Origin of the sequence: Corallococcus sp. AB032C, assembly GCF_003668935.1 — a bacterium.
Lineage (GTDB): Bacteria > Myxococcota > Myxococcia > Myxococcales > Myxococcaceae > Corallococcus > Corallococcus exiguus.
Window position 1 is genome coordinate 1 of sequence record NZ_RAWP01000025.1, and the last position, 57,671, is coordinate 57,671.

46 protein-coding genes and 1 pseudogene (1 of these 47 running past the window's edge) are annotated in these 57,671 nt (G+C 68.9%); 29 read left to right on the forward strand and 18 right to left on the reverse strand.

Annotated elements, in window-relative coordinates; translation table 11 throughout:
• The first annotated feature begins 273 nt into the window (after positions 1-273).
• Complete coding sequence (locus D7X99_RS13630; RefSeq protein WP_121778182.1) at positions 274-666, forward strand: cupin domain-containing protein; 393 nt, start codon at positions 274-276, stop codon at positions 664-666.
• Here the strand turns inward: D7X99_RS13630 and D7X99_RS13635 are convergent, their stop codons facing one another.
• Positions 667-2,454, reverse strand: a complete 1,788-nt coding sequence (locus tag D7X99_RS13635; protein ID WP_121778183.1) for an FAD-dependent oxidoreductase — start codon at positions 2,452-2,454, stop codon at positions 667-669.
• A 450-nt stretch (positions 2,455-2,904) separates the two neighbouring features.
• Between D7X99_RS13635 and D7X99_RS13640 the strand changes: the two genes are divergently transcribed.
• From D7X99_RS13640 to D7X99_RS13705, 14 genes are all read left to right on the forward strand, one after another.
• Complete coding sequence (locus tag D7X99_RS13640) at positions 2,905-4,623, forward strand: chemotaxis protein CheA (protein ID WP_121778184.1); 1,719 nt, start codon at positions 2,905-2,907, stop codon at positions 4,621-4,623.
• 27 nt (positions 4,624-4,650) lie between these two features.
• Positions 4,651-6,342, forward strand: coding sequence for a methyl-accepting chemotaxis protein (locus tag D7X99_RS13645; RefSeq protein WP_121778185.1), 1,692 nt, complete (start codon positions 4,651-4,653; stop codon positions 6,340-6,342).
• A 15-nt stretch (positions 6,343-6,357) separates the two neighbouring features.
• Positions 6,358-6,918 (forward strand): chemotaxis protein CheW, encoded by a 561-nt coding sequence (locus D7X99_RS13650; RefSeq protein ID WP_121778186.1) that lies wholly within the window; start codon positions 6,358-6,360, stop codon positions 6,916-6,918.
• Positions 6,919-6,922: 4 nt separating this feature from the next.
• Complete coding sequence (locus D7X99_RS13655) at positions 6,923-7,816, forward strand: protein-glutamate O-methyltransferase CheR (RefSeq protein ID WP_121778187.1); 894 nt, start codon at positions 6,923-6,925, stop codon at positions 7,814-7,816.
• A gap of 86 nt (positions 7,817-7,902) precedes the next feature.
• Positions 7,903-8,691, forward strand: a complete 789-nt coding sequence (locus tag D7X99_RS13660; RefSeq protein WP_121778224.1) for an SDR family oxidoreductase — start codon at positions 7,903-7,905, stop codon at positions 8,689-8,691.
• Between the two features lie 15 nt (positions 8,692-8,706).
• The gene (locus tag D7X99_RS13665) at positions 8,707-9,648 is read left to right on the forward strand and encodes a LysR family transcriptional regulator (RefSeq protein WP_121778188.1); all 942 of its coding nucleotides are present in this window, start codon (positions 8,707-8,709) and stop codon (positions 9,646-9,648) included.
• 48 nt (positions 9,649-9,696) lie between these two features.
• On the forward strand, positions 9,697-10,620 hold the full coding sequence (locus tag D7X99_RS13670; RefSeq protein ID WP_121778189.1) for a DUF6310 domain-containing protein: 924 nt from the start codon (positions 9,697-9,699) through the stop codon (positions 10,618-10,620).
• The gene (locus D7X99_RS13675; protein WP_121778225.1) at positions 10,617-11,372 is read left to right on the forward strand and encodes a DUF5953 family protein; all 756 of its coding nucleotides are present in this window, start codon (positions 10,617-10,619) and stop codon (positions 11,370-11,372) included. Before D7X99_RS13670 ends, D7X99_RS13675 begins: the two co-directional genes overlap by 4 nt.
• Positions 11,373-11,581: 209 nt before the next feature.
• Positions 11,582-12,505, forward strand: coding sequence for a DUF6310 domain-containing protein (locus D7X99_RS13680; protein WP_121778190.1), 924 nt, complete (start codon positions 11,582-11,584; stop codon positions 12,503-12,505).
• Entirely contained in the window at positions 12,502-13,257 is a 756-nt protein-coding gene (locus D7X99_RS13685) for a DUF5953 family protein (protein WP_121778191.1), read from the forward strand. The genes D7X99_RS13680 and D7X99_RS13685 overlap by 4 nt, the downstream gene beginning before the upstream one ends.
• A gap of 101 nt (positions 13,258-13,358) precedes the next feature.
• Complete coding sequence (locus tag D7X99_RS13690; RefSeq protein WP_121778192.1) at positions 13,359-14,228, forward strand: DUF2381 family protein; 870 nt, start codon at positions 13,359-13,361, stop codon at positions 14,226-14,228.
• Positions 14,225-16,024, forward strand: a complete 1,800-nt coding sequence (locus D7X99_RS13695) for a serine/threonine-protein kinase (RefSeq protein ID WP_121778193.1) — start codon at positions 14,225-14,227, stop codon at positions 16,022-16,024. Before D7X99_RS13690 ends, D7X99_RS13695 begins: the two co-directional genes overlap by 4 nt.
• 160 nt (positions 16,025-16,184) lie before the next feature.
• Complete coding sequence (locus tag D7X99_RS13700) at positions 16,185-17,339, forward strand: protein kinase (protein WP_121778194.1); 1,155 nt, start codon at positions 16,185-16,187, stop codon at positions 17,337-17,339.
• 33 nt (positions 17,340-17,372) lie between these two features.
• A complete protein-coding gene (locus D7X99_RS13705; protein ID WP_121778195.1) occupies positions 17,373-17,606 on the forward strand; it encodes a hypothetical protein in 234 nt (77 codons plus the stop codon).
• Here the strand turns inward: D7X99_RS13705 and D7X99_RS13710 are convergent.
• Complete coding sequence (locus D7X99_RS13710; protein WP_121778196.1) at positions 17,590-18,483, reverse strand: CPBP family intramembrane glutamic endopeptidase; 894 nt, start codon at positions 18,481-18,483, stop codon at positions 17,590-17,592. The two genes, D7X99_RS13705 and D7X99_RS13710, sit on opposite strands and share 17 nt — an antisense overlap.
• A gap of 101 nt (positions 18,484-18,584) precedes the next feature.
• Here D7X99_RS13710 and D7X99_RS13715 point away from each other — a divergent pair, with 101 nt between their 5' ends.
• From D7X99_RS13715 to D7X99_RS13730, 4 genes are read left to right on the forward strand one after another with little or no spacing between them, the layout of a single operon-like run.
• A complete protein-coding gene (locus D7X99_RS13715; protein ID WP_121778197.1) occupies positions 18,585-18,965 on the forward strand; it encodes a type II toxin-antitoxin system PemK/MazF family toxin in 381 nt (126 codons plus the stop codon).
• Between the two features lie 32 nt (positions 18,966-18,997).
• Positions 18,998-19,576, forward strand: coding sequence for a TetR/AcrR family transcriptional regulator (locus tag D7X99_RS13720; RefSeq protein ID WP_121778198.1), 579 nt, complete (start codon positions 18,998-19,000; stop codon positions 19,574-19,576).
• Between the two features lie 2 nt (positions 19,577-19,578).
• Positions 19,579-20,433 carry an N-acyl homoserine lactonase family protein gene (locus tag D7X99_RS13725; protein ID WP_121778199.1) on the forward strand — a complete coding sequence of 285 codons (855 nt, stop codon included), beginning with the start codon at positions 19,579-19,581 and terminating at the stop codon, positions 20,431-20,433.
• A gap of 2 nt (positions 20,434-20,435) precedes the next feature.
• Positions 20,436-21,248 (forward strand): HEAT repeat domain-containing protein, encoded by an 813-nt coding sequence (locus D7X99_RS13730; RefSeq protein ID WP_121778200.1) that lies wholly within the window; start codon positions 20,436-20,438, stop codon positions 21,246-21,248.
• A 24-nt stretch (positions 21,249-21,272) separates the two neighbouring features.
• On the opposite strand, the gene D7X99_RS13735 is transcribed toward D7X99_RS13730, so the two are convergent.
• Both D7X99_RS13735 and D7X99_RS13740 read right to left on the reverse strand, forming a co-directional pair.
• Positions 21,273-22,229: a hypothetical protein gene (locus D7X99_RS13735; RefSeq protein WP_121778201.1), complete on the reverse strand. Its 957-nt coding sequence runs from the start codon at positions 22,227-22,229 to the stop codon at positions 21,273-21,275.
• 238 nt (positions 22,230-22,467) lie between these two features.
• Positions 22,468-23,343 (reverse strand): aldo/keto reductase family oxidoreductase, encoded by an 876-nt coding sequence (locus D7X99_RS13740; RefSeq protein WP_121778202.1) that lies wholly within the window; start codon positions 23,341-23,343, stop codon positions 22,468-22,470.
• A gap of 95 nt (positions 23,344-23,438) precedes the next feature.
• On the opposite strand from D7X99_RS13740, the gene D7X99_RS13745 reads away from it, so the two are divergent.
• Positions 23,439-24,347 (forward strand): LysR family transcriptional regulator, encoded by a 909-nt coding sequence (locus D7X99_RS13745; protein WP_121778203.1) that lies wholly within the window; start codon positions 23,439-23,441, stop codon positions 24,345-24,347.
• Between the two features lie 12 nt (positions 24,348-24,359).
• Here D7X99_RS13745 and D7X99_RS13750 read toward each other — a convergent pair whose 3' ends face one another.
• Positions 24,360-24,971: a hypothetical protein gene (locus D7X99_RS13750; protein ID WP_121778204.1), complete on the reverse strand. Its 612-nt coding sequence runs from the start codon at positions 24,969-24,971 to the stop codon at positions 24,360-24,362.
• 285 nt (positions 24,972-25,256) lie between these two features.
• On the opposite strand from D7X99_RS13750, the gene D7X99_RS44470 reads away from it, so the two are divergent.
• Both D7X99_RS44470 and D7X99_RS13760 read left to right on the forward strand, forming a co-directional pair.
• The gene (locus D7X99_RS44470) at positions 25,257-27,611 is read left to right on the forward strand and encodes a M4 family metallopeptidase (protein WP_304997463.1); all 2,355 of its coding nucleotides are present in this window, start codon (positions 25,257-25,259) and stop codon (positions 27,609-27,611) included.
• A 164-nt stretch (positions 27,612-27,775) separates the two neighbouring features.
• Positions 27,776-28,165, forward strand: a pseudogene (locus D7X99_RS13760) (transposase); the annotation flags it as partial.
• 108 nt (positions 28,166-28,273) lie between these two features.
• Here D7X99_RS13760 and D7X99_RS13765 read toward each other — a convergent pair.
• From D7X99_RS13765 to D7X99_RS13775, 3 genes are read right to left on the reverse strand one after another with little or no spacing between them, the layout of a single operon-like run.
• Positions 28,274-29,941 carry a GMC oxidoreductase gene (locus D7X99_RS13765; protein ID WP_233613363.1) on the reverse strand — a complete coding sequence of 556 codons (1,668 nt, stop codon included), beginning with the start codon at positions 29,939-29,941 and terminating at the stop codon, positions 28,274-28,276.
• Positions 29,826-30,737: a VOC family protein gene (locus D7X99_RS13770; RefSeq protein WP_233613362.1), complete on the reverse strand. Its 912-nt coding sequence runs from the start codon at positions 30,735-30,737 to the stop codon at positions 29,826-29,828. The genes D7X99_RS13765 and D7X99_RS13770 overlap by 116 nt, the downstream gene beginning before the upstream one ends.
• A complete protein-coding gene (locus D7X99_RS13775) occupies positions 30,727-31,200 on the reverse strand; it encodes a MarR family winged helix-turn-helix transcriptional regulator (protein WP_121778206.1) in 474 nt (157 codons plus the stop codon). The genes D7X99_RS13770 and D7X99_RS13775 overlap by 11 nt, the downstream gene beginning before the upstream one ends.
• A gap of 87 nt (positions 31,201-31,287) precedes the next feature.
• Between D7X99_RS13775 and D7X99_RS13780 the strand changes: the two genes are divergently transcribed.
• Entirely contained in the window at positions 31,288-33,075 is a 1,788-nt protein-coding gene (locus D7X99_RS13780; RefSeq protein ID WP_121778207.1) for a DUF885 domain-containing protein, read from the forward strand.
• Between the two features lie 52 nt (positions 33,076-33,127).
• Here the strand turns inward: D7X99_RS13780 and D7X99_RS13785 are convergent, their stop codons facing one another.
• From D7X99_RS13785 to D7X99_RS13825, 9 genes are all read right to left on the reverse strand, one after another.
• Positions 33,128-33,490: a DUF3060 domain-containing protein gene (locus D7X99_RS13785; protein ID WP_121778208.1), complete on the reverse strand. Its 363-nt coding sequence runs from the start codon at positions 33,488-33,490 to the stop codon at positions 33,128-33,130.
• Between the two features lie 102 nt (positions 33,491-33,592).
• Positions 33,593-34,789 carry a C39 family peptidase gene (locus tag D7X99_RS13790; protein WP_121778209.1) on the reverse strand — a complete coding sequence of 399 codons (1,197 nt, stop codon included), beginning with the start codon at positions 34,787-34,789 and terminating at the stop codon, positions 33,593-33,595.
• Positions 34,790-34,903: 114 nt separating this feature from the next.
• On the reverse strand, positions 34,904-35,539 hold the full coding sequence (locus D7X99_RS13795; protein WP_120594764.1) for a hypothetical protein: 636 nt from the start codon (positions 35,537-35,539) through the stop codon (positions 34,904-34,906).
• The gene (locus D7X99_RS13800; protein WP_120576658.1) at positions 35,536-36,414 is read right to left on the reverse strand and encodes a ribonuclease HII; all 879 of its coding nucleotides are present in this window, start codon (positions 36,412-36,414) and stop codon (positions 35,536-35,538) included. The genes D7X99_RS13795 and D7X99_RS13800 overlap by 4 nt, the downstream gene beginning before the upstream one ends.
• 279 nt (positions 36,415-36,693) lie before the next feature.
• Positions 36,694-37,083 (reverse strand): carboxypeptidase-like regulatory domain-containing protein, encoded by a 390-nt coding sequence (locus D7X99_RS13805; protein ID WP_211483918.1) that lies wholly within the window; start codon positions 37,081-37,083, stop codon positions 36,694-36,696.
• Positions 37,084-37,150: 67 nt separating this feature from the next.
• The gene (locus tag D7X99_RS42810; protein ID WP_158627003.1) at positions 37,151-38,575 is read right to left on the reverse strand and encodes a tetratricopeptide repeat protein; all 1,425 of its coding nucleotides are present in this window, start codon (positions 38,573-38,575) and stop codon (positions 37,151-37,153) included.
• A 13-nt stretch (positions 38,576-38,588) separates the two neighbouring features.
• Positions 38,589-40,361 carry a M61 family metallopeptidase gene (locus D7X99_RS13815; protein WP_121778212.1) on the reverse strand — a complete coding sequence of 591 codons (1,773 nt, stop codon included), beginning with the start codon at positions 40,359-40,361 and terminating at the stop codon, positions 38,589-38,591.
• 35 nt (positions 40,362-40,396) lie between these two features.
• Positions 40,397-41,887: an RsmB/NOP family class I SAM-dependent RNA methyltransferase gene (locus tag D7X99_RS13820; RefSeq protein ID WP_121778213.1), complete on the reverse strand. Its 1,491-nt coding sequence runs from the start codon at positions 41,885-41,887 to the stop codon at positions 40,397-40,399.
• Between the two features lie 209 nt (positions 41,888-42,096).
• Positions 42,097-43,761, reverse strand: a complete 1,665-nt coding sequence (locus D7X99_RS13825) for a metallophosphoesterase (protein ID WP_121778214.1) — start codon at positions 43,759-43,761, stop codon at positions 42,097-42,099.
• Between the two features lie 206 nt (positions 43,762-43,967).
• Between D7X99_RS13825 and D7X99_RS13830 the strand changes: the two genes are divergently transcribed.
• From D7X99_RS13830 to D7X99_RS42310, 4 genes are all read left to right on the forward strand, one after another.
• Positions 43,968-44,165, forward strand: coding sequence for a hypothetical protein (locus D7X99_RS13830; RefSeq protein ID WP_121778215.1), 198 nt, complete (start codon positions 43,968-43,970; stop codon positions 44,163-44,165).
• A gap of 180 nt (positions 44,166-44,345) precedes the next feature.
• Positions 44,346-44,969, forward strand: a complete 624-nt coding sequence (locus D7X99_RS13835) for a hypothetical protein (RefSeq protein ID WP_121778216.1) — start codon at positions 44,346-44,348, stop codon at positions 44,967-44,969.
• Between the two features lie 90 nt (positions 44,970-45,059).
• A complete protein-coding gene (locus D7X99_RS13840; RefSeq protein ID WP_147476148.1) occupies positions 45,060-45,584 on the forward strand; it encodes a hypothetical protein in 525 nt (174 codons plus the stop codon).
• 122 nt (positions 45,585-45,706) lie between these two features.
• Positions 45,707-46,123, forward strand: a complete 417-nt coding sequence (locus D7X99_RS42310) for a hypothetical protein (RefSeq protein ID WP_147476149.1) — start codon at positions 45,707-45,709, stop codon at positions 46,121-46,123.
• Between the two features lie 471 nt (positions 46,124-46,594).
• Here the strand turns inward: D7X99_RS42310 and D7X99_RS13845 are convergent, their stop codons facing one another.
• Positions 46,595-47,548, reverse strand: a complete 954-nt coding sequence (locus D7X99_RS13845; protein ID WP_158627004.1) for a peptidylprolyl isomerase — start codon at positions 47,546-47,548, stop codon at positions 46,595-46,597.
• 259 nt (positions 47,549-47,807) lie between these two features.
• On the opposite strand from D7X99_RS13845, the gene D7X99_RS13850 reads away from it, so the two are divergent.
• A complete protein-coding gene (locus D7X99_RS13850; RefSeq protein ID WP_158627005.1) occupies positions 47,808-48,641 on the forward strand; it encodes a peptidyl-prolyl cis-trans isomerase in 834 nt (277 codons plus the stop codon).
• A 95-nt stretch (positions 48,642-48,736) separates the two neighbouring features.
• Positions 48,737-57,671, forward strand: the 5' end (the start) of a protein-coding gene (locus tag D7X99_RS13855) for an Ig-like domain-containing protein (RefSeq protein WP_121778220.1). 24,578 nt of this gene lie beyond the right edge of the window; only the first 8,935 of its 33,513 coding nucleotides appear in the window; its start codon is at positions 48,737-48,739; its stop codon lies beyond the right edge, outside the window.

Here is a 57,671-nt window from a genome sequence, read left to right on the forward strand (position 1 = left end):
GTGTATAAGAGACAGGGGGAGGCGCGGGAGGCGGCTCGTGATGCGAGCGGCATCCCTGCGCGATGACCAGACATGCCCACAGGGCAAGGCGCGACGTTGGGCGCATGGCTTGATTCCCTCGGGACCGGATTGCGGCACGAAGGTACGGAGGTGGGGACGGGCGCTACACCCCGTGCCCCGGTCCACCGCCCGCGTCCGCGCCCGAACCCTTTCCTCCGGCGCGCGGAGCCCCCAGCTTTCCCTTGGGACCCATTCACCGCGAGGGATTGCACCATGGCACGCGCCATCATCAAGAAGGCCAACGAGGCGGACGAGCGCCGGCCCTTCGTGTCGCACGGAGAGGCCATCGTCTTGAACATGGGAGCGCTCAGCATTGGCCGTGGCTACTTCGAACCCGGCTGGCGCTGGTCGGAGCACGTGAAACCCATCGCGGGCACGGAGTCCTGCGACGTCGTCCACACCCTCAGCGTCCTGTCCGGGCGGATGCACGTCCAGATGAATGACGGTCAGGAGCTGGACCTGGCGCCGGGCGACGTCGCCTTCATCCCGTCAGGCCACGACGCCTGGGTCGTGGGCGATGAGCCCTGCCGGGTCGTCGACTTCACCGGCGCGGAGGACTACGCCAAGGCCAGCAAGGAGGAACAGGAGCAGCCCTCGCTCCAGTAGTCAGTCGATGCCCAGCCGCTCCAGCAGCGCGTCCACCACGCTGGAGACGCGGAACTGGTCCAACCAGTCATCCACGTCTGTAAGGCCCGTGAGCGCCGCGAACCGGCGCAGCACGTCCGAGGCCTGGACCGCGGTGCGCAGGCCCAGCAGCTCGAACAGGTGCGGGCGTCCGCGTTGATACAGCGCCGCGTCCAGGCGCTTCCACGGCTCCACCCACGCCGGCTCCTCCAGGGGCCAGATGAGCGCGCGGCTGGACTGGGACTGCGTCCGGTCGAGGATGGCATTGACCGCGCGGCGGCCCGCCTCGCATGCCCCTTCCATGGAGGCCAGGTCCGTGTGCGTGCGGACGTAGTCCCCCGCGAGACAGAGATTGGGAATGACGCTCGCGGCCTCCGGACGCACGTTCCAGGAGCCGGGCGGATGGACCAGCAGGCCGGACGCGTTGCGCGGCGGCAGCCCGCCGCCGTAGTCCAGGTCCGCGTCCAGGTGGAAGGAGTGCAGGAGCTCGTCGGTCAGCACCTGCTCGTCCGGGTCCAGCCCGTTGAGCGCCGCCTTGAGCTGTCCCCAGACCTCCGTTTTTATCTCCTCCGGCGTGCAGTCCTTCGCGCGCTTCGGAACGAACGTGCCGGGCGTATTCCAATCCGAGACATCAATGGACAGCAGCCCGCCCACCTGCCCATCTCCGAACACGCGCCGGAACAGCCCCAGCTCGCGCCAGAACTGCGGCTGCGAGATGGACGTCAGCGCCCACGGGGAGTCCGGATAGAAGGTGTGGCCGCGGACCAGCGGCACGTCCTCGTAGAGGAAGAACTGGATGCCCACCATCCAGGACACCAGCTGCTCCACGTCCGCCGCGCGCAGCCGCGCCAGCGCCGGGTCCAACGCGGCCAGCTCCGGAGTCATCAGCGCATGCGCCGCCTCCAGCGGCACCGCGAGCACGTAGTGGTCGGCCGTGCGGGACTCGTTGTTGGCGAAGCGGACCCCGGCGATGCGCCCGCCCGCGACGTCGAGCCCGGTACAGGGGACGCCCGCGTGGAATTGCACGCCCAGTCCGCGCAGGTGGGCAATCCAGGGCTCGAGCCACAGCTGGCTCGTGGGGCCGCCCATCGTCCGGTCGTTGTTCACCCCGCTCTGGGCGAAGTCGAGGATGAGCTGCATGGAGATGGCGCCAATCGTCCGCGCGGACCCGCGCTGGGGATCCATGGCCACCATCGTGCGCGGCACCGCCCGCAGCTGCCGCTGGAACTTCGGCGAGTACAGGTCCCCCTGCGCGAAGTCCCACCAGGACATCCGCTCGTACTGGCCGAACCGGCGGGCCTCGCTGGATGAGAGGAATTGGAGGATCTTGAGGCTGTAGAGGCTGCTGTCGGCCTTGTCGAAGTCCAGTTTCTGGAAGAACAGCTCCAGCGCCTCCAGGACGTCATAGGGCTTGTCCAGCTTGCGGCGGGAGAAGCGGTACCACGTGTCCTCGTCGATGAGCGCGATGGCGCTCTCCGTGGTGGCCTTGAGGTGCTGCTCCACGGTGGGCGTGGCCGCGCCGGGGACGGCGGGCGTGCGCTGCATCATGTCGATGACGTGGCGGTAGAAGCGTGGGTAGAAGCGGAAGCCGTGCTCGCCCGGCAGGTCGCGCCGCCCGTTCGTCCCCGTGCCCGCCACCGGCTGCGAGCGGGCCTTGCCGCCCCAGGTCGTCCGCGTGTCGAAGACATGGACCTCGAAGCCGCGCTCCACCAGCTCGTGCGCGACCGTCAGTCCCGCGACGCCCCCTCCCACCACGATGACGCTGGGCATGTGGCTCCTTTGCCTGGGCTTCGTGTGCTTGAGGGAGCGTCGCGCAGGCCCCAGGGAGTCCGCATCACCCCGGAGTGTGAGTGAGATGTCTTGGACGAACGTACGAGACGCAGCGTGTTGGGCGTGGATGGGATTGAAACATGTAACTCAAGACAGGTGCGGCGCGGCCTGGGGGAGACGTGGCCGACACACGACCTGGGAAGTCTTGTCCCTCGGGCGGGCCTCGCTTTCCCGCCGATACAAACCCCGAGTGAAATCACCGCCGAGGTTGTTCAATTTTTATTGATTTGCTACTGTTGACTTCTTGAAACATTCCTCGTCGTGGAGGTCGGCCCACCTTCATGGCAATGCCTTGCATGTCGAGGAAGGGGGGCGCCAGTCCGTGTTCTTGAGAATCCCTCCACCCATCCCACTACGTGTGCCGGTCTCCCTTCGCCCCTGGGGCGCGAGGTGACGACAGGCCCGGGGGACATACCGTCGGAGACCGCCGCGGAGTGGCAGAAGGTGCTGGCCGTCTTCGCGGATGAAGCGGAGGGGTTGGTCTCCTCCATGGAAGAGAACCTCATCGCGCTGGAGGTCTCTCCGGCGGATGGGCTGCTCCCGGGCATCCTGCGGGGTGCCCACACGCTCAAGGGCGCGGCGGCGTCGCTCGGCTTCCAGGCCGTCACGGACTACACGCACGGCGTCGAGGACCTCCTCCAGGCCCTGCTCGACGGGCGCCTCACGCTGGATGAGACGCGGGTGTCGTTGCTGCTCGGCGCGGTGGATCACCTCCGCGAGCTGTGCCAGGCGTCGCTCGCGGGCGTGGACTCGCTGGGCGCGGTGCACCAGGCCCACCTCTCCCTGCTGCGCGAGGGCATCGTCGCGGGGGCGCCCACGGAGGCGCTGCCAGTTCCCGCCGCGCTGCCGCGCCTGCCGGAGGCGCGGGGCACGACGCGGACCCGCGTGCGCATGGACATGGAGCGCCTGGACCGCATCGTCACGCTCACCGCGGAGCTGTCCGTGGCGCGCGGGCGGATGGCGCAGTTCCTGTCGCGCGCGGAGGAGTCCGGGGCCAGCTGGGAGGACGCGCTCAACCAGCAGCGGGAGATGGACCCGCTCTTCGAGGCGCTCCAGGAAGAGGTGATGAAGGTGCGGATGGTCCCGGTGGGGCCGCTGTTCCGTCAGCACCTGCGCACCGTGCGCGACCTGGCCCGCTCCCAGCAGAAGCTGGCCCAGCTGGAGCTGGAGGGCGAGGACGCCACGCTGGACACCGCGGTGCTGGACGCGCTGCGCGACCCGCTGCTCCACCTGCTGCGCAACGCGCTGGACCACGGCATCGAGACGCCGGACGAGCGGCGCGTCGCGGGCAAGGACCCCCGGGGCCGCCTGCGGCTCAAGGCCTACCATGACGCCGGCAGCGTCGTGGTGGAGCTGGCCGACGACGGCCGGGGCATCCAGCGCGAACGGGTGCGCGAGCGCGCCCGGCAGAAGGGGCTGGTGGCGGCGCCCGAGCGGTTGCGCGACGACGAGCTGTTGCGCCTCATCTTCGAGCCCGGCTTCTCCACGGCCACCGAGGTGACGGAGCTGTCCGGCCGCGGCGTGGGCATGGACGTGGTGCGCCGGGACATCGAGGCCCTGCGCGGCTCCGTGTCCATCCAGAGCCAGGAGGGGCAGGGCACCACGTTGACGCTGCGGCTGCCGCTCACGCTCGCCGTCATCCAGGGCTTCGCCATGGGCGTGGGAGACCAGGTGTACGTGGTCCCCATCGAGGGCGTGCAGGAGTGCATGGAGGTCCCCGCCCACGAGCGCACCTTGGATGCGTCCGGTGTGCTGTCCCTGCGAGGCCAGCCGCTGCCGTTCCTGCGGCTGCGCCAGGTGTTCTCCCTGGGCGGGAGCACGCCGGCCCGGGAGAACGTGGTCGTCCTGAAGCACCCGGACGGCGTCATCGGCCTGGCGGTGGATGAGCTCCAGGGCGAGGGTCAGCGGGTCATCCGGCCCCTGGGGCGCCTCTTCCAGGGCATCCCCGGCATCTCCGGCTCCACCATCCTGGGCGACGGCCGGGTGGGGCTGCTGCTGGACACGCCCGCGCTGGTGCGCAGGGCCATCCTCCACGCCTCCGAGGCCGCGCTCAGTCCTCCCTCCCCCCTGGCAACCCCTTCTCCCGCGAACGCCACTCGGGCGCCGTAGCGGTCAGTCTCTGTTTCCGGAGTCATCATGTTCAACAACCTGAGCATCACGGCGAAGCTGACGCTCGCCTTCAGCGCGATGGTCGCCATCATCATCGCGCTGGTCGTGGTGGTGTACACGACCATCCTCAAGGTCTCCGTCACCGCCGAGGGCGATACGGAGAGCCACAAGGTGCTGATCGCCGTGCGCACCCTGGAGGGTGACATGGCCGACCTGGAGACGGGGCAGCGCGGCTTCCTCATCACCGGCGACGACAAGTTCCTGGAGCCCTACAACCTGGCCCGGTTGGGCGTGTCGCAGAGCCTGGACAACATCCGCCAGCTCACCCAGAGCGACCACCGCCAGCAGGAGCGCCAGCAGGAGATCCGCGACCTGTTGCAGCAGTGGATTTCCCAGCACCTGGAGCCCCTCATCGCCCAGCGCCGCGAGATCAACGCGGGCCGCGGGGAGCTGGCCCAGCTGGTCGCGGTGGAGCAGTCCGCGCGCGGCAAGCAGACCGTGGACCGCATCCGCATGCTGCTCAGCAAGCTGGGGGACGACGAGACGGCCCTGCTCCAGGAGCGCACCACCCGCACCGCGGGCATGGTGGTGGACCTGTACAACATGATCATCATGGGGGGCGTCCTGGGCGTGGTGCTCGCGGCCCTGCTGTCCTACTTCCTCACCCGCAGCATCGTGCAGCCGCTGACGGAGGCCGTGCAGGTGACGTCGCAGGTGACGGCGGGCGACCTCACCGCGAACATCGTCGCCCGGGGCACGGATGAGACGGGCCGGATGATGGGCAGCATGCGGGAGATGATCCAACGGCTGTCGGGCGTCATCAGCGAGGTGCGCGGCGCCGCGGGCTCGCTGTCGTCCGCGTCCCTCCAGGTGGCGTCCGCCGCGCAGGGGCTGTCGCAGGGCACCAGCTCCCAGGCGGCCTCCGTGGAGGAGACCACCGCCAGCCTGGAGCAGCTCAACGTCAGCATCCGCCAGAACTCGGAGAACAGCCGGGAGATGGAGCAGACGGCCCTCAAGGGCGCCCGCGACGCGGAGGAGAGCGGCCGCGCGGTGAAGGAGACCGTGGAGGCGATGAACGCCATCGCGGAGCGCATCGACATCGTGGAGGAGATTGCGTACCAGACGAACCTGCTCGCGCTGAACGCCGCAGTGGAGGCCGCGCGCGCCGGGGAGCACGGCCGGGGCTTCTCCGTCGTCGCCACGGAGGTGCGCAAGCTGGCGGAGCGCAGCCAGAAGGCCGCGAAGGAGATTGGCAGCCTGGCCACCTCCAGCGTGAAGGTCGCCGAGCGCAGCGGCCAGCTGCTGTCGGAGCTGGTGCCCGCCATCCGCCGCACGTCGGAGCTGGTGCAGCAGGTGGCCAACGCCTCGCGCGAGCAGTCCATTGGCGTGTCGCAGATGAACCGCGCCATGACGCAGGTGGATCAAGTCACGCAGCGCAACGCGTCCGCCGCGGAGGAGCTGTCCTCCACCGCGGAGGAGATGGCCACCCAGGCGGAGTCGCTGCTGCAGATGATGAACTTCTTCCGGCTGGTGGAGGGCATGAACTTCAACGCCTCCTCCACGCAGCATCGCCCCATGGCGACCCGGTTGCCGGCCTCGCCCGTCCGGGGCCTCCAGGCGGCGGCGCAGGGGCCGCTGGCCACGTCCACGAACGGGGCCCTGTCCCGGCTCCAGAACGGCGCGGAAGCGCCGGCCCCCCATGACTTCCAGCGGTTCTAGGAAGGGGCGCGCACCATGAGCCAGTCCACCGAACCGGGCAGCGGCAGGTCCAGCTACCTGAGCTTCATGCTCGCGGGCGACGAGTACGCCGTGGGCCTCCTGCGGGTGCGGGAGATCATCGAACACCGCCCCGTCACGCGCGTGCCGGGGATGCCCGCGGCCGTGCAGGGAGTCATCAACCTGCGTGGCAGCGTGGTGCCGGTCGTGGACCTGGCGGTGAAGTTCGGGCTGCCGCCCCGGCCCATCACGCGCTGGTCCTGCTTCGTCATCGTGGAGGTGGTGCTCGACGGCCAGCCGACGGTGTTGGGGCTGCTCACGGACACGGTGCGCGAGGTGCTGGAGCTGGGCCCCTCGGACATCGAACCGCCCCCCGCCTTCGGCACGCGCGTGCGGCTGGAGTTCCTCCGGGGCATGGGCCGCCACAACGACACGTTCATCCTGCTGCTGGACCTGGACCGGGTCCTGTCGCTGGAGGAGCTGCTCCGGCTGACGGCCGCCACCGACGAGGCCGCGGCCCCGGCGGCACTGGCCCCGGCGGCTCCGGCCCCTGCTCCGGAAGCATCGGGCAACGGGTGAGGGGATGAGCGAGGACGCGCTCTGGCCGTCCGCGCTGCCTCCGGCGCTGTCGCGCACGGAGCTGGCGCTGTTCCAGCATCTGGTGGAGACGGAGGCGGGCATCCACCTGTCCGCGGCCAAGAACGCGCTGGTGGCGAACCGGCTGTCGCGGCGGCTGCGGGAGCTGGGGCTGCCGTCCTTCGCCGCCTACCACGCGTACGTCACCGCGCGGGGGAACGAGGCGGAGAAGGTGCGGATGCTGGACAGCCTCTGCACCCACGAGACGTCCTTCTTCCGCGAGCCCCGGCACTTCGACCTGCTGCGTGAGCACGTCTTCCCGGAGTGGGCGGCCCAGGCGGCGCAGGGCCGGCGGCCCCGGAGCATCCGCGTCTGGAGCGCCGGGTGCTCCACGGGCGAGGAGCCGTACTCGCTGGCGATGGAGCTGCTGGAGGCGTTCCCCAAGGGCTCCGGGTGGAGCCTGGAGATCGTCGCCACGGACCTGTCCACCTGGGCGGTGAAGCGCGCGGAGGAGGGCCTCTGGAGCATGGAGCGGGCCCGGACCATCCCGCAGGTGCTGCTGCGCAAGTACATGCTGAAGGGCGTGCGCACCCAGGAGGGCCTCATGACGGCGGGCCCGGAGCTGCGCCACTTCATGCGCTTCGCCCGCGCGAACCTGCACGCGCCCGCCACCTGGCCGGTGGGGCCGTTCGACATCATCTTCTGCCGCAACGTGCTCATCTACTTCGGCACGGAGGCCCGGACGCGCGTCATCCAGGGGCTGCTGTCGCGGCTGCCGGAGACGGGCTACTTCTTCCTGGGGCACGCGGAGAGCCTGATTGGCATCACCGCGGCGGCGCGCTCCGTGAGCGCCAACGTGTACACGCCGCGCCCGGGACCGCCGTTTCCGTCGCGCGAGTAGCGCAAACGCGCCGCTTTCCATTTCTGGAAAGCAGGTGCCCGCCGCTGCCCGTTGTTGCTGGGGTGGCCGGCGCGCATCCTTGTCCCATGAAACGATTTGATTTCGCGGGCAAGACGGTGCTGGTGACCGGTGCGTCCATGGGCATTGGCGCGGAGTTCGCGCGGCGCTTGTCACGGCGGGGGGCCACGGTGGTGCTGGTGGCCCGGAGCGAGGCGAAGCTGGCGGCGCTCGCGGCGGCGCTGGGCAACGCGCATGTCCTCCCCGTGGACCTGACGGCTCCGGGCGCGCCCCAGCGGCTCTTCGAAGCGGTGCGCGCGAAGGGGCTGGAGGTGGACGTCCTGGTGAGCAACGCGGGGTTCGGGCTCCACGGCGGCTTCGACGTGCTGCCCTTGAAGGACCAGCTGGAGCAGATTGCTCTCAACGTCCATGCGCTGGTGGAGTTGACGCACGTCTTCCTGCCCATGCTGGAGCGGCGCCAGGGAGGCGTCATCCACGTGGCCTCGATGGCGGCGTACCAGCCGACGCCGTACATGGCTGTCTATGGAGCGACGAAGGCCTTCGTCCTGTCCTTCAGCGAGGCGCTCTGGGCGGAGTACCGCGAGCGCGGCGTGCGCGTCCTCGCCCTGTCGCCTGGGGCCACGGACACGCCGTTCTTCGAGCGTTCGGGGGAGGGTGCTTCGCCCGGGAGGAAGGCGCGCCCGGAGGACGTGGTGGAGGTCGGCCTCGATGCGTTCATCGCCGGGCGCTCGTCGGTGGTGCATGGTTTGGGCAACAGGCTCGCGGCCTTCGCCAACCGGTTCTTCTCTCGGGAGCTCAGCGCGAAGGTCATCGCGCGGATGACCCGGCCGAAGACGCCCGCGCTCCCGGCGACCTAGAGTGCTTTTCTGCTCATGGAAAACAAACTGCCTGCCTGGGATGACCTCCGCGTCCTGCTCGAAGTGCATCGCGGCGGCAGCTTCCTCGCGGCGGGGCTCAAGCTGGGTCTGTCGACGTCCACGGTGGCGCGCCGCATCGGGGCGCTGGAGAAGGACCTGGGGCGCGCGCTGGTCCACCGCACCTCGCAGGGCGCGTGGCTGGAGAAGGAGGCGCTGGAGCTCATCGCGCTGGCGGACCACTTCGAGCAGTCCCTGCGCGCGCACCGGCGCGATGGCGGCGGAGGCTCACCCTATGCGGGCAGGATTCGCATCTCCCTCCCGGACGGCTTCCTGACGGGAGCGGCGGAGGCGGCGACTCGCTTCCGGCGGCTGCATCCGGAGACGCTGATTGAAGTGATTTCGGAGCTGCGGTTCGTGGACCTGTCCTCGCGCGAGGCTGACATTGGCGTACGGGGTGGACGGTCCTCCTCTCCGGTGCTCGTCGACAAGCCGTTGGGTGAAGTCATGAGCGGCCTCTACGCGAGCGAGGAATACCTCTCGCGCTCCCTCCCCAAGCGCTTCCTGGGCGCTGACGACTACCGCGGGCAGGACTTCGTCGTGGAGGATGAGACGCCTCGCGGGCAGGGCCCCTCGCAGTGGTTGAGCCAGCGGGGCGCTTCCCGTTTCCCCTTCCGCTCCAATTCGATGGAGGCGCGGCTGCACGCGGCGAAGGGCGGCATGGGGCTGGTCATGCTTGGGATTGGCGCGGAGAAGCAGCACCCGGAGTTGAAGCGGGTTCGGCTGGAGACGCCGCTGCCGTCACTGCGCTTCTACCTCACGATGCACAAGGACCTGCGCAAGGTCCCCCGCATCCGTGAGTTCGCGAAGACCCTTGAGTCCGTGTTCGCGGAGTACCTGGTTGCGCAGGCCGAAGCGGAAGCCTCGCGCCCGAAGCGCTTGCGTCCCCGGACGCGCTAGCAGGCCGTTGGAAAAGGCAGCTGAAACCCTCCATTCTTCTGCGAGGATATGGCCATGCGTTTCCGCGCCAGCATCGCACTCCTCCTCTTCCTTTCGGCGTGCGCCACGTCGACACCGACTCCCGGCACGCGCGGAACGCGGAGCCAGAGACTCACCAACCTTGAGCGGGCGGCGAAGCTGCCCTGGGCTGACGATGGGCGGTGCGTGGTTCGCGAAGCGTCACAGCCTTGGCCCGTCCTGGTGGAGAGGTGCTATCAGGCCCTCGACCATGACCGGATCGAGTTCCACGACACCACGGGAAGCTGCGCGGTCGCCTCCGCTGGCGCTGGTGCCATGGGAGTCGGGCTCTGCGTTCTGGTGGCTCCTGAGATTGTTGTGGGAGCCGTGATCGTCCTGGGTGTGGTGGTGGTCGGCGTCGCCATCAAGGAGGCGCTGGACGCGTATGAGCTGCGGCACGCCTACCCCGAGGAAGCAGGGACCTCACGAGGAACGAAGGTGGCATCCCGGGAAGCTGAAGCGCAACGCAAGCCCAAGCTGAAGCCCGAGCCCGCGGGGCAGGACCAGCAGCCTCCAGTGCCGCCTGTGCCCGTGGACCGGACAGGACGCGCCAGTTGCGAGCCTGTTCCAGTACCCCACGCGGGCGAGGACGACCCGCATAATGAATGTGCCGACAAGTTCCCACCCAATCGTTATCCTGGAATGGACGTGCTCGTTGGCGGCGTGCGCTTCGATGCGTTGCAAGTCGGCGTGCGCGTGCTGTGGGAGATCAAAACCCATCAATTCGACTCATATAATAAATTCATCCGGAGGCGAGAGATCGAGAAGGAGCTGGCGCAGATCGAAAAGGAGCAAGACGCGGCTGCGGCATGCGGATATGGCTACGTGGTTGGGGTGAGTACCCAAGCGCACAAAGACGCGTTGCTCGAAGCGACTCCCCTACTGGATGTCGTCGTCACAGGGTGCAAGCGATGACCCAGTCTGATTCCCTCACCGTTATCGTCTACGCGCCCGCACTCGTGGGCAAAGATGGCCGCACGCTTGATGTCATCCATGGGATGGAAAAGGCACTTCCCGGTTTGCGCCTGGCGTGGCGAATCCCCGAAAGCGGGCCCCCCATTGCATTGGCGCATCGTGACGCATGGCTCGCGGAAATGACACAGGAAGGGAAATTCCCCCTCTTGTGCAACGGAGATGAGAGTTACCCCGTGATGATTTCGGGGAGGGGCAGCTCGGGGCGCCTCAGTCCGGGCGGACAAGCCCGACTTGACGTGCATGCTGAGATACCAATGGACGCACCCGCGATCGCGGCAGCGGCGGCTGTGCTTGAGGCTGTGGCGGAGGGCTCTCGCGCGCACTGGGGACATGCGTCGCCTTACGGATACGGATCGGAAATCGCGCAGCAGTTTCGCCGCTCGCCGCATGGACCGGAGCGTTCACCCCGCGGGCTTCCCATGCTCAACCTTCCAGAGAAGCTCCCCACGCCTGCGATTCCCTGGTTCCTTGGGTGGCTGAACTATTGGTCTGCCGCCGCAGCGCAGGCCATCGGGTTCCCGGATCCTGCTCGCGACACCGAGTTGCTCACGCAGGCGCGGCGTACGGCGTCAGGTGGGTGGATTGTGCAGCTCACGGACGTGCCGCTCGCCTACGACGACCCCGCCCACCTGGAGACGCTCAAGCGGACCTACGAACGCTTTCCGCAGATAGGCGGACGCGCAGCGCCTTGAACTCCCTCAAGGGGCCTGGGACGTGGCTCCGGTTGTAGGAAAGAGCCCCGCTGTGCGGGCGTCCGCGATGACAGCCTTCCCATCTGGGAGGTGCGGTAGCGATGGCTCGTCCTGCGCGTTCTATTGGCACACGCCAGGCATACCGTGGCAGCACGCGCTGATAGACTCCAGGCTCGTTGGGCAGAAACCCTCCATTCTTCTGCGAGGATATGGCCATGCGTTTCCGCGCCAGCATCGCACTCCTCCTCTTCCTTTCGGCGTGCGCCACGTCGACACCGACTCCCGGCACACGCGGAACGCGGAGCCAGAGACTCACCAACCTTGAGCGGGCGGCGAAGCTGCCCTGGGCTGACGATGGGCGGTGCGTGGTTCGCGAAGCGTCACAGCCTTGGCCCGTCCTGGTGGAGAGGTGCTATCAGGCCCTCGACCATGACCGGATCGAGTTCCACGACACCACGGGAAGCTGCGCGGTCGCCTCCGCTGGCGCTGGTGCCATGGGAGTCGGGCTCTGCGTTCTGGTGGCTCCTGAGATTGTTGTGGGAGCCGTGATCGTCCTGGGTGTGGTGGTGGTCGGCGTCGCCATCAAGGAGGCGCTGGATGCGTATGAGCTGCGGCACGCCTACCCCGAGGAAGCAGGGACCTCACGAGGAACGAAGGTGGCATCCCGGGAAGCTGAAGCGCAACGCAAGCCCAAGCTGAAGCCCGAGCCCGCGGGGCAGGACCAGCAGCCTCCAGTGCCGCCTGTGCCCGTGGACCGGACAGGACGCGCCAGTTGTGAGCCTGTTCCAGTACCCCACGCGGGCGAGGACGACCCGCATAATGAATGTGCCGACAAGTTCCCACCCAACCGTTATCCCGGGATGGACGTGCTCGTTGGCGGCGTGCGCTTCGATGCGTTGCAAGTCGGCGTGCGCAAGCTGTGGGAGATCAAGACCCATCGATTCGATTTGTACAATGACTTCGTCCGGGATCGGGAGATCAAGAAAGAAGTCGAGCAGCTGCGTAAGGAGAGAGAAGCTGCGATGGCATGCGGATATGAATTCATCATCGGCGTGAGCACCGAGGCGCACAGAGATGCGCTGTTGCAAGAAAATCAGTTCCTGAAAGTCGTTGTCACGGGGTGCGAGCGATGATTACACGAAAACGTCTCGCCTTCATCGTCTACGCGCCTGCGCTTACGGGAAAAGACCGCCGCGTCATCAATAGTGTTCATGGGATGGAGAGGGCGCTTCCCGGTTTGCGGCTGGAATGGCGGCTTTCCAAGAGCGGCCGCCCCATTGCATTGCCGCAGCGTGATGCGTGGCTCATGGAAAAGATTGAGGACGGTGGCTTCCCATTGGTGTGTAACGGGGACGAGAGTTACCCCGTAACGGTTTGGGGAACGGAGAGTTCTGGTTCCTTCTGTCCAGGCGGTCAGGCCCAGTTTGAGGTGCACGCGAAACTGCCTCTGGACGAGCCTGTGATCGCGTCGGCGGCGGCTGTTCTTGAAGGCGTGTCGGAAGGAGCACGGGCGCTATGGGGACGAGCGACACCGTACGAGGCTGCGGTGGACATCGCGTATCAGACCGCCCCCACGTTGGAAGGGCCTCCATCCCCACGCCGGGGGTTGCCCGCCCTGAAGCTTCGCGAGCACATCCGCGCGCCAGAGATTCCCTATTACCTTGGGTGGCTGAACTACTGGTCGGCTGCTGCCGCGGAGGCCATCGGGTTCCCGGACCCGACCCGTGACGCCGAACTGCTCACACGGGCGCGGCGTGCGGCGTCTGGTGGGTGGATCGTACAGCTCACGGATACGCCGCTCGACCTGGACAACCCTGTCCACCTGGACGCGCTCAAGCGCGCCTACGAACGCTTTCCGGGGATCGGCGGACGCGCAGCGCCTTGACCTCGCTCAAGGGGCCTGGGACGTGGCTCCGGTTGTAGGAAAGAGACCCGCTGTGCGGGCGTCCGCGATGGTAGCCTTCCCATCTGGGAGGTCATGCACCATTGCTCCAACCGTTCAGATTGGCCCTGGCGCTCGCGCTTGTCACGGGAGCTGTTGCGTGGGCTGAGCAGGCACCGGGTGCGCGCGTCAGGCGGGAACGACCCGTCACCGTCGCCAGCACGCCCACCGGACCGCTGCCCGTCGTCCACGTCGCAGGGGACACGCCGACCGTGTTCCTGTTCTCCTCACCGATCCAGCGCAAGACCCTGACCTTCGATGAGTCCCGGATCCGCGTCCTGGATGCGGGCGAGCGGTCGATCATCGTTCAGCCCGTGGCCAATCTCGGCGACGGTGAGCGACAGGAACTCGGAGTCTTCTTCGCGGACGGCCATCCGCCGACGCGAGCCGCCTTCGTGCTCGTGACGGATCCGACCGAAGTGGACTCACGGATCGACGTGCAACGCCCGGAGCCGCCGAACACGGCCTGCCAGCCCATGGCCCAAGCCCCGGCACCGAAGCCGGAAGACTTCGTGCTACTCGGCTACGTGGACGCGAAGGGCGTCACGACGTCCAGCCGCAAAGGCAAGTTCGATGGTGCGCAGGGGCTTAACTGGGACTTGATCGTAGCCTTTCGAGGAACGGGTTGGATTCTGGCGGACGTGAGGATCACGAACAACCCCAACCGCCCCGCCTGGACGCCCCGAGAGGCGACATTCGTGGGGCGAGTCGGCATGCCCCTGCGGGCGCGGCTCGTAACCGAGACGCCAGGGGCAATCCTTCCGGGCAATGAAAGGCGGGTGCTTGCGGTCGTGGAAGTGCCAGAGACGGAAGCAGACCTCGTCTTCGCCCTGGAGATGCGCGGGGATGGGGAGCGTCATCTCACGATTCCAGGCGTGCGCTTCCCGAAGCCCGCCGCGGAGGACGCCCAATGAGCGCGACACTGCTCCATGTTTCACCTGGGTCTCTCATTGACGGCTGGCAGGTGGCCAGGCCACTTGGCGACGGAGGCTTCGCGTTCGTCTTCCTCGGCGAGAAGAACGGCAGGCACCGTGCCATCAAGATGGCACAGCACCGGGAGTCCAGCGGCGACCTCAAGCAGACCCATGCCCGGACGCTGCGGGAGTTGACGGCGCTGCTCATGCTGGACCATCCGAACATCGTCCGGCCGCAAGGACATGGCCTCGCTGAGAGCGGGAACCTCTACCTCGCGCTCGACTACGTGGACGGCTGGACGCTCGCGGAGTGGGCGGAGCGCAAGCACCCGACCGTTCGTGAAATCCTCGGAGTCTTCGAGAAGCTTTCTGGTGCGTTGTCATACATGCATGGCCGGGGCATCCTGCATCGGGACCTGAAGCTGTCCAACGTGCTCATCCGCAAGAGCGACGGCGAGCCCGTCATCATCGACTTCAGTTGCGCGACCTACACCCTCGCCGAAGACCTGACGGACGGGGGCTTGCCCCCGGGCACGGACCGCTATCGCGCCCCCGAGCAGTTCAAGTTCCTGCGCGAGCACAAGGACGAGCACCGGGCCCGCTACGCCTTCCAGGTCGCCGATGAGATCTTCGCGGTCGGTGTCATGCTCCATGAGCTGCTGACGGACCCGCGACCGACGGAGTTTCGTCCGCGCTTCGACTTGAACAGTCTTGCCCTCCCACCGCCGCCACCCCGCTTGGTGAATGCGCGGGTTCCAGCGGAGTTGAGCGATCTCGTGGAGAGCATCCTGGCCCGAGACCCCAGGAAGCGTCCGGTCGACACCGAGGCGCTGCGCCGCGAGTTGGCGGATCTCCGCGACGCGCGCTCCGCTGAGTATGACGTGCCGGCCCATCCGCCCGCTGAACAGCGTCACGGAGGACCGACACCCGCGGCATTGGGGATGCCCTCCACGCCGCAATCCCTCAAACGGCATGTGGCCATGGTGGAGCGACCGCGCCGAACGAGAAGGTGGCTCGCAGGCGTCGTTTGTATCGTCGTGCTCGTCATGGCCTCGGTCCTTTGGCGCTCGTCAAGGAGCGTCCCTGCCGGGTCGCGCGACGCCGCAGCCCCAAGCCCTCCTCCCGCCACCACCCATTCCGCGCCGCCCACGACAACACCTCCTGCTATGACACCTGTTGGCCCTTCGTCCGCGACAGCCCCGGGGCCCGCGGTCGCCGCTGCCCCGAAGGAAGGATCCGCCTTGAAGACCCCAGCACCCGAAACCTCGTCCCCAGGACGTGCGCCCCGCATGCCGAAGAAGCCTGTTGCCGTCGTGGAGTGCGCGTCGTTGTCGCTCGTCGCGGCGCTGGCGGCGGGTTGTCCGGGAGCCCAGATCCGGCCCGAGGCGTTCACCTGTCCGGCTGGGGCGTATCAAACCATGCGGGAGCAGCTTCACTGGAAGGGCGCGGACGTGTTCAGCCTTCAACTCGATGAGCGCCAGGCAGCGTTTGGACTCGTGTGGTTCACCGCTGGCGCGGAGGTGGTGGGGGTTGTCCCGAAAGGCATCTCCAGCCCCCGGCAGCTTTCAGTCGCCCCTGTGGGGACACGCTTCTACGGCAAGGCGTACTACCTCTCTGACAAGATGGGGCGTGCGGATGGAGAGACACTCGTCATCCGGTATGACCGGGTGAAGCTGCCGGGGCAGGAGGAGTACCCCATCTGCTTCGTGGTTGAGACCACGGCCGAAGAGTTCAAGGGCGGCAGGGTGCAGGCGTCGAATCGGGGTGCCGGGCTCGTTGTGGACCGCTGGCCCTGAGGGAGTTCGGGACGACGTAGTGGGTAGGTGCTTGATTTCGCGCCCCTCCTCCTCGAACCCGACATGCACGCCCAGGGTCGTTCCGTTCCTTCCCAGCCCACGGGTACCGTCGCCCGCGACGCGCGGGGCAGGAATGCCTGCGTGAAGAGGAGGAAGACACATGTCGGAAAGGGAGTTCAGGCTTCCACGCGGGGCGATTCTCTTCACGAGGGACGGCGTCCAGTATGAGTTCCGCGAAGACCTGGGAGTGGTCCACCACGAGTTGAGTCTCCTGCTGGCCCGGCGCCGCACGCTGGAGGGCAACATCCGGGGCAAGGTGCTGCTCAAGGCGGTGGGTGTTCCGAAGTTGATGGAACTGCCTCGCATCAAGCGGGCGCGGGCGAAGCTGGAAGAGCAGGTGCGTCTCGCGACGTACCTCGACCATCCGGGCATCCTCCGTGTCCAAGGGCTGCACAAGGCGGAGGGGTGCTGGTACGTCATCACCGAGCATCCGTCGGGACACACCATCAACACCCTGTTGACGCTCTCCGGGGAGTGCGGTCGCCGGTTCTCTCCGCTCTTCACCCTCCATGTCGGGGCGCGCGTCGCCGAGGCCCTGGAGCATGCCCACGAGGCGAAGGACGCGCAGGGGCGCTCCCTCCACATCGTCCACCGGGCGCTCGACGTTGAGCACATCTTCGTCGACTGGAACGGCGACGTGCAGGTCTCCGACTTCGGACTCGCCCGTTCGGACCTGCCCGGCCGCGTTTCGTCCACGGTGCGCCAGCCTCAGGGGGATGCGTTCTACTCCTCCCCGGAGATGCTCCTGACCGGGCGTGTGGATGCGCGTTCGGACCTCTTCGCGCTCGGCAATGTCCTGCTCGAATTGGCGACAGGGAAGAACATCCTCGATGCCCCGGACGTCTTGACCGAAGAGGTGAAGGACTCGCTTTCGGTCAGGCAGCGCATGCGGGCCCGCCGTGCCGTCAGGAGGGCTCGGCTCGCTGGGAGCCCTGCCGGTGTGGAGGATGTAATCTGGCGCGCGGCGACCTACACGCAAGCGGACCTGGAGGCGTTGACGGAGCCGCTTCCGCAGGGGCTGGGCCTGGCACTGCGCAAGCTCCTCCAGCCACGCCCGGACGCCCGCTACCAGACCGCGCGAGAACTGGCGGTGGACCTGCGCCGGTGGCTCGGAGAGGGAGATGCCTACGGCCGGAAGGAAGCGGTGGCTGAGCTGCACGAGATGGCCAGGCAATCCCACGAGGCGATGGTCGAACTGGGCATGCGGCGCCCCCGTGGCCCCCAGGCTTCCCAGAACGAAATCAGCACGAACTAGCCGCTGTCCCTGAGGTTGGCTGACACTCCGCGGATGGACGAGACATCGGTGTACAAGCAGGCGCGTGCCATCGCGGATGAAGTGCTGCACGACCTCCCGCACGTGGGCGTCGATGTGGACACGCGCATGTGTCCATCGACCTCGTCAACCCAGACACGGCGGAAACATGGCTTCGCGCCCGAATGGAATGGCAGTGAGACGACCCGCATCACGCTCCTCGTCACGGGGGAGCGTGACTTCGAGGAGACCGTCAGCGTGGGGGCGTGAGCGCCGACGCCTCGCCGGGGTGGGGCAGTGCCTCCTGCTCCGGCGCGGCGGAACCCTTCCAGCGTGTCAGGGCAATGATTGCCACGCTCAGGACGGTGACGCAGAAGATGGACGCCTCCAGGCCGTAGGCGCCGCCCGTGAGCCACTCCGGACGGCCATCGAAGACGGGCGTCCACCAACCGCGGGCTTCCTTGCCGCTCACGCCGAAGCCCATCGTGCCCAGGAACCAGTTCCAGCCCATGTGCACGCCCACCGGCAACGCCAGGTGCCGCGTGCGCAGGTAACACAGGCCCAGCATCCAGCCCGCGAGGAAGGTGGTGATCATCGCCACGACGCGCGTGGGGACCTCCATGTCCGTGCTGAAGGGGTGGGCCAGGCAGAAGAGGAGGGAGATGACCACCTGCGCCCAGCGCGTGCCCAGGCCCCGGATGGCGCGCTGGAAGAGGTAGCCGTGGAACAGCGCCTCCTCGAAGAGGCCCACGCCCAGCATCAACAAGGCCATCCTCACGATCGCTGTCACCTGGGTATTCGCGGCGCGCTCCAGGTGGTAGCCACCGGCCACCCAGCCGCAAAGGGCCACAAGTCCCACCAGCACCACGCCGGCCAGGGCCCCCGCGCCGAACTCACGGCCCGCGCGCCGGTCCAGCGACATGCCGAGCGACGCCAGCGGCTGACGTTCGAGACGCAGGGCGCCAAGCGTCCCGAGCAGCACCCCCAGGAACGCGAGGAAGGAGTGGGGCACGAACGGCTTCACGGATGCGGGCAGCAGCGTCCAGAGCCACAGCAGGAGGCCCACCAGCGCGACGGTTGGCAGAAGGAAGGCCAGCCCCTTCCAGCCGTTGCGCAAGTGCCCTTCACCATCCCGGAACACCTTCATGCGGATCGACCTCGCAGCGTGGTTGCGTGCCCTGCCTACAACCAACGCGCGGCCCTGGGAAGGATTGCCCTGGTTCGACACGGCGTGGCACAACCCGGCGCATGAGCACGGGCCCGAAGACGATCCGCCGGGGAGACCTGTACTGGTGCGAGCCGGATGAGGCACGGGGCTCCGTGCCGCCCATCGCCCACCCGTACCTCGTCATCCAGGACGACGTCTTCAACCGCACCCGCATCCACACCGTCATCGTCTGCGCGCTCACCTCCAACCTGAAGAAGGCGAGCGAGCCCGGCAACGTGCTGCTCGAAGCGGGGGAGGGCCACCTGGCGAAGCAGAGCGTCGTGGTCGTGTCGCAGGTGTCCTCGGTGGAGAAGTCGCGGCTCGGCGAGCGCATTGGAGCGCTCTCCGACACACGGGTCGAACAGGTCCTCGCGGGCCTGCGCTTCCAGCAGGCGTCCTTCTTCCGCGACCCTGGTATTTGACCTGTAGGTACAAAACGCCATAGAAGGCCGCCATGGCACGTCCCCGGAAGTTCCAGCCGGAAGCCGTCGTGGAGAAGGCGATGGAGGTCTTCTGGGAGAAGGGCTACGCGGCGGCGACGCCGCAGGAGCTGGGCGAGCGGATGGGGTTGGGGCGGGGCAGCCTCTACAACACGTTCGAGAGCAAGCACGGCCTCTTCGAGCACGCGCTGCGCCACTACCTGGACCATGAGGCGGTGAAGCTGCTCGCGCTCCTCCAGCGGCCCGGGCCGGTGAAGCAGCGGCTGCGGGCGTTGATGCTCGCCATCATCGAGATGGACCTGGCGGACCCGGAGCGCCGGGGCTGCATGGCCATCAACACCGCCATCGAGCTGGCCGGTCGGGATGCATCCGCGACGAAGCTGGCGGCGCGCATGTTCGACCAGACGGAGGCCGCGTTCCTGGCCGTCCTCCAGGAAGGGCAGCGCACGGGAGAGCTGGCTGCCCACCAGGATGCGGAAGCGCTGGCGGCCCTCCTGCTCAACACGCTCACCGGCTTGAGGGTCCTCGGAAAGACGGCCGAGGACGCCACGCGGTTGGAGCGGATTGTCGACACCGTCCTGAAGGCCTTGTGAACATGCCGCGAAATCCTTCCACTCCACTCGCCGTGCTCCTGTTGGGGCTGCTCACGGGCGCGTGCGTGCGTTCGACGGCGCCAGACGCGTCTCCGGTTCCCGCGCTCCGTCTCTACGCGTTGGACTGCGGTCACATCGACGTGAAGGACATGGGGTTCTTCGCGGATGGAAGCCCGCCGGGAGGCAAGCCCGGTGAGCTGATCGTCCCGTGCTTCGTCATCCAGCATCCGCGGGGCACGCTCGTCTGGGACACGGGATTGAGCGATGGGCTTCCGGTTGGAGCGGAAGACCCGGTGGGCAATCGCTTGCGGCTGGAGACCACCCTGGCCGCGCAGCTCCAGAAGCTGGGGCTCGCGCCCGTGGACGTGAGCTACGTGGGGTTCTCCCACCTGCATGCGGACCATGCGGGCAATGCCAATGTCTTCCCCTCGTCGACGTGGCTCCTCCAACGGCGCGAGCTGGAGTGGGCGACCCGGACGCCGGCCCCTCCGGGCGTGGACCCCAGCCGCTTCTCCGCCTGGCGCGAGGCCCGGGTCCAGCTGCTGGACGGCGAGCTGGATGTGTTTGGCGACGGAACCGTGAGAATCATCCCCACCCCGGGCCATACGCCCGGCCACCAGTCGCTGGTGCTGCGGTTGCGGCAGGCGGGGACGTATGTGTTGTCTGGAGACCTCTGTCACACGCGGGAGAACTGGGAGCACCACGGGGTGCCGGCCTTCAATGACAGCCGCGAGGACACCCTGGCGTCCATCTCCCGGGTCGAGGCCCTGGTGAAGGACTCGCACGGAGCCTTCGTCGTGGAGCACGCCCCCGAGGACTTCAAAGCCCTGCCCGCGTTCCCGGCTGCCCTGGAGTGAGCGTGACACACGAACCAGACCCGGATGTCCGGACGGTGGAGACGCTGGTGGCCACGGCGCTGCGGGGCGTGCCGGAGAGCTCCGAGGCCTGGGAGGCCATCTACGCCCTGCACCGCAGGGGAGGGAACGCCGTCTTTGACGCCGCCAGCGCGCTGCTGCGCTCGCGCCTCCCCCAGGAGCGCGCCCGGGGCGCCGACATCCTGGCGCAGCTTGAGCGGCCTTCCGACGTGCGGTCGAGCGCCGCGGACCGGATGCTGCCGCTGCTCCTCGAGGAACAGGACGCGCAGATCCTGCCATCGCTCATCGCGGGCCTGGGACACCTGGGCGACGCGCGGGTGCCGCCAGCGATTGCCCCCTTCCGGGATCATCCCTCCGCCCAGGTCCGGGGCGCGGTGATGCTGAGCCTCCTGAAGTCGTCCGGTGAGGAGCCGCTGTCCGTGCTCCTGCCGTTCCTGGATGATCCGGACGAGGGCGTCCGGGGGCTGGCGATGGCCCACCTCCGGACCTTGCCCCCGGAGGTCGATACGCCAGTGCTCCGGGATGCGCTCGTGCGCCGCATGGACGACGGGAGTCCGGCCCTCCGGGCCGACGCCGTGCTCCTGCTCGCGCAGCGCAAGGATCCGCGAACGCTGGAGTCGCTGCGCAAGGCCCTCCGCCGCTCGCGTGTCCGACAGGAGTTCGTGGAAGCCGCCGGAGCGTTGGGAGACCCGGCGTTGCTCCCAGCGCTGCGCGCGTTGGAGGGACAGCGCCAGGACGACAGGCCGTTCAAGCGGGCCCTGGCGCAGGCCATCAAGTTGCTGGAGGCGGTAGGTTGAGGCTCCTCACCGCCCTGTCCGAGGTCAGGGAGGGTTGTCGCAGCCGATCCAGGAGCAGCTGCTCCTGAACGCATACGAGAAGTGATACCCGTCGCCCGCCGCGTCCAGGACATCCCACCGATGCGTGCGGAGGTAGTATTCCTGCGTGCCGCAGGCCTGCCAGACAGGACAAGGATAGTAGGTGCCGCTCAATTGCCGGAACGACCACTCTTCTCCGGCGAACGTGGCCCAGGCCCCCTTCACGGCATTGTCATAGGAGACCTGCATCCTCATGCTTCCCCTGTAGGGGGCGAGCCGGGTGAAGGACGATTTGGAATTGGCGGATGCCCAGGTGTCGCCTGTGATGTTGGGCAGGCAGTTGAAGAAGTCCCCGGCCTTGAAGCAGTACTGGTCCCTGAAGACGACGCCGTCGCCGCTCCCCAGGGATTGGGTGACGGACGCGAGGCCGTCCCCCCGCTGCGCACCGCGATCCAAGGCGAAGGCCCCTGAGGACTTCAGGTTGGGATCCGCCTCGTCCCTCGCGAGAACGTGGGCGTCATCAGGAGGCGTCACGATGCGCTCGGCCTTGACCAGGGCTTCTGGCGGCGTGGCGCCGCCCGTCAACTGCCGATAGAGTTCGACGGCTGAGTGATCGGCAATCCCTGATTCACTCAGGATGCGTCCATCTCCCGCGGGTCCGCGCTCCGCGAGGAGGATGCCGCCGGGCTGCAAATCATAGAACTCAACGTAATGGTTCGGTGACGTCTCGACCCGCGTAATCAAGTGATTGAGCTCGTCGAGCTTCGGACGCAGTCGCTGCGCGGCGTCCAGGGCAGCCGCGGGATCCGACTCATAGAGTTGATCGATCTGCTGGAGGGACCGTTGCGCTTCGGTGAGTGATGAGGGGTTGAACTCGACTGGCGCTGCATCTTCATTGCATCCGGGGAATGCCATGGCTGCTATCAGCAGAACACTCAACCGAAGTGGGCGCTTGCTCTTCATGATGTGTCCTCCAAGACGCTGACTGAGATGCGCAATCACAGTCGTTCAGTCTGAAGGATTTCGTCAATTGCGGCTGGCGCCTGGAAGTCTGGTTTCGGGGCGACTGTTCGGTGGTGGACGTTTCGGTTGCCATCACCGTCAAACCTTTACAGTGGGGCGCTGTTGAGCCGAGCTCCAGGACTGGGGTTGCCCCAGGCCGCGGCGGAGATGCGCCACGGCCGGGAGGCGCCACGGGAGGTCAGGCGTTCGCGCTCGCCACGGACTCCAACTCCTTGAGCGCATCCTCCGGCAGCGTGAGCTCGGCCGCGGCCAGGTTCTCCTTCAGGTGCGCGACGGACGACGTGCCAGGGATGAGGAGGATGTTGGGCGAGCGGCGCAGCAGCCACGCCAGCGCGGTCTGCATGGGCGTCGCGTTCAGGCGGGCCGCCACGGCGGACAGCGTGGAGGACTGCAGCGGGCTGAAGCCTCCCAGCGGGAAGAACGGCACGTAGGCGATCTTGTCCTTCGCGAGCGAGTCGATGAGCGCGTCGTCGTGCCGGTGCGCCAGGTTGTAGTGGTTCTGCACGCAGACGATGTCCGCGATGCGCCGTCCGTCGGCGACCTGTTTGGCGGTGACGTTGCTCAGCCCGATGTGGCGCACCAGGCCCTTGCGCTGGAGGTCGGCGAGGACGGTGAGGGCCTCTTCGATGGGGCCCTCGGCGGGCCCGTGCGTGTCGAACATGAAGCGCAGGTTGACCACGTCCAGCACGTCCCGCCCCAGGTTGCGCAGGTTGTCGTGCACGGCCTGCGTCAGCTCTTTCTTCGAGAAGGCCGGGAGCCAGGAACCGTCATTGCCGCGCCGGGCGCCAATCTTGGTGACGATGACGAGGCCGTCAGGGTAGGGCGTGAGCGCCTCGCGGATGAGCTGGTTGGTGACGTGCGGGCCGTAGTAGTCGCTGGTGTCGATGTGGTTCACCCCGCGGGCCACGGCCTCGCGCAACACGGCACGGGCCGCGTCCGGGTCCTTCGGCGGGCCGAAGACGCCGGGTCCCGCGAGCTGCATGGCTCCATAGCCGAGGCGCTTCACGGGGTGGCCCCCGAGGGGGAAGGTGCTGGATGCGTCGATACCGGGCATGCTCCATCTCCTTTTTGAGATGCAGCATGCATAGCCACCGTGGACTTTCTGCATAACGGGGCACGACCCGTACAGGTTGTGCGGAGTGGCGAACAGTGAAGGTCGACCTGGGTGATTTGAACGCCTTCGTGGTGGTGGCGCGGGCCCGCAGCTTCCGCGAGGGTGCCCGCCTGAGCGGGAGCAGCGCGTCCTCGCTGAGCGACGCGGTCCGCCGGCTGGAGGAACGCCTGGGCGTCCGCCTGCTCAACCGCACGACGCGCAGTGTCGTCCCCACCGAAGCCGGAGAGGGCCTGCTGGAGCGCCTGGCGCCCGTGCTGACGGAGATGGAGGCCGCGCTCGACGTGGTGAACGGCTTTCGCAACCGGCCCGCGGGCGTGTTGCGCCTCAACGTGCCCATCAGCGCGTCACGGCTGGTGTTGCCGCGCATCGTCCCGCCGTTCCTCGCCGCGTACCCCGACATCCAGCTGGAGGTCATCACCGAGGACAGCTTCGTGGACGTCATCGCGGCCGGCTGTGACGCGGGCATCCGCTACGACGAGCGGCTGGAGCAGGACATGATCGCGGTGCCCATCGGGCCTCGCGTCCAGCGCCACGCCACGGCCGCGGCCCCGGCGTACCTGGAGCGGCATGGACGGCCGGAACATCCCCAGGACCTGCTGCGGCATGCCTGCCTGCGCGGCCGTTTCGCGAGCGGCGCGATGACGCTCTGGGAGTTCGAACGCGACGGCGAGGTGGTGACGGTCGAGCCCTCGGGGCCGCTCATCGTGCGAGCGGGTGGGGCGACGGACCTCGCCGTCGACGCCGCCATCGCGGGCACCGGCATCGTGCATCTCTTCGAGGACTGGCTGCGCCCGTACCTGGACAGCGGCGCGCTGGTGCCCGTGCTCGAACCCTGGTGGCAGCCCTTCCCGGGGCCCTTCCTCTACTACCCGGGGCGGCGCTTCGTGCCCGCGCCGCTCCGGGCGTTCATCGACTTCATCAAGGCGCCAGAGACCCGGCCTTGATGCCAGGGGGCGTCAGGGCTCGGAAACGCTCACGGTGAAGCCCTTGGGGACACTGGATTCATCCAGCACGTGCATGAAGGCCTGGGCCGTCCACTCCACATCGACCGTGCCGGGGTCCGCGACCGTGCCGGAGTCCGCGTCGGATTGGACGTCGATGCCAAAGACGGCTTGCAGGGTCCACTCGCAGCCTTGATCGTCCGAGCATTTTTCGCTGAGGAACTCCATGCTCTCCACCGCCACGGCGACGTCGGGCTCCAGGACGCTTCTGCGGTCTTCATAGAGGGTCTCTCCGTGAAGGTGGCTGATGACCAGCGACGGCTTCGTCGTCTGGGCGGGGTCAGCCGGCGTCCACTTCGCCTTGGCCTTGATGTGCACCTCGCCTTCGACCGGATCCGACAACTTCTTCGTCGCGGAGGCCCGGACGACGACCGTGCGCGTGACCCTGCCAGTCTCCGTCGTCAGTTGGAAGGGCGTGCCGGTGTGGACCGGGGACGCCACATCTTCAGACTGGTTTCGCGACGTGGCCACCACGCTGGCGCAGGCCAGCAAGAGCACCAGGCGTGATGCCCAGGTACGGGCCGCGGTGGGGATTCGCTCGAAGACGGAGGGACTGGCTCGACGCATGGCTTCCTCGGGCAGGCGTGAAGGTTCCGGGCGTACGGGAACGCCGGGTGGCGCGACGCAGAGCAATCGCAATGCCACGCACTCCCAGAGGGACGCAGGGCCTGAGCGCCATGCTCCAGCGTCACAATCATGACATGTGTGTCATATGACAGCCGGGGCCGTACTTGGAGTGAGGGAGGGATGTTGACGTCGGGTATTGCTGTTTTTTAGGCTTGTTCATGGAGAGCGGTTATTGCGCGCTGCATCTCGCGGCGGTCGCGACCCCGAGCTCCAGGAGTGTCAGACGTGAAATCCCTTCTCCAGAACCCAGCCCTTGCCGCGGCCCTGACGTCGATGCTGGCCGCTGGCTCCGCCTCCGCGGCGAGCCGTGTCGACCTGCAACAGGAGGAGTTGGGGGCGATCCGCCAGCGGCACGCGGCCACCTTCCTCATGGGTGGCGCCGAGCGTGAGCCTGCCCGCCACGCGCAGGCGCTGGGCCTCGACGCGAACTCGGGACTGACCCTGCTCGACAGCGTCAGCGACCACGGTGTCCGCAACCACCGCTACCAGCAGACCTTCCGGGGCCTGCCCATCTTCGGCGAGCACGTCATCGTCAACGAGGACGCCAACGGGGAGCTGCGCGCATTGTTCGGGCGCAAGGTCACCGGTCTGGAGCGCGACATCGCGGAAGGGGCGCCCCGGCTGTCCGCCGCGGAGGCGCTGGACATCGCCAAGGGGGCCAGCCTGGGCAACCGCGTGCGCGCCATGCTCGTCGAGAACGAGCGCTCCGAGCTGATGATCTACGTCGACGACGACGGCCGCGCCCACAAGGCCTACGTCGTCAGCTACTTCGCGGACCTCGTCGGTGGAGGGGCGCCCACTCGGCCCCTGGTCATCGTCGACGCGGAGGGGGGCCGGGTGCTCAAGCAGTGGGAGAACCTCCAGCACGTGCTCATCGGCACGGGCCCTGGCGGCAACGCCAAGACGGGCCAGTACGAGTACGGCACGAACTACGGCTACATGGACGTGGCTCAGTCCGGCACCACGTGCACGATGACCAACGCCAACGTCCAGACCGTGAACCTCAATGGAGGCACGAGCGGCTCCACCCCGTTCTCCTATACGTGTCCCCGCAACACGGTGAAGACCATCAACGGGGCGTATTCGCCGCTCAATGACGCGCACTACTTCGGCAGCGTCATTTTCAACATGTATCAGGCCTACGTGGGCAAGGCCCCGCTGACCTTCCAGCTCACGATGCGGGTACACTACGGCAGCAACTACGAGAACGCGTTCTGGAACGGCTCGGCGATGACGTTCGGCGACGGGTTCTCGACGTTCTACCCGCTGGTCAGCCTGGACGTCGGCGCGCACGAGGTGTCCCACGGCTTCACCGAGCAGAACTCGGGGCTCATCTACTCCGGCCAGTCCGGCGGCATCAACGAGGCCTACTCGGACATCGCGGGCGAGGCCGCCGAGTATTACATGCGCGGCACCAATGACTTCCTCGTTGGCGCGGAGATCTTCAAGAGCAGCGGGGCGCTGCGCTACATGGCCAACCCGCCGCAGGATGGCCAGTCCATCGGCCACGCCTCCAACTATTACAATGGCCTGGACGTGCACTACTCGTCCGGCGTCTACAACAAGGCCTTCTACCTGCTGGCCACCACGCCGGGCTGGGGCACGGTGAAGGCGTTCCAGGTCTTCGCCCGCGCCAATGATTTGTACTGGGGCCCGAGCACGGACTTCAACCAGGGCGCGTGCGGTGTGCAGACCGCGGCTCAGGACTACGGCTTCAATGTCTCCCACGTCGCGTCTGCCTTCGCCGCGGTGGGCGTGAGCTGCGGCGGCGCGGTCGAGCTGTTCCGGCAGACGGACACCAGCGGCAAGCTCACCATCGCGGTCTTCGAGCGCTATGCGACGACGAGCGCGGGGACGACCACCAACTTCACGGTGACCGTCCCCAGCGACTTCGTGGTGATTGGCGGTGGCGGCGAGGGCAAGGAGGGCCCGTCGGGCAACCTGCTGACCGCGTCGTACCCCGACACGGGGCTGACCTCGTGGCTGGTGTCGGCCAAGGATCACCTCATCGCGGACCCCGCGCAGGTGCGCGCGTGGGCCATTGGCCTGAAGGTCGCGGGGCTGACCCCGGCGCAGCTGCGCACCTACCTGGCCGTCAGCACGGCGACGAGCGGCACGGTCGCGCACCCGGACGTCACCGCGTCCCTGCCGGCGGGCTACGTGCTGGCGGGCGGCGGCATCCGCGTGAACTGGAGCGGCTCGGGCAACATGGCCACCGCCTCGGCGCCCTCGACCACCACGTCCTGGCGCGTGCGCTCGAAGGACCACACCAACTCGTCGCCCGCGACGGCGACGGCGTATGCCATTGGCATCAACGGCACCATCCCGGGCGTGGGGACCATCAGCAATGTCATCAACAGTGGCACGTCGTCGGTGGTCTCGCACCCCAACTACACCGTGGGCCTGAGCAGTGGTTATGCGCTCAGCGGCTGCGGTGCGTTCGTCAACTGGAGCGGCGCGGGCAACATGCTCTGGCGCATCAAGCCGGTGAGCTCGGGCTGCGCGGCCGCGTCCAAGGACCACGAGAGCGCCTCCCCGGCGTCCATCTCCACCTACGCGCTCGGTCTGCGCGCGAACTGATTCGACTTTCGCCATGGGGGCCCGTCGCTCAAGCCGCTTGTGGGAGCGGCGGGCCCGAAGGGTGAGCTTGAAGCGCCACCAGTGCGAAGTCAGAGCCGGGCTGGTACCAGCTCTGGATCTCCGCGAAGTGCGTCTGGCCCGACTGCAGCACGTTCGGGGGCAGGGCGCGAAGCCGTGGCGGCAAGGTGGCCCGCGCCCTGCTGGGGGAGGACTTCCTGGGCATCCTCACCACGGACAGGTGGAGCGGGTACGACTGGTATGACAAGGGCCTGCGCCAACTCTGCTGGAGCCATCTGACGCGCGACATCCAAGGCTTCATCGACCGAGGAGGCGAGGGGGGCCGTCTGGGCACGCAGTCGATGCGAGAGCGCAACCGCTTCTTCAAGTAGTGGCACCGGGTGCGCGACGGGACTCTGGCTCAAGAGGTGTTTGAGCAACGGATGAAGAAGGTGCGGTGCGCGGTGGGCCGTCTGCTGCGTCAGGCCGAGGTGCAAGCGGAGAAGAAGACGGCTCGCGGAGGCCCCTCAGCTCGCGCACGCAGCATGATCCGGTGAACGGTTACCGCAGGTCCACCGCTTCAGCGATTGGCAGTCGCTGCTCGAAGCTCCCCGGGGAAAGCCGACCGCGTTGCCTTCGGAGGGCTGTTCCCGCTGAAGACCGACTCAGCCGCGCAGCCGGTCCGCCAGGTCCTGCGCCAGGCCGCACATGGTCAGCGTGGGGTTCCACGAGCCCGAAGTGGGGAAGAGCGCGCCGCCCGTCACGTAGACGTTGTGGACGCCGTGCGGCCGGTAGTCCAGACCGACCACCGACGTCGCCGGGTCCCTGCCCATCCACAGCGGCGAGGCCTCGTGCACGATGATGTTCAGGCGGATCTTCTTCCGGTCCGGCCGCTCCGACTGCCAACGGCCGCCGTTGCCGCTCGCGTCGTCGACCCAGTACTCGACCTCCGGGTCCGAGCACCCGGCGCGCCCGGCCATGACGTCGATGGACTGGTAGGTCGCCTCGTCGAGCACGTCCCACAGGTGGTGGTCCTGAACGCCGGGCTGGAGCTGGAGGGTGATGTTGGTGGCGGGGTCGGTGCCGCCATTCATCCGGATCCAGTTGTCGGGGTTCTGCTCGCTCACCTCGCCCAGGGTCGCGCAGACGAACACGACGTAATCCTCGGAGCCCTTCAGCTGCGCCATCGACGCGACGGCCGCCGCGTCAGGAGCCTCGTGGGCGATGGTGCTCTCGTCGGCCTCCGGGTTCGCGGAGGCGAAGGCGCTGGTCTGCACGTGGTACTGCAAGCCATTGGGCGCCTTGCCGTCCAGGTAGGTGGCGCCAATCTCCAGCGCGGCCAGGTCCTTGAACGCCGAGCGCTTCACTCGCGCCGTGATGTGAGACATGAAGTGGCCGGTGTAACGCTTGCCGATGTTCGGCAGGGACTCCTTGAAGGAGTTCATCAGGAGCGTCGCGGGCGGGATGGTCCCCATCGCCAGCACGACCTTCGCCGAGCTCACCGCCAGCGGGCCGCGGGTGGTCTCCAGCGCGGTCACCGTTCCATGGCCGTCATGCACCAGGCGGCCCACGACGCAGTGGTCGACGATGGTCAGGGGCTGTCCCTTGCCCTGGGCGGCCAGCGCCTTCTGGGATTGCTGCAGGTCCAGCAGCGTGCCCACGGTGGAGTACTTGTAGAACTTCACGCCCTTCCAGGGCGTATGGCCGACGGCGATGGGGGCCGGGAACGCGCTCTCCGCCGAGGGCACGTAGCGCTTGAAGTTCTCCCGGAGGTTCACATCGATTTGATGCTGGAGGCTGCCGTAGACGCCGTCGTGGACCTTGTCCATCGTGGTGACGTGCAGGAACGCGCGGGCGCGGTCCCAGAAGCCCGGCTGGAGCGTGACGTCGATCAGCTCCTGCGGCCAGTCGCGCATCAGGTCGGGAGTCGGGGCGGGGCACCAGGCGCTCCAGTAGGTGGAGCGGCCGCCCAGCACGGGGATGTAGCCGGCCTGGAAGAACTCCAACTCCGTGGTCGCCATCCGCGTCGTGCGCGTCCACGGGTACGTGGTGGGCGGCGAGCCGGTCGCGGCCTGGAAGGCGAGCGGGAGCATCTGGTAGTGCGTGGGCAACCAGAAGCCGCCCCGCTCCAGCACCAGGATGCGCGCGTTCGGGTTGTGCTTCAGCGTCTGCTCGATGAAGGCCACCCCGGTGGGCCCGGTGCCAATCACGATGAAGTCATAGGCCGAGGCCTGGATGTCGCTCCAGTCGTTCGGCGTGGCGAAGAACGCCTGTCCGGCGATTTGATCCGCGCTGGCCTCCTGCGGACCGGGGACGGGATAGCCGAGGGAGATGCCCTTCGGAATGTTTCGGGAGCCAGCGAAGAACTTCTTGTAATTGGCGGCCATGGGACCTCGGCAAGCGATGGGGCTGGAGGTGCTTGCCTTTGGATTTGCAGGTGCCATGCCGCGACAGCCCGGGGGCGGGGACGCCCGCGCGAGCAGGGAAATGCGTCGCTTCAGGAAGCGCTGGCGTCTTTCTGGGACGCAGGGGGGCGGGCACTTCCCCCAGGGTCACGGCCAGCTCCACGCGGTCCGCGAGCGCCTGCTCCCGTTCCTTCTCCGTCCCCGCGTCCGGCTTCTTCAGCGCGGCATCCAGGACCTTCGCGGCGGCGGCGTCATCGCCCTTGAAGTCGCGCAGCCGCCGGGCCGTCTTGAGGGCCTTGCCGAGGATGGAGGTGGGTGTGTTCCCGTCATCGCCATAGCCGTCGGGTTCATCCCGGCGGATGAACATGAGCGAATTGCCGGAGGGGTCAGTGAGGGTGAATCGCGACTGTCCCTTCCGCATGCGAGTCATGCGCGGGAGCCCCCGGACGGGCGTCCGGCCATAGGCCTTCCGCAGCGCGTCGAGGAAGCGCGCGTGCAGCTCTTCGACCTCGTCCACGATGACCAGACAGCTGCTGAAGGCCTTCAGCGGATCCAATCCCTTCAGGCCGAAGAAGTGGAGCTGCGCACCTCCCCGCTGTGTCGCCGCGTAGGGATTGGGTGCCCGTTGTTGGTACGTCACCTCGAACCCAAGCAGCGCGTAGAACTCGAGCGTCGACGCGAGCTCCACGCACGGGAGCAGGGGGATGCTGGAATCACTTTTCATGGGAGCGCTCCGCTTCGGTCAGGTCCTTTTCGAGCCGCAGGCGCGCTTCGCGGACGCCCTCGACCGCCGCGGCGAGGAGCGCGGGAGGCAGGCTCGCGCCCAGCCGGTCCGCCCACGTGGCATGCGCCTGCTCCACCTTGCGCAAGGCGCGGCGACCGGCGGCCGTGAGGGCCACGCACTTCGCGCGCTGGTGATGCGGGTTGTCGACGAACTCCACGAACCCGTCGCTCGCGAGCGCGTCCGCCGTCTGCTGCACGCTCTGCCGCGCGAGGCCCATCGTGCGCGCCACGGCCGCGACCGTGGCGGGGCCATGGTCGATGACGCCCAGCACCTGCCAGCGGGCGCTCGTCAGTCCCGCCGGAGCGCTCAGCCGATCTCCGGCCTGGAGCAGCAACCCGTTCAACTGGAACACCTCCAGGACCAGGGCACTGAAGGTCTCTGCTTTTGGAGTCAACGCTGGCATTGGCAGTAACCTGTCAATGCTCTGAGTCGCTTGTCGGGTGAGGGGCCTTGGGAGACGCTGCCCGCGTCTCCTTTCCCCAGAGGCTCCATGAAGGCACTGCGAACCCCGAGCGTCCTCGCCGCGTTGCTGCTGCTGTCCCCTGGATGCACCACGTCCCGTCCCGCGGCCCGGGACGACGTGCAGGCCGCCGCGCCCTCGGAGTCATCCGCGCAGGTGGCGCTGCGCGGCTTCGTGGACGCGTACTTCGAGGAGCACTTCCGCCGCTCGCCCATGTCCGCCACGTCCGCGGGCGTGCACACGTATGACGGCGAGCTGCGTGGCTTCCGGCCCGAGGATCGCGCGTCGCACCTGGCGTTCCTCAAGGACCGGCTGGCGGCGCTGCCCCAGGCGGTGGACCGCGCCGCGCTGCCGCCCGGAGACCGGGCCGATTACGACATCCTGGAGAACCACCTCCGCGCGCGCATCCTGGACCTGGAGACGGTGCGCTCGTGGGAGCGCAACCCGAACGCCTACCTGGGCTTCGCGTCCAACGCCGTGTACCAGCTCATCAACCGCGACTTCGCACCGCTGGAGGAGCGGATGCGCTCGGCGGTGAAGCGCATGGTGGTGGTGCCGGAGGTCTTCGCGGCGGCCCCGGCGAACTTGAAGAACCCGCCGAAGCTGTGGACGGAAATCGCCCTGGAGCAGGCGAAGGGCACGCGCTCGCTCTACGCGCAGACGCTGCCGCAGGCCTTCGCGCCGGTGCAGGACGCCGCGCTCCAGGCGGACTTCAAGCAGGCTCAGGCGAAGTGCCTGGAGGCCATTGATGGCTACATCCGCTTCCTGAAGGACGACCTGCTGGCCCGCTCGAACGGGGACTTCGCCATTGGTGAGGCGACGTATCGCCAGAAGCTCCAGTACGAGGAGGGCGTCACGGACAGCATCGACTCGTTGCTGGGCTGGGGGCGCGCGGAGATGAAGCGCACGCAGGAGCAGTTCAGTGCGGTGGCCGCGCGGATTGCCCCGGGCAAGGCGCCCATGGACGTGTACCGCGAGCTGGGCAAGGAGCACCCGGCGGGCGCGGAGCTGGTGTCCACCACCACGGCGACGCTGGAGGACATCCGCCAGTTCCTCATCGACCACCGCATCATCACCGTGCCCAGTGAGGTGCGCGCGAAGGTGGCGGAGACGCCGGTGTTCAGCCGCGCGCTGTCCTTCGCGAGCATGAGCACGCCCGGACCGTTCGAGATGAAGGCGACGGAGGCGTACTACTACGTGACGCCGCCGGACCCGGCCTGGAGCGCGGAGCAGGCCGAGCAGCACATGAGCTTCTACAACCGCTACGCGCTGCCGCTGGTCTCCATCCACGAGGCGTACCCGGGGCACTACGTGCAGTTCCTGTGGACCAATCGCATCCAGTCCAAGGTGCGCCGGCTGCTGGGCTCAGGTTCCTTCAGCGAAGGCTGGGGCCTGTACACGGAGCAGATGATGCTGGACGAGGGCTACGGCGGCACGGGCCCGCAGGCGGATCGGCTGCGGCTGAACCAACTGGCGCTCTATCTCCAGCGGCTGGCGCGCTACGTGGCGGGCCTGTCCCTGCACACGCGTGGGATGACGTACGACCAGGCCGTGAGCCTCTTCGAGAAGGAGGCGTACATGACGCGCATCAACGCGGAGCGCGAGGCTCGCCGTGGCACGTCCGACCCGACGTACCTGGTGTACGCGCTGGGCAAGAAGATGCTGATGGAGCTGCGCGAGGACGCGAAGGTGAAGTGGGGCAGGGACTTCACCCTCCAGCGCTTCCATGACGCCGTGGTCTCCCACGGCTACCCGCCAGTGCCCATCGTGCGGCAGCTGTTGCTTGGCGAGGACGCGGCGCCTTCCGCGTCCCCCTGAGCGCTGCCCCACGCGCCCGCTTCAATGACGAAGCGGGCGCGGGGACCGACGACTACTTCTCCTGGGCGATCTTGTTGTCCACGCCCGTGCGGCTGATCTTCGGCTTCGACTTGCCGTGACCGCGCTTCCAGGTGACGGAGTTGGAGGTCCCCGTCACGGAGATGGCACCGGTGGCCTCCACCTTCACCTTGTTGTCGGTGCCGTTCACCTCGACGCTCTTGCAGTCACCGGTCAGCGTCACGGTGTTGGAGTTGCCGGTGATTTCCACCGTGCTGCCTGGCGTACATGCGTGGGTCGCAGTCTCGTCATTGCCGGTGATGTCGATATTGCCCGAGCCCTCCTGCGCGATGGCCGTCATCGGGCCGAAGGCACATGCCACCATCATGAACACCGCCGCGCCGAGCTTCCTGTTCATCCGTTTGTCCCCCGAGGAGAGGTGCGGGCCTGATGCCGCACGCCTCCCATCTACGTGACGGTCGACGGAAGATTCAATCCGGAGATGGACGGGTGGGCGCCCCTACGCCCCTGAACGGGGGCCGGGTGTCGGATCGTAGATGCCGATGGCGCCCGCGTTGCCGCGCATGAAGGCGTCCAGCTCCTCGGGCGTGACCTCGATGGGCGTGCGGACGTCGACCGCGGGGTCGCACACGATGAAGTTGCCCTCCGGCGTCACGCCCACCACGGCGACCAGGTGCTCCTGGGCACCGCCGCCTTGAGCCCAGGTGCCGCTCTTGAGCACCGGGTCGGCGTTCTCGGAGCCCTCTGGGGCCTGCGCGGGCGTCTCGACGAAGTTCCCGGAGATGACCACCGACATTCCGGAGTCGATGGCCTCCTTGATGCTCTCCGAGTTCGCGCCCACCTTCGCCCAGCTTCCGCGCGCGGCCGTCACCGCGTTCTTCACGTCCTGGAAGCCGGTGTATTGGGAGTTCTCCGTCGTCAGCGAGTACGCCGTCTCCCCCGCGGCGTTGGTCGTCACGCCGTCGCTGCCTTTATCGCTCGCGGTATTGCCCCAGTAGCGCACCGCCTGCACGTCCGCGCCGGCCGTGCCGTTGTGCGTGATGCCGGGGATGGAGGGGATGACGAGCCCCTCGTTGAGAAACGCCATGAGCGTGGCGGTGGGGCCGCAGTTGGCGTTCCTGCCATCGCCTCCCACCTGCGTCTCGGCGTCGAACTGGTTGACGTAGATGTCCTGATACGTGTCCGCGGCGTCCGACTGGTGGCGAGCGGCCCGATACTTCGCGACCTCGTCCGTGCTCATCTCGCTGGTTTTCGCCGCGCGGACCCACCCCTGTCGTCCGCGGGCATCCTGCACGTAGACGAACTCCCCCTGGACCGCGGCGCTGTTGTCCGGCGGCGCGATGACCTTCAGCTTCGCTCCCGTCCCGAAGAGAACGCTCTGCCCGGACTCCGCGCTCGGCCCCGGACGCAGGTAGACGCCGTCAGACGATGAGACGTTCAGCCAATCCCCCTCACCCAGTTTTCCGTCTCCCTGCGCGTTCGGCGGCGTCAGGTCGACCGGCGGCCGTTGCACGACGACAGGCGGCGGATTCAGCACGACCCTCGGCGAGGTTCCGCGCTCGAACGAGGACACGGCGAAGTTCGCGACGGCCTTGGCGGCGGGCTGGAGCGGCGGGGCGACCGCCTTCTCCACGGCGGTGTTCGCGACGGTGCGCAGCACAGGCCCCAGGGCACGGCGGATTCCATCAGAAAACATGTGTCACTTCCCCCTCTACACGGCGAGACAGCACCGTGCGGATGGGGTGATGAAAGCGCTTGGGGCACCGGCCGGCGAGTTAAATGGGATTAAACCGGGGTGCCCCTGGCCGCTTCACCGCGCGCGCTGCAGATGGATCATCGCCTCATCCAGCAGCGCGGCCACGCCCCGGCGCACCACGTGCACCACCTTGCGGTGATGCGAGGACGCCAGGTGCGTGTAGTGGGTGGACACCTTGTGGTGCAGCTCCGTGGCGCCCCACACCAGCACCAGGTCCGCCCACTCCAGGTCGCTCTTCGCGCGGTCCGCCGTGCGGCGCTCCGTGCCGTCCACCATGCGCAGGGAGATGGGGCCGCTCAGCTTCGCCTCCAACTCCTCACGCACCGCCGGGGAGCCGCCCACCACCACCACGCGCTGCACGCCGCGCTGATGGCACATCTCCAGGAACGCCACCTCCGCGCGCCGGTTGGCGGAACCACCGCACCGCGCGCAGTGGCTCCGGGGCTCCACCCGCAGGGGCTCCCGGCCGCTCGCCGAGGCCACCTGGATGCAGCCGGGATCCGCGCACACCTGGAAGAAGCGCTCGGACAGCACCTCGGCCGCTCGCAGGAGCTTGGGCTCGCTCATCCGCGCCTTGCCCGGCCGCGTGAGTCCTGCCTCCTCCAACACGCCCCTCGCCCGCGCACGCGCGTCCATCAGCGTGACGCCCCGCTCCGCCAACCACCCGTCGATGTCCTTGTCCGCGCTCATCGCTTCGCCATCGGAGCAGGAGTAGCGGCGAACAGCTCGGATTGCATCGGGACGGGCCCGGAGGGCTGCGCCAGTCCGAGCGCCTCGCGCACCGGACCGAAGCTCCGGCGGTGGATGGGCAGCACGCCCAGGGCCTGGATGGCCTGCACATGCTGCGCGGTGGGGTAGCCCTTGTGCGCCGCCAGGCCGTAGCCGGGATATTGCGCGTCCAACTGAGCCATCAGCCGGTCGCGCGTCGTCTTCGCCAGCACGGACGCCGCCGCGATGCTCAACGACAGCGAGTCGCCCTTGATGATGCCGCGCTGCGGAGCCGGGCACTGGGGAATCGTGCGCGCGTCCACCAGCACGTAGTCGGGCGTCAGCCCCAACCCCTCCACCGCGCGCCGCATGGCCAGCAGACCCGCGTGGTAGATGTTGAGTTGATCAATCTCCTCCACCTCCGCCCGGCCCACCGCCCACGCCACCACGTCGCGCTTGAGGGCTTCCGCCAAGGCCTCGCGCTTGTCCGGATCCAGGATCTTCTTCGAGTCGTCCAGCCCCTTGAGCTTGTAACCCCGGGGCAGGATGGCCGCCGCCGCGACGACGGGGCCCGCGAGTGGCGCCATGCCCGCCTCGTCCACGCCCGCGACCTTCAACAGGCCCTGCTCCCACAGCTCCGTCTCGAACTTCAGCAGGTGCCGCAGCCGCTGACCCTCCGCCCGGTTCTTCTCCTGACGCGAGCGCAGCTTGCGCGCGAGCGTCTGAGCTCCCTGCCGGGGGTCTGCTTCCAGCGCCTCCAGCAGTCCCTGGGGGACGGGCTGCGCCTGGGTGACGAACCGCCCGGTCAGCTCGGTGACCGAGCATTCGAGCAGCGCCTGCACACTCTCTGCGGACATGGGGGACCTTCGGGATTGCCTACCCGGCGGGTAGCGCGGTTGCACGGCTTACTGGAGTGGGGGGACACCAGTGCCGCGACAACACGCCTGCTCGCACGCCGTCAGGCCAGACGGGCGTGCGGCGAGGCTGGAGGAGAGCCGGACCGACGCATTCGCGCGCATGCGGGTTTGACGCATGGCGTAAGTGGTACCGCGCACAGGTGGGTGTGCACAACCACCCCACGGCCCGAGGCGGCGGATTTTCCGCGCCCGCCGGCCCTCACTGGCGGGTCTTCCGGCTCAATCCTGGAGCTCGAGCGTCACCGTGTCGGGAACAGGCGTGCAGTGGCATTCGTCACAGGTCCACTCCACGCGCTCCGCGTGCGTCACGTGCGAGCCCGCCGTGGCCACCACTCGGATGGGGCTGGGCGCGAGCGTTTCGTTGATGGCCGTGGTGACGCCCCGGTCATCTGTCACGCCGGTGATGCTGATGTTGCTCTGCAGGTTGGTGGCCGTCACGGACGCGCCCTGGATGTACGCGCCGTCCGACGACATCACCTCCACGCGCAGCGACCGCGGCTCCGCGCAGGTGTCCTCGTGCCGGTTCGCGCTGGGGGCATCATCACAGCCCGTCATCAGCACGCCCACGAGGAGCCCCAACCCGCCATACGTCTTCAAACGCTTTTCCATCCCCACGCCCCCAACCCGTCCCATGCATGGAATCTGGTACCGGGGGACGGGTGCTGCAATGCGTATGTCAGGCGGCGGGCGGCAGCCGCGCATGGGAAAAACGTGCGGCCTCCGTGTCCGGATAACGATGCACGATGTAGCGGTAGATCTCCTCCGCGCGAACCGTGTTTCCCAACTTCTCCCCCTGCACGCGCGCCAACAGCACCAGCGCGCGGGGCGCGGCGGGTTCATCCGGCGCCGTGTCCGCCGCGGCTTCCAACGCTTTGACCGACAGTGGGAAATCTCCTTCCACTGCCGCGGCCTGTCCGATGAACAGATGGTGTGACGGCAAAAGCTTCAGGCGGGGCAGAACGTGGAGCGCGCCGTACAGCGCCAGCGCCTTCGCCACGTCGCGCGCCTCCACCGCCGCGCCCAGTTCTGCCACCTTCGCTTCGACTCCAGCGTCGGCGGGGCCAGGGGCTTCGAGCACCGGGGACTCGAGCAGGGACACGGGCACGCGCTGGGGCGCGGTGTCGCCCAGCGCGGGCTCCAGGAGATCTCTCGCGGGCAGGTAGCCCATCGCGTCTCCGTGCACGTACAGCACGAGCCCCAGCAGGTTCGCGGCGGCGAAGGGCACCAGGCACGTGAGCGCCTCCGCGAGCCATCCGGAGACGAGGGGCACGGGCAGGCTGTCCACCCACGCCGCGCCCTGGTGCAGCACTGCGTGGACGCACGCCAGCAGCACGAATACGCCCGTCACCAGCCCCGCGTCGCGCCCCACCGCCCGCAGACACCCGAGCGTGCGCAGGGGGTTCAACGCGGTGACCACCGACTGCGACGCGGCGGCCAGCAGCAGCGCCCACGGCATCCACAGGAGTCCCAGCACGGCGAGCCCCCAGAAGAGCGGATCCTCGCGGACGACGGCCTCCCACAGGGTCCGCTGCGGGAGCATGGCCCGCCCGATGTTGTCGAACGCGGACGCGGGGGGCAGCAGGTGCCAGGCGCGCGCGAGCGCGGGCGCGAAGACGCCCACGGTGACGCCCAGGCCGCGCAGGCCCGGCACGATGTTGTCCTGGACGATGCTGGTGAAGCCGGGGCCCTCGGGATCCGCGTCGCCCCGCGCCGCGCCGCGCACGAGCGCGAAGAAGGCGGACCAGAAGACGCCCAGCCCGAGCGCCATGGGCAGCACCACGAGGATGCGCACGCCCATCCCGAGCATGCGCAGCACCGCCAGCATCAGGCTGACGGCCAGGAGCGTCTGCAGGCCCGGAACGGTGAAGGGAAAGCGCAGGGCGCCAGTCAGGCGGGTCCGGAGGGCCCGCTGCGAGCGGTGGCGCAGGAGCACGTTCGCCGTGCCCTCGCACCGGACGCAGACGGTGTACTCCACCGTGCCCGTGCGCCGGGTCTCCACGCACGCGGGGCACAGCAATGCCTCGCAGTGCTCGCAACGCCAGCCAGCGGCGGCGTCCGGGTGTCTCGCGCAGGGGGAAGGGGCAGGGTGGGAAGGGGCCATGCGGCCCGAAAGCCTACGCCGGGCCGGGAGTCTCGTCCCAGGGGGACCCCAACCACGCCTGGAACGCGGCCTTCTGCGCGTCCGTGGGGCGCTCCACTCGCTGCAGCCACGCGGCGTCCGCGGGCTTCTGGCCCAGGACGACGGGCACCTCCAGCAGGCGGTCGCGGCGGAACAGCGTCACCCGCACGGTGTCGCCGGGGCGCTTGTCCTCGCAGCGGGCGATGAGCCCCGCGCCGTCCACGCGCCAGCCGTCCAGCGCCACCACGTCGTCCTCCGGGTACAGGCCCGCGTCCAGCGCGGGCGTGCCCTCCGGGACGGTGGACAGCGTCGAGGAGCCGCGCAAGGTGACGCCCAGCCAGCCCTTGGGCCGGGACTCGCCCTTGAGGCGCGGCGGCGTGCCGCCCTTGTCGTTGGGAGCCTCCCGCAGGCGGAAGGACACCTCCAGCCCCACGTGCGCGAAGACGCCGTAGTCCAGGTCCTCCGTGGAGCGCACCGCCTGGTCGAAGAAGGGCGTCAGGTCCACGCCCGCCACCTCGCTCGCGGCCTGCTCCACGCCGTCCTCGGGGACGCCGGAGCCGTCGCCATGGCGTTGCCACAGCAACCGCATGACGTCATCCAGGCACTTCGCGTCGCTGGTGGCGCGGCGCAGCTCCAGGTCCAGCATCGCGCACACCACCTCTCCCTTCAGGTAGTAGGAGATGGCGCTGTTGGTGGAGTGCTCGTCCGGGCGGTAGTGCTTCACCCAGCTGACGAGCGACGCCTCCGTGAGCGACTGCACGCGGCGGCCCGGAGTGGAGTGCAGCAGGGAAAAGGTCTCCCCCAGCCGGGCCAGGTAGCGCGTGGGGGACATCAGGCCCGCGCGGCGCACGAAGAGGTTGTCGTAGTAGGCGGTGCCGCCCTCGAAGGCCCACAGCAGCGTGGTGTAGTTCTCCTGCGAGTAGTCGAACGGCACCAGCGCGCGAGGCTTCACCCGCTTGATGTTCCACAGGTGGAAGTACTCGTGCGCCACCAGCGTGAGGAAGTCCTCCCAGCCCCGGAGCGAGGACAGGCCCGTGCGAGGGAAGAGCAGCGCGGTGGAGGCCTGGTGCTCCAGCCCGCCGCGGCCCTTGTCGGTGAGGTAGACGAGGAACAGGTAGCGCTTGAGCGGCAGGCCTTCGTACATGCGCGCCTGGGCCTCGCAGATGCGCTGCATGTCCGCGCACAGCCGGTCCGCGTCCGGCACGCTGTCGCCCCACACCACCACTTCGTGCGGCACGCCCGCGGCGGTGAAGGTGAGCGGCGTGTGCGGGCCCACCTCGAAGGGGCTGTCCACGAGCGCGTCGTAGTCCGGCGCGTGGAAGGTGGCCCCTTCCGAGTCCAGCGCGCAGAACGTGCGCCAGCCCTCCGGCGCGTCCACGGTGACGTGGTGGGGCAGGGCGCGCGTGGCTTCCGTGTAGAGGAAGACGGTGGCGCCGTTGAAGTAGGCGTGGCTGCCGTCCAGGTGGCTGGTGCGCACGGACAGCTCGTTCGCGTAGACGCGGTAGCGCAAGGTGACGGCCTGCCCTCGCGCGTCCACGCGCCAGGTGCGCTTGTCCACGCGGCGCACCGGCAGGGGCTGGCCGTCCGGGCCCTGCGCGGTGACGTCCTGCACCTGGCGGGCGTACTCGCGCACCAGGTAGCTGCCCGGCGTCCACACCGGCATCACCGCGTCGAGAAAGTCCGTCCCGGCGGGGAAGCTCGCCTCCACTTCGAACAGGTGCGCATGCGGGCGGGGCATGGCGACGCGGTAGTGGACGACGAGCGACATGGACGGAGGGCCTTTCTTCCTGGGGGACGGCGGGGTTACTTCGCCTTGACGAGCACCGCGCCGAAGAAGCCGTCGGTGCCGTGGGTGTGCGGGGCCAAACGCAAGAAGGGGCCGGGCCCCAGCTTCGCACCCAGCTCCGCGCCCAGCACCTCCGCCACGGGGCGCACGCTGAAGTCGGGGTGCTTGGACAGGAAGTCCTCCACCACGTTCTCGTTCTCCTCACGCAGCACGCTGCACGTGCCGTAGATGAGCCGGCCGCCGGGCTTCACCAGCATGGCGAAGCGCGCGAGCAGGGCCTTCTGCCGGCCCACGTGCATCTCCAGGTCCTCCGGAGTGAGGCGGTAGCGGGCGTCCGGCTTGCGGCGGAAGGTGCCGGAGCCGCTGCACGGCGCGTCCACCAGCACCCGGTCCGCCAGGCCCTTCAGCGGCGTGAGCGCGGCGTCCGCGTCCGGGCCCTCGTGGGGGATGATCTGCGTGCGCACGTTGTGCACGCCGGCGCGGCGCGCGCGCTTGCGCAGGTCCTCCATGCGGCCTTCGTCCACGTCCAGCGCGTGCAGGTCGCCGCGGTTCTTCATCTGCGCGGCCAGCTGCAACGTCTTGCCGCCCGCGCCCGCGCACGCGTCAACCACGCGGGTGGGCGGCGCGTCCACGAGCATGCCCAACAGCTGGCTGCCCTCGTCCTGGATCTCGAACCCCCCGTCCTTGAAGTCCTGGAGGGAGAAGAGGTTGAGCCGCGTCTCCATCACCAGGCCGAAGGGGGACAGCGCGGTGGGCCTGGTGGACTCCACGTCCTCCGCGGCCAGGCGCTCCTGGAGCTGGGCGCGGTCGCCCTTGAGCGTGTTGGCGCGGACGATGAGCGGGGCGCGCTCGTTCATGGCCTCGGCGGCGCGCGCGGCGTCCTTGCCGAAGACGGCCTTGAAGCGGTCCGCGAGGAAGTCCGGCAGCGACGCGGCGATGGGGAAGCGCTTCGCTTCCGGCAGGGCGTCCAGGTCCGCGGCGGCGTCCGGCAGGCGGTCGAGCACGGACACGTCCGGGCCGGTGAGCCCGCTGGAGCGCGCGACGTAGGTGGGGTCCTCGCCGTGGAGTATGCGGGACGCGGCCAGCCGCATGACGTCCTGCCGCGTGGCGTCCAGGGCGTCGAACTTCTTGTGCGACTTCTCCAGGAGGAAGTCCACGGTGCGCTGGCGGCGCAGCAGCGCGTAGACGCGCTCGGCCACGGCGCGGCGCTCGGTGGAGTACAGGGTCGTCTTGCGGCGCAGCACGAACTCCAGGGCACGGTCGGACAGGCGGCCCTCGCGGCGCACGCCGCCGTAGGCCTCCAGACACGCCTGGAGGACCAGGTCCTCGCGCAGGGGGCGGTTGGGGTTGGGGCGCGCGCGTTCATGCTGGGCGCGGCTCATCTTCGGTTTGTCGGCGCGTCCACCGGCGTCCTTGCGCTTCTTCGGCGCGCCAGGGCGGGACGTGCGGGGCCCGCCGGACTTGGGGGGGCCGCTGCGGGAAGGTCCAGGCTTACGAGTCGTGGCCATGTCGCATGGGGCCTTTGCATCCCCGGGTAGCGTTGACAAGCGAGTAACGCAAAAGACGCCCCCGGAAGGCCCTGGAGGGACCGGCCGGAGGCGTCTGGGAGCCGCTGGGGGCTGGGGCTTCCGACCTCCGTTGGGTCCGCCCCTCCCCGGCGGGGGCCGAAAACCTGTCCGACAGTCGGACAAGTTCGTGCGGTCCGCCTCCGGGGGGCTCAGCGGTTCCGGCGCCGGCGGCGCACGAGCCCGGCCACGAGGGCCGCGGCGGCGGGAATCAGGGCGGCGGACGGGCCGGCGGCGCAGCCACCGCCCCCGTTCGAGTCATCCCCCTGCGTGACGCCCGGCGTCGTGGGCGTGCCCGGAATCTCGGGGCGGGGGTCGGGGTCGGACGGCGTGGTGCCGGGGTCCTCACCCGTGCCGGGGTCGGTGCCAGGGTCGGTGGTCCCGTTGGACGTCACGGTGACCACGGTGGTGGCCGTCAGCGGGGCGGCGCCCTGGACGGTGGCCTTGGCCGTCACGGTGTAGGTGCCGGCCTGGGCGAAGACGTGCTGGACCTGGGGGCCTTCGGCGGTGGCGCCGTCGCCGAAGTCCCAGGTGACGGTGGCGCCGGACTGGGAGGCCGTCGCGGTGAACGAGGCCGTGTGGGGCGCGGCGCCGCTGGCGGTGTTGACGGCGACGTTCAGCGTGCCCTGGGGCTGCTCGGGCTGCGAGGGCAGCGTCTTGGAGAGGGTGAACGAGTCCAGCGTGCCGCCGTCCGTCTTCACGAGCTTCGCGGTGAGGTTGCCCTCGACGACGTCCACGTCGAGGAAGCCATGGGCCGCGTCGTCGCGGATGACGCTCCAGGAGGGGCGCGACGTGGCGAACGTGCGCAGGGTGGCGCCGCCGCCGCCGACGACGAGGAAGGGGATGCCCGTCTCGTTCTTGCCGGCCTCGGTGTCACCGCGCATGGGCTTGCTGCGCTCGTAGTCGTGGTCATGGCCGGTGAGGACCAGGTCCACGCCGTACTTCTCGAACAGGGGGCCGAACTGGCGGCGCATGGTGAGCTGCGAGCCGTGCTCGCCGCTGGACCAGGACGGGTGGTGGAAGAAGACGACCTTCCACGGCTGCGTGGTGGCGGCCAGGTCCTTCTCCACGAACGCCTTCTGCGCGGCGAGCGTGCACTTGCTCGCGGACGCCAGGCCCACGGCGCAGTTCGAGTCGATGGACACGAAGTGCACGTGTCCCCAGTCGAACGAGTAGTAGCGCTCCGAGCCCTCCGCGTTGTTGGTGGGCAGGTAGAGGTTGTCCAGATAGGGCTGGGCCTCGTTGGTCACGTACTCGTGATTGCCGGGCGTGGCGAACATGGGCACCTGCGCGAGCAGGGCGGCCATGGGGGTGAAGAGGTTGGTCTGGAACTCGGTCTCGGTGCCGGACGCGTAGGCGTTGTCACCCAGGGCGACGAAGAGCTCCGGCTTGTTGGTGAGCATGGAGGCGGCGACCTTCTTCTGATCGCTGCCACCGGTGCCGAAGTCGCCCACGGCGGCGAAGTGCACGCGCCGCGTGCCGGGCACGGGGGCGGTGGTGAACGCCTTCGCCGGGGTCGTCTCACCGCAGCCGTCCACGGAGTACGTATAGGAGGTGGCGGGGGCCAGGCCGGTGAGGACCACGGCGTGGATCTTCGCGGTGGCCGAGGACTTCACCGTCTGGCTGGTGTTGCCCACGCCGTAGCGCACCTGGGCGCTGGAGCAGTTCGACGACAGTCGGAACGCCACGGTGGCGGTGTCGGGGCCCACCTTCTGAAGGTAGGGATCACGCGGCAGGGCGAGCGCGTCACCCGAGGCGAAGCCCCCCACGAAAAGGGCAGCCAGGGCGGCGAGCGAAAGAGACTTCGTCCGGTCCATGAATCCTCCGGCCCGAGACATTCGGGACGGGGGCCCAACCGTTCATCGCTCAACGATCATCCGAGAATCAGGCGTTCGGGAGTAGGCAGGCGAACGGGCGCCCGGTGTGACGGAAAGACAGACGAACAGGCCTGCGTCGCATGTTTCAGGGAAGGCGGAACCGGGGGCGCCTTGCGGCGTCCGGAGGCTGCGTTACCCCTGAAGACATGACCGAAGTCCACTCCCAGACCCGTGAGTACACCCTCCCCGAGGGCTGCCCCGTGTGCGAGTCGGACCTGCCGGTGCGGGTCACCGCGACCGGTCCGAACGCCGTCTGTACGCACTGCGGCTGGATGGGGCGCCCGTTCATCACGGTGACGTACGACGGCCTGCGCGTGTCGTACGGCGACGCCGCGCGGGCTTGAGGGCCGCATCCGCCTATCAGACTTGCGAAGGGGGCAGGAAGTCCGCGCCACACCCATGGAGCGGCCCTCTCCGCGATCCGACGTCACGTGTCCGTGTGGAGGGTGCTCCTGCACCCTTCGCGGCATGGTGCCGGGCGTGTATGGAGGTGGGAGGTGATGTCCCGAGCAGGGGTGCTCCCAATGCGACCGGTGTCCTTCCCTGTAGCGATTACCTATGACGATGAAGACTGGGTCGTAACGTTCGCTGCGACCCGGGAAGAACTCCGGCCGCTTGGCGAGCCCGGCTTCATCGAGGAGGACTCGCTGTGCACCGCGGGAGGCCGGGAATTTCACTGGGCCTTCGAATTGGAGGGGGGGCTTCGGTTCATGCTGCGCTGGAGTGCAGCGATGAAGTATTCGGTAGTCATCGCGGATCCTCCGGACCCGTCCGCGGTCGTCGCCGCGCTTCGTACCCTGGGCATGAGTATCGAGTTCGTGACGCGGGAGCTGCCGGAGGACCGTCATCTCCGGCGCAGGGTGGCGCGCAACTGTGTCTGGCTCTTCACGGGGGAGGGCGCCGTCCAGGTGACCGTGGTCTTCTCCCGGAAGGCCCTGGCGGACGTGTGGCTGGCGGAGAAACACCTTTCCGGAGAGCTTGTCGCGTACCCGCTGGACACCTCCGTCTACGAAGCAGAAAGGCGCTGGGGGAAACCGGAGGTTCCCGAGCTGAGGCCTGAAGGCATCCAGCGGTTCGTCGGACAGGTGTCCGAGCGCTACGCATATCGGGATGGGAAGCCAGTGAACCCAGGCGCGCCATCCCCGTGAGCGAAGGTGCCGCCGCCGTCCGGATTGAGAGCAACTGCGCAAATGTTACTCAAGTGGCTCTGGCAGTGGTGGGCGGGAAGAGTGGAGCGCGTGAGTCCAATCGAACGACTCAAGTGTGCTTCGCGACTCCTGCCGGAAGAGGCGTTCCTGATCGAGGGACTGCACTACACTCGGTCCGAGGTGGAGAAGTGGCTGGAGCTACAGGAGTACGAGGTTCTGGTCATCGTCTTGGGCAGCATCGGGGACCATTACGAGTCGGAGCGGGCGTCGCTTCCTGGCGAGTACTGGGAGGAGCTGCGCCAAGCGGCTCAGGAACTTGGCTACTCTGAAATCCTGGCGGCATACCTGTCCGGTTCTCAGCCGCAGGCAGACTCCGGTGTCGTGTCTGGGCTCGTGGGGCAGGGGCGGTTCATTGTTGCAGACGAGGCTGGGGATTATGTTGCCATGCGAGACTCGGGGCGTACGCCGGTCGAGATTGGGGCTGAGGCGGTTCGCCTCGGCGCTTCCAGAATTGATGCGGTTCGACTTCTGCGTGGGTTGTTTGGATTTGACCTTCGACGTGCGATGTCTGTCTATTCCGAAGTAGAGGCGGCCGTGCGCGATAAGCGCGTCTAGGGTCCGGCCAGATGCCGCTGGTAAGGGACGAACGCATGCGAATCCCGGGTGTGGAGTTCCAGTGCGGCGTGTGTGGCGCCTGGTCTGGGGATAATGAGGCGTGCTCCGCCTGTGGCGCCAAGATGCTCCCTGACGATTCTCTGGACGGGATTTTTGTACCCGGCCTTGAGCACATGCCACCGGAACAGCGGGATGCGGCCATCCGGCGAGCAGAGGAGTCTCAGGAGCGATGGATTGAGCGGTTCCGCCATGAGCAGCAGCTTCGTCAAACCGAACCGGACTATCCCGCTGATGATCGGACGCGCCTGTGGGTGCCTACGCATCGGGTTCAGGAAGACGATGCGGCGAAGGGAATCCTCCTGATGGTCTTGCCCAATGGTCAATCCTTCACTCGGGAGAGCTGGGAGGTCTACCGCGCCAGCCCCGTGCAGTGGTCGATGTACTTCAATTCGCCTTGGGTGTTCTGGCATGGCGTTTGGTATCTGCATGGCAGCGCAGTGCCAGCGGGGACTGTCGCCGAGCTTGCGCGTCACGGATGACGCCGTCAGGTGCTCCTCCAGCACCTTCCATGCGTAGGCCGGACCTTTTCAGCGAAGAGCAAGCACACGTAAGTCAGCCAGGGCGACATGCGTCCAGTTCGCACGCATGAGGCCGCAGTCCCGGGGGCCCTGGCGTATCCAGTCCAGAAGGGTGGCCAGTTCCTCCGGGATGGAGGGCATCTTTCCCGGCGCCCACTGAATCTTCAGCCCTTCCACCCCCTCAGCTCGGTAGCGAGCCAGGGAGCGCTGGATGTTGCGCGTCCGTGATGCCCAGGTCCGCGGCAATCTGCCGCTGAGGACAGCCCCTGGTCGTCATCAGCACCGCCTAGCACCTCTCACGCAAGCGGCGGGCCTCCGTCGCGCGGAAGCACGCCTCCAGCTCGCCCTCTGCTCCTCACTCAGCCCCAGTCGACTCAGGCATGTTCAACCCGCGACCACCGACGGATTCATCCGAGCCGTGAATCAGGTTGTCTATCGCGGCGCCGCCTCGGCCTGCCCCGGTCCGGGCGCGGGCTTCACGCCTGCCTCCGGATTCACCTTCGCGAGGACGTCCTCGTTCACGTCCACCTTCGTCTGGGTCCGCAGCTTCTCGACCAGGGCCTCCAGCGCCTTGGCCCGGCGCTCCGCTCCCAGGCGTTGCATGATGCGAGGCTTTGCCTGTTCGAACGTCTGCTCATGCCCCACCTGACGTGCCTGCAACATCAGGAGATGGACGCCCGCATCGGTTTCGACGGGGGCTGACAGCTGGCCCACCGCCTTCATGTTCCACGCGGACTCCGCCAGCGCCTCGCCTCCCAGGGCCGTCAATTCCTCTCGCGTATGGAAGCCCAGGTCTCCACCCTGTGCCTGGGTCGCCGTGTCCTGGGAGTGCGCACGCACCGCCGTGTCGAACGCGCGCGGCACATTGCTTTCCTTGCGCACCTCCGTCGCCAGCTTCACTGCCTGCGTCAGCGCCTTCTGCCGCTCCGGCGTGCCCCGGGGCGCCTTCAACACGAGCTGGCTGATCCGGACGCGCTCCGGCTTCACGAACTCCGCGAGATTGGCGTCGTAGAAGGCTTTCGCGTCCGCGTCGCTCACCACCGCCTCTGCGGACTCCGTCTGGGATTTCACCAGCTGCTGCACCATCACCTTCTCAAGCATCGCCCGGACCTCGGGGTCCGACTCCAGCCCGCGGCGCTTCGCCTCCTGGACCAGCAGTTCAAAGCGAACAAGATTGTCTAGAAATTCCTTCTTCTTCTCCGGAGTTCCGTAGCGCGCCCGGACAAAGGCAGGCTGTTCCGCCAGCTTCGCCTCCAGCTCCGCCTGGGTGATTTTCGTCTCCCCCACGCGGGCTACGACAGAATCCGTCACTGCCGGGGTCGAGGCTGACTTCTCCTTGCCGCAGGCACTCACTCCCAGGGACAGCCCCAACACTGCCAGTCCCATCCACCTGAACTTCCGACCCATTGAAATCTCCACGGTCCAGCTGCCCCCGGACGCGGTGCCCGCGCCATTGAATGTCACTCTGTCCGTTATCCTACAGCTGCTTGTGATCAACGGTCGAACTGGAGTATTTCCAGTCGCCTCGGGCAAGCGGACATTGGACGGCATGGGACATCAGCGGGGCTCTGGAGTTTGGCTGTCAATTTCCTCGCTGCTCTTGTCCCTGGCGTGCGGCCGGGCAGGCACCCCCGAGCCCGTCTCCATGGCTGGCACGGCTCCCGTCGTGGCGCGCTTCGATGGCGGCGTGGTGACCCAGGACGAGGTCCTGCGCGAGAGCCAGCGGCTTCCGCCCAACCTTCGCGAACGTTTCGAGACCGGTCCGGGACGTCAGGAATTCATTCGTTCCCTGGTTGATAAGCGATTGCTGTTCCAGGAGGCCACTCGCCGGGGCATTCCCCAGGGCGAGGAGATCCGCCGCCAGGTGCGGGAGCTGGAAGAGCGGCTGAGCATCCAGGCCCTCCTCGCCCAGGAAGAGAAGGCCGCTGCCGCCCCCACGGAGGCGGAGGCGCGGGCCTTCTATGAGGGCCACCTCGAACGCTTCGCGCAGCCGGAGCGGCTCCGCCTGGCCCGGGCGTGGGTGATGGTCCCTTCGGGCAGCGGTCGCCCGGTCTGGGAGCAGGCACGCCAGCGCGCCGAGTCCCTGCGAAAGCGGCTGCTCGCGGGCGAGCCGGTGGCGAAGGTCGCGGCCTCGGGGGATGGCCCGGAGCGTGCGCGAGGCGGGGAGTGGGGGCTGCTGGCGCGGGGCGAGTTCGGGAACGCGGAGCTCGAAAAGGCCGCGTTGGCGCTGACCCGCCCGGGTGCCGTCTCCGCGGTGGTGCAGGACGCGACGGGTGTGGGCGTGCTGGTGCTGCAGGAGCGCCGTCCCGCGCGCGTGCCTCCCTTCGAGGAGGTTCGCGAAGCGGTGGCCGGGCAGATGGCGCCGGGGGCCCAGCGGCGCGTGTTCGAGCAGCTCCTGACGCGGCTTCGGGCCGCGTCGTCCGTCCAGTTGTCGGACGGGACCGGATCCCCGGCGGGGACTCCGGACGTGAAGCCTTGATGGGGTGTGGTGGGTGGCGGGGCCTTGCCTTCGGGCAGACGCTCCGGGTCGAGCGGTCTTCGTTGGAATGAGGGGGAGCGGTGCTCCTTGAAAACATGAAGCGGTGCCTGACGCTGCTGGCGCTGGTGACCGGGCTCATCGTCGCGGGAAACGCCCAGGCGCAGACGCGCGTGGCCGCTGTGTTCCCGCTGATGCCGCTGCGGCCCGGAACGAGCGCCCTGGACCTGGGGTTCACGACCACCGGCGTCGTCACCCAGCTGCGCGTGGCGGTGAAGGCGACGTCCGCGACCCAGGGCACCCTGGTGGACGTCCAGGACGTCGTGGTGGAGCAGGACCTGGCCGGCGCCGTGCCCTTCCACGTCCGGGTGCCGCTGCGGCGCGCGCTTCCCCCGGACGCCGTGGTGGACATCGACGCCGCCCCGGCCAGCGGTGGGACGGGAGAACCCCAGCACGCGCATTTCGACCTCTCCAGCGCCCCCCCGGTCCTTCCGGCCGGCTCGGTGCGGGTGAACGCCAGCGCGGACCTGTCCCATCTGGTGGTGGTGGTGACCGCGCAGGGACCCGTGTCCCATGCGGAGCTGACGCTCGTGGGCGCTTCCGTGGAGGCGCTGCGCAGCGTTCACGGCAGCCTCAGTGACGCGGAGGCCGTGGCCTTCGCCAGCGTGCGCCGTCAGGTGGGCCGCCCCCAGTCCCAGGGCTCCAGCCAGATCGAGTTCATCGTCCCCCTGCTGGGCGACATCCAGGTCCCCGCGGATGGCGTCGTCGTGGCGGACATCGCCGTGCATGATCCGTATGGCCGCGTGGTGAATGGCTCCGCCGTGGAGTTCACCAGCGGCCGGGCGTTTGATCCGCTCGTCGCGCTGTCCGTGACCCCCTCGCCGTTGCTTTTGTCCGGAGGCTACGGCTCCACCGTGCCCGTGCGGGTGACGGGGCACTTCTCGCTCGCGGGCGACGTGGACCTCAGCGGCGCGCTCCAGGGCGTCACCTACGCGTCGTCCAATCCCTCCGTGTTCGTGGTGTCCTCCGAAGGCCGCGTCCAGGCTCGCTCGGACGGCACCGCCCAGCTCATCGCCACGTTCGGCGGGCTGTCCGCCACCGCCACGGTGATGGTGGACTCGGGCGCGGACCTGGCCAGCGTGGCCGTGCTGCCCGCCATTCCCAAGGTGGAGCGGGTGGGGGGCACGACAGCGCTGCGCCTGGAGGGCACGCTCACCGGTTCGCCCGTGCGGCATGTGGACCTGTCCGCGGGAGCGCTGGGGACTCAGTGGTCGTCCGCGAAGCCGGACATCGCGACGGTGGACCGCGACGGACGCGTGACCGGCCTTCGCCCCGGCGTGGCGCGCATCCTCGCGACGCATGAGTCGTTCCAGGCCTTCGCCGATGTCGAGGTCAAGGACGGCGCTCCCTCGGTTCGACTCTCCGTCCCGTCCACGGTGACGGCCGGCACCGCGTTCGACCTCACGGCCGTGGCCACCGACGACATCGGGGTGGCATCCGTCGAGTTCCTGGTCAACGGCGTGCCCGCCGGCAAGGACACGGAGGCCCCCTACACCCTGCGCATCCAGGCGCCCCCCTACGGTGGCGCCACGCTCACCCTGGCCGCGGCCGTGACGGACACCGGGGGGCAACGGGTGGTGGGCCCGACGCAGAGCGTGACGGTGGCGGGGACCCCCGTGCCCAGCAAGCAGCCCGTCGTCATCGAGTTGCCCGCGCCCGGCGCCATGCTGGTGCAGGGCCTGCCCCAGGTGCTGCGCGTCACCAGCGGCGCCTGGCCATCAGGCACCCTGTCCACCGAGGACTTCCAGGTGGCGCGCTTCTACCTGGATGACGCCTTCGCGGGTGCAGTGGACTTGCCGCGCGTGGAGGTGCGGGAGCACCCCGAGACCCACGCACCCATCCCGGTGCCCCTGTGGGAGATGACCTTCACGCCGCGCCAGGGGACCGCCGGCTCCAGCGTGGCGCTGCGCGTGGAGGCCCTGGACCGCGCGGGCGCGCTGGTGCGCTCGGAGACGCTGCTCGTTCGCGTGGTCGCGGACGCGCCGCCGCTGCTCACCGTGACGCAGCCTCGTGGCACCACCGCCAACGCGGTGGTGGGCGTGCCCTTCCACGTCTCCGGCACGGTGGGCGACGACGGCATGGCCTTCGGCACCCAGGTGTCCCTGCGCGTGGCCGGGACGACCGTCGCGTCGACGCGGCTGACCAAGGCAGGGGGCGGTGGCACCTCCTCGGGCAGTGACTTCTTCGACCTGTCCTGGACGCCGGTGGCGGGTGACCTGGGCCGTTCGCGGCAGGTGGAGGTCGTGGCCATCGACAGCGCCGGCCAGCCCTCGCGCTACGCGTTCACCGCCACCGTCGTCGCGGACGCGCCTCCCAAGAACCTCGTCATCCTTTCGCCCGCCTTCCAGTCCACCCAGGTCGGTGGCAGCACCGTGACGCTGACCGCCCAGGTCGAGGACGAGCAGCCGGACAAGGTGGAGGTGCGTTGGTTCGTGGGCGGCGTGGCGGTGGGCCTGTCGACGAAGGCGCCCTATGCCCTGGCGTACACGCTGCCGGGCGTGGCGCAGTCCACGGTCCTGAAGATCGCCGCCGAGGCTCGCGATGTCGCGGGGCTCACCACGCTGAAGGAGAGCGAGGTGTTCGTCGTTCCGGACGCCGTGCCGCCCTCGGTGTCCTTCGTCGTGCCCAAGGCCCCCGCGAAGGTGACGGAGCAGCAGGACCTGCTCGTTTCCGTGGCGGGCCTGGACGACGTGGACGTGGTCAAGGCGGAGCTCCTCCTGGATGGCAACCGCATCCTCCTGGACGAGTCTCCGGGGGAGAACGGCGGCGTGCGGGGCTCGTTCGTCACCCACGCCGTGGTGCCGAAGAGCGCGCTGGGCGCGGCGGGCAGCCACCACGTGCTGACCGCGCGGGCCTGGGACTCGTCCGGCAACCTGGGAGCTGCGCCCCAGGTGCAGGTCGAGGTGACGGCGGACGGTGCACCGCTGGTGTCGTTCCCGCCGCTCACGCCCACGAAGGCCACGGTCGGGACGATGGTGGATGTGTCCGTGGTGGCCAGCGACGACGTGGCGGTGACGTCCGTGAAGCTGCTGCTCGACGGTCAGAGCCTGGGCGAGGCCATGGTGCCCCCGTACCACTTCGCCTTCACGGCGACGGGGCCCGCGCGCAAGGCGACGCTGGTGGCGCGGGCTTCGGACGGCACGCACGTCACGGAGGCCTCCAGGGAGCTGGACATCGTCGGGGACAGCCAGCCGCCCATGCTCACCTTCCGCTCGCCCGCGCCGGGTGCGCCGGTGTTCGCGGGCCGGACGCTCGACGTGGTCGTCGCAGCCCTGGACGACGTGGAGGTGACGCAGGTGGAGCTGTGCGCGCAGGGCAACTGCGTCACGCGCACCACGGGCACCACGGATGGTCTCTACCAGGTGTACCGCTGGACGGTGCCGGTGGCGGCCAACCTGGAAGGCCAGACGCTCACCCTGAGGGCCGAGGCCAAGGACTCCTCCAACCTCACCACCGTGCGCGAGCTCCCGGTCGCGGTGGTGAAGGACCAGGCGCCCGTGGTCACCCTCGTCGCCCCCGCCGCAGGCACGCCCTACAAGGAGGGCGAGGACGTCCGGCTGATGGCCACCGTGGGCGACGATGACGGCGTCGTCGCATTCGTGGGCCTGTCGGGCGGCGTGCGTCAGGGCCCGCTGCCGTTGTCGGGGCCGCCGCTCGTCCTCTCCGGACAGCAGACCCTCGTGGTCCAGGCGCCCATCGTCAGCAAGGGCGCGCAGCCATCCGTGGGCATCGAGGCGAGCGACACGGGGGGCCAGACGGGCAAGGCCGAGGTGCACCTGGACGTGCGCGCGGACACCGAGGCTCCCTCCGCGGTGCTCGTGGCCCCGCTGTCGCCGCAGGGCAACACCCTCACCGTGAAGCGCGAGGGGGCCCTGGGCCTGCGCGTGGAGGCGGGCGACGACGTGCGCGTCGCGCGGGTGGACGTGGAGGTGCGCCGCAACGGCGTCGTGGTTTCGGGTGTCGGCGGTGACAGCGTGCTCGCGTCCAAGGACGGGCGCTATGAGGAGACGCGCACGCCCAACCCGCTCGCGCCCGGGGAGATCCTCGTCAGCCGGCGGTACCTGGCCAGCTTCGAGGGCACGCTCAGCCTGAAGAACCTCGCCGCGGGGACCGATTACACCCTGGTGACCCGGGCGGTGGATCCCGCCGGGAACACCACGGCCACCGCGCCCCTGGCCTTCCACATCGTGGAGGCGCAGGACACGGAGGCTCCCGTCCTGGCCCTGTCGCTGGAGGGAGCGCCCTCCGACAAGACGTGCGTGGCGGGTTCCTCTGTCACGCTGAAGGCCCAGGCTCGCGACGACGGCAAGCTGGCGTCGCTCACCGTCAAGGCGGATGGCACGGCCCTGACCGTCGCGCCCTTCGAGCCCGTGGCGTCCCTGACGCGCACGTGGCCGCTGACGCTCCCCGCGCTGGGCTCCTTCGGCCCCCGGACCTATACCTTCACGGCCCAGGTGACGGACGCCGCGGGACGGACCACCCATGCCTCGCTCTCGTGCGAGCTGGTGGCGGACGTGGCCCCGGTGGTGCGCTGGTCGCAGCCGGCCGCGAACGCCGCGCTCCTGGAGGAAGCGGCGCAGACCGTCCAGGTGGAGGTGGAGGAGGACACGGGCCTCGCGGCCGGGTGGCTGGTGGGCTCGACGCGCGCCCTCGCGGGCTTCCTGGGCAATGGCCACTTCGTGCTGCCCACGCCCAACGCGAGCGGAACCGCGCGGGGGGCCGCCGTGGCGCTGGAGTTCGGCTCGGCCCAGCGCTTCGCGCTCCAGGCTGGCGCGACGGGATTGGACGTGGAGCCGCCCGCGACCGGCCTGCTTGGCGCGGCGCCGCGCCGGCTGGTGCTGTCCGTGGGGCCCTCGGCGGTGGACGGCTTGCGCGCAGAGGTGCGCTACCGCTTCACCGTGACGCCGGGCATGGAGAACGACGCCCTGCTCCAGTCCTTCCTGGCCGCGAACCCGGGCGGACGCCGGCAGGTGGACCTGTCCTCCGCGTCGCGTTGCGGGGGCGTGCAGGACGGTCCCTTCTGCGTCGATCTGATGTTCCCCGCGGCGCTGGACATGGAGGAGGTCCAGGTGTCGCTGCGGCCCATCCAGTCCGGGGGAGCGATGCCGGCCGTCACGGAGGTGGGCGTGCGCTACGAGGGCGCTTCCGCCCAGGTCCGTGCCGTGGTCTCCGGTGAGCGGCTGACCGTGCAGCCCTGGAGCATGGCGGTGACGCCCGGCAGGGTCTTCTCCGCGCAGACGAAGTACCGGCTGCCGGAGGGCTGGAGCCCGGATCCGGTGCAGCTCACCGTGGCGGTGAAGGACCTGGCGGGAGCGCTGACGGTCCAGGGCCGCGCGTTCCAGGCCGCGCCGGACACCGTGGGGCCGTCGGTGCGCATCGTGCAGCCGGTCAGCGGGACGTCCCGCGTGGAGAAGGAGGCGTTCTCCGTCCAGATTGAAGCCGCCGACAACGTGGACGTGCGCCGCGTGGAGTTGCTGGTGGACGGCGTCAGCCGTGGCGTGCGCGAGGGCGTGCGCCTGGGGACCGTGTACTTCCCCCTGAGCATCCCGACGCCCACCACCGGAGCCCCGCTCCAACTGGTGGCGCTGGCGGAGGACCGCTCCGGCAATGCCTCCGTGTCGCAGACGGTCTACCTGGAGATCCGCCCGGACGCGCCGCCGACGGTGGCCCTGTCCCAGATGGAGTTCACGCTGCCCAACGGCGCGCCCGAAGGGGGCAATCGCATCTCCGAGACGGAGCTGCGCAGCGGCTACGTGCGCGTGCTGGAGGATGTGCCGCACAAGGTGAGGGTCGTGGCCGCGGACGACGTGGGCCTGGCGAAGGTGCAGGCCTGGTACGACGACGTGGAAGTCCTGACGAACGTTCCCGCCGCGGGCACCAAGAGCGCGTCCCACACCGTGTCCTTCACGCCGCGGCGCAAGGCGGGCGGCGCGCCCGGACTGCTGCGGGTGCTCGTCACGGATTCGAAGGGCTTCCAGCAGCAGGCGCGGGTCCTGGTGGAGGCGCAGGCGCCTCGTGCGCCGGCCATCGCCATCGCGACGCCGACGCCCGGCATGACGCTCACCGAGGGCAGCGTGTCGCTGGTGCTCTCCGCGGTGGCGGGTGACGACACGGGCGTGGGCAGCGTGGAGTTCTTCATCAACGGCAAGTCCGCGCTGACGGTGTCGCGCGCGCAGGCGCGCAGCATCCAGGCGGATCCGGCGGATGGCTCCCCCGACAGCGTGCCCCTGGCGTACGACCCCACGCTGCGGGACGCGGCGGCGACCCTGGCCGCGCCCTTCAACGACGTGTCCCGGCTCAAGGAGTTCCAGGGCCGCGTCTGGCTGCCGCCGGGCTTCGTGAAGCGGGATCCGCTGAACCCGACGCGGCTGGTTGTCCGCGCGGTGGCGCGGGACCTGGAGAACCACACCACCGGTGTCGAGCACGGCGTGGTCGTGGTGGCGGACACCACGCCACCCGAGGCCATCGTCCTGCGCCCGTCGCTCGGGCAGGACCTGGTGGAGGGCAGCCCCGTCGTCATCGAGGCGATGGGCCTGGACAACGTCTTCGTCCAGGAGGTGGAGATCCTCGTGGGCCCGCACCTGGGTGCCCTTCAGACGGTGCGCCGCGCGGGTGGCTTCACCCCGGAGAGCGCCGTCGTCCAGGAGGGCTACGGCCTCTCCAGTCCCGTGGTGCGCACGGAGTTCACCGCGCCGCGCCTGAGCGAGCTGGGCGCCGGGGACTCCGCGCCGTACTTCATCGTGGTGCGCGTGCGGGACTCCGCTGGCAACATGAGCGAGGACGCGCTGCAGTTGGTGGACATCGTGAGGGATCAGCAGCCCGCGGTGTCGCTGCTGTCCCCGAGTGACGGCGCGTCCGTGGTCGAGGGAACGCCGGTCACGGTGACGGTGTCCGCCGAGGACGACGTGGCCGTCACGAGCGTGTGGCTGTCCGTCAACGACGCGGCCTACGGACTGGTGCTGCGCGCGCCGCCCTACGTGTTCAACGTCCCCGTGCCCGCGGGCGCCACGACGATGAAGCTGCAGGCGGTGGCCCGGGACTCCTTCGACCACGAGGTGCGAAGCCAGGTGGTCGTGGTGTCGGTGAAGCAGGACGCGCCGCCCACGGTGGCCATCGCCGAGCCGCAGAACGCCACCGAGGTCACGGAGGGGCGGGACTTCGCCTTCCTGGTGGCCGCGCAGGACGACGTGGGCGTGCAGTCCGTGGAGGCCACCGTGGAAGGAGGCCTGGGCGGGACGCTGCGCTTCGTCAGCACCAGCGCGCCCCACCGCTTCCGGGTGCCGCTGCCGCCCGGCTCCGCGGGACGGACGCTCACCCTGAGCGCCAGCGCCCGCGACACCGCCCAGAAGCAGGCGCTGGCGCCGGTGGTGACGGTGCAGGTGGTGGCGGACACGACGCCGCCGACGCTGAGCTTCCTCACGCCGGCGGACAACTCGGAGATCACCGCCGGGCAGCTGCTGCGCGTGGAGACCACCGCGGACGACAACGTGGCCGTGGTGCGCGTGGACTTCAAGCTCAACAACGCGCTGTACGCGACCATGCCCGCCGCGCCCTACGCCTTCACCTACCGGGTGCCCGCGAATCTGGCGGGAACGGACCTCAAGCTCGAAGCCATCGCCACCGACACGTCCGGCCTCTTCGTCAGCAAGACGCGGACGGTGAAGGTGAAGGTGGATGCCCTGCCGGAGGTCGCGATGGTACCGGCGGGCCGGTTGGTGGTGGGCCGGCCGACACCGCTGGGCGCGACCGCGTCGGACGACGTCGCCATCGCCAGCGTGGGCTTCCATGCCTCGCGCGCGGGCGGGAACGAGATGGAGGTCGGGCGGCGCAACCAGCTGCCCTACGAGATCGTCTACGTGCCGCAGCCGGAGGAAGTGGGCCAGACGGTGGTGTTCCGCGCCCGGGCCGTGGACGTGGCGGGACAGGAGAAGTGGAGCCAGACGGTCTCCGCGGTGGTGGAGCCGGACTCGAAGCCCACGGTGGCCATCGTCCAGCCGGCCGCCGATACCGCCATCTTCGAGGGCGCGTCCCTGCGCATCGACGTCGACGCGCGCGACCAGGAAGCGCGCGTCAGCGCGGTGCACTTCTTCGTGGACGGCCTCAAGGTGGCCACGTCGAACGTCCCGGCGGGCTACGCCGGCAAGCCCACGGTGTTCTCCGCCACGTTCCAGCCGGACGTGGGCAGCGGCAACCGCTTCCTGACGCTCACTGCGGTGGCCGTGGACTCGGCGGGCCAGGAGACGACGTCCGCTCCCGTCCGTGTGGGCACCGTGCGCGACACCGTGCCCCCCGAGGTGGAGCTGGTGGATCCGCCCGCCTTCGACGTGGTGACGGAAGGCGTGCCGATGACGCTCTCCGCGGCGGCCGTGGACAACGCCCCCCCGCTGGCGCGCGTCGACTTCATGCTGGACGGCGGCGTCATCGCCTCCGACACGACGCCGCAGACAGGGCCGGCCAACCGTCCGCTGTACAGCGGCACGTGGACGCCGCCCACGGGCTTCGCGGGTGAAACGGCGACGTTCCACGCCGTCGCGTGGGACTCGTCCGACAACAAGGGCGTGTCGTCGCTGGAGACCGTGGAGCTGGGCATGGCGCCGGCGGGCCGGTTCATCCCGTTCCCGGGCAACATCACCCAGACGCTGCTGCGCGGGGGACCGGACCACCTGGTGCTCGTGGGCAAGCGCGGCGGACAACCCGTCCACCAGGCGGCGCTCACGCGCGTGGACCAGGGCACCACCACGTCCCTGGGCACCGTGGAGCTGGACGGTCCCGCGCGCGCGGCGGCCTTCATCGGCAACACCGCCGTCATCGCGACGGGCGCCTACGCGCCGGGCGGCAACCAGTCAGCGTCCTCGCCGCAGTTGACCGTTGTCGACCTGGCCAACCCGAACGTGCCCGGGAGGAAGGGGACGGTGGACCTGCCCGGTGAGGCCATTCACGGCGCCGCCGCCGCGGGCCACCTGGCCTTCGTGG

What these genes read in the sequence shown, in the direction of transcription:
- D7X99_RS13630 (WP_121778182.1), top strand. Translation starts at nt 274, where the DNA reads ATGGCACGCGCCATCATCAAGAAGGCCAACGAGGCGGACGAGCGCCGG.
- D7X99_RS13635 (WP_121778183.1), bottom strand. Translation starts at nt 2,454, where the DNA reads ATGCCCAGCGTCATCGTGGTGGGAGGGGGCGTCGCGGGACTGACGGTC.
- D7X99_RS13645 (WP_121778185.1), top strand. Translation starts at nt 4,651, where the DNA reads ATGTTCAACAACCTGAGCATCACGGCGAAGCTGACGCTCGCCTTCAGC.
- D7X99_RS13650 (WP_121778186.1), top strand. Translation starts at nt 6,358, where the DNA reads ATGAGCCAGTCCACCGAACCGGGCAGCGGCAGGTCCAGCTACCTGAGC.
- D7X99_RS13655 (WP_121778187.1), top strand. Translation starts at nt 6,923, where the DNA reads ATGAGCGAGGACGCGCTCTGGCCGTCCGCGCTGCCTCCGGCGCTGTCG.
- D7X99_RS13660 (WP_121778224.1), top strand. Translation starts at nt 7,903, where the DNA reads ATGAAACGATTTGATTTCGCGGGCAAGACGGTGCTGGTGACCGGTGCG.
- D7X99_RS13665 (WP_121778188.1), top strand. Translation starts at nt 8,707, where the DNA reads ATGGAAAACAAACTGCCTGCCTGGGATGACCTCCGCGTCCTGCTCGAA.
- D7X99_RS13670 (WP_121778189.1), top strand. Translation starts at nt 9,697, where the DNA reads ATGGCCATGCGTTTCCGCGCCAGCATCGCACTCCTCCTCTTCCTTTCG.
- D7X99_RS13675 (WP_121778225.1), top strand. Translation starts at nt 10,617, where the DNA reads ATGACCCAGTCTGATTCCCTCACCGTTATCGTCTACGCGCCCGCACTC.
- D7X99_RS13680 (WP_121778190.1), top strand. Translation starts at nt 11,582, where the DNA reads ATGGCCATGCGTTTCCGCGCCAGCATCGCACTCCTCCTCTTCCTTTCG.
- D7X99_RS13685 (WP_121778191.1), top strand. Translation starts at nt 12,502, where the DNA reads ATGATTACACGAAAACGTCTCGCCTTCATCGTCTACGCGCCTGCGCTT.
- D7X99_RS13695 (WP_121778193.1), top strand. Translation starts at nt 14,225, where the DNA reads ATGAGCGCGACACTGCTCCATGTTTCACCTGGGTCTCTCATTGACGGC.
- D7X99_RS13700 (WP_121778194.1), top strand. Translation starts at nt 16,185, where the DNA reads ATGTCGGAAAGGGAGTTCAGGCTTCCACGCGGGGCGATTCTCTTCACG.
- D7X99_RS13705 (WP_121778195.1), top strand. Translation starts at nt 17,373, where the DNA reads ATGGACGAGACATCGGTGTACAAGCAGGCGCGTGCCATCGCGGATGAA.
- D7X99_RS13710 (WP_121778196.1), bottom strand. Translation starts at nt 18,483, where the DNA reads ATGAAGGTGTTCCGGGATGGTGAAGGGCACTTGCGCAACGGCTGGAAG.
- D7X99_RS13715 (WP_121778197.1), top strand. Translation starts at nt 18,585, where the DNA reads ATGAGCACGGGCCCGAAGACGATCCGCCGGGGAGACCTGTACTGGTGC.
- D7X99_RS13720 (WP_121778198.1), top strand. Translation starts at nt 18,998, where the DNA reads ATGGCACGTCCCCGGAAGTTCCAGCCGGAAGCCGTCGTGGAGAAGGCG.
- D7X99_RS13725 (WP_121778199.1), top strand. Translation starts at nt 19,579, where the DNA reads ATGCCGCGAAATCCTTCCACTCCACTCGCCGTGCTCCTGTTGGGGCTG.
- D7X99_RS13735 (WP_121778201.1), bottom strand. Translation starts at nt 22,229, where the DNA reads ATGAAGAGCAAGCGCCCACTTCGGTTGAGTGTTCTGCTGATAGCAGCC.
- D7X99_RS13740 (WP_121778202.1), bottom strand. Translation starts at nt 23,343, where the DNA reads ATGCCCGGTATCGACGCATCCAGCACCTTCCCCCTCGGGGGCCACCCC.
- D7X99_RS13750 (WP_121778204.1), bottom strand. Translation starts at nt 24,971, where the DNA reads ATGCGTCGAGCCAGTCCCTCCGTCTTCGAGCGAATCCCCACCGCGGCC.
- D7X99_RS13770 (WP_233613362.1), bottom strand. Translation starts at nt 30,737, where the DNA reads ATGAAAAGTGATTCCAGCATCCCCCTGCTCCCGTGCGTGGAGCTCGCG.
- D7X99_RS13775 (WP_121778206.1), bottom strand. Translation starts at nt 31,200, where the DNA reads ATGCCAGCGTTGACTCCAAAAGCAGAGACCTTCAGTGCCCTGGTCCTG.
- D7X99_RS13780 (WP_121778207.1), top strand. Translation starts at nt 31,288, where the DNA reads ATGAAGGCACTGCGAACCCCGAGCGTCCTCGCCGCGTTGCTGCTGCTG.
- D7X99_RS13785 (WP_121778208.1), bottom strand. Translation starts at nt 33,490, where the DNA reads ATGAACAGGAAGCTCGGCGCGGCGGTGTTCATGATGGTGGCATGTGCC.
- D7X99_RS13790 (WP_121778209.1), bottom strand. Translation starts at nt 34,789, where the DNA reads ATGTTTTCTGATGGAATCCGCCGTGCCCTGGGGCCTGTGCTGCGCACC.
- D7X99_RS13795 (WP_120594764.1), bottom strand. Translation starts at nt 35,539, where the DNA reads ATGAGCGCGGACAAGGACATCGACGGGTGGTTGGCGGAGCGGGGCGTC.
- D7X99_RS13800 (WP_120576658.1), bottom strand. Translation starts at nt 36,414, where the DNA reads ATGTCCGCAGAGAGTGTGCAGGCGCTGCTCGAATGCTCGGTCACCGAG.
- D7X99_RS13805 (WP_211483918.1), bottom strand. Translation starts at nt 37,083, where the DNA reads ATGGAAAAGCGTTTGAAGACGTATGGCGGGTTGGGGCTCCTCGTGGGC.
- D7X99_RS42810 (WP_158627003.1), bottom strand. Translation starts at nt 38,575, where the DNA reads ATGGCCCCTTCCCACCCTGCCCCTTCCCCCTGCGCGAGACACCCGGAC.
- D7X99_RS13815 (WP_121778212.1), bottom strand. Translation starts at nt 40,361, where the DNA reads ATGTCGCTCGTCGTCCACTACCGCGTCGCCATGCCCCGCCCGCATGCG.
- D7X99_RS13820 (WP_121778213.1), bottom strand. Translation starts at nt 41,887, where the DNA reads ATGGCCACGACTCGTAAGCCTGGACCTTCCCGCAGCGGCCCCCCCAAG.
- D7X99_RS13825 (WP_121778214.1), bottom strand. Translation starts at nt 43,761, where the DNA reads ATGGACCGGACGAAGTCTCTTTCGCTCGCCGCCCTGGCTGCCCTTTTC.
- D7X99_RS13830 (WP_121778215.1), top strand. Translation starts at nt 43,968, where the DNA reads ATGACCGAAGTCCACTCCCAGACCCGTGAGTACACCCTCCCCGAGGGC.
- D7X99_RS13835 (WP_121778216.1), top strand. Translation starts at nt 44,346, where the DNA reads ATGCGACCGGTGTCCTTCCCTGTAGCGATTACCTATGACGATGAAGAC.
- D7X99_RS42310 (WP_147476149.1), top strand. Translation starts at nt 45,707, where the DNA reads ATGCTCCCTGACGATTCTCTGGACGGGATTTTTGTACCCGGCCTTGAG.
- D7X99_RS13845 (WP_158627004.1), bottom strand. Translation starts at nt 47,548, where the DNA reads ATGGGACTGGCAGTGTTGGGGCTGTCCCTGGGAGTGAGTGCCTGCGGC.
- D7X99_RS13850 (WP_158627005.1), top strand. Translation starts at nt 47,808, where the DNA reads ATGGCTGGCACGGCTCCCGTCGTGGCGCGCTTCGATGGCGGCGTGGTG.